52 protein-coding genes (2 of these 52 running past the window's edge) are annotated in these 54926 nt (G+C 67.2%); 31 read left to right on the forward strand and 21 right to left on the reverse strand.

The genetic code is table 11. The features are described 5' to 3' along the window. From OOZ63_RS10820 to OOZ63_RS10845, 6 genes are all read right to left on the reverse strand, one after another. Window positions 1-651, reverse strand: the 5' portion of a protein-coding gene (locus OOZ63_RS10820) for a transglutaminase family protein (protein ID WP_416234722.1). The gene continues 357 nt to the left of window position 1, outside the view; the window shows 651 of its 1008 coding nt (coding positions 1-651); its start codon is at window positions 649-651; its stop codon lies off the left edge, out of view. After that, window positions 561-3209 (reverse strand): circularly permuted type 2 ATP-grasp protein, encoded by a 2649-nt coding sequence (locus OOZ63_RS10825; protein WP_266005480.1) that lies wholly within the window; start codon window positions 3207-3209, stop codon window positions 561-563. Before OOZ63_RS10825 ends, OOZ63_RS10820 begins: the two co-directional genes overlap by 91 nt. Window positions 3210-3275: 66 nt before the next feature. After that, window positions 3276-6710: a DUF2126 domain-containing protein gene (locus OOZ63_RS10830; RefSeq protein WP_266005481.1), complete on the reverse strand. Its 3435-nt coding sequence runs from the start codon at window positions 6708-6710 to the stop codon at window positions 3276-3278. A 41-nt stretch (window positions 6711-6751) separates the two neighbouring features. Beyond that, window positions 6752-7690: an alpha-E domain-containing protein gene (locus OOZ63_RS10835; RefSeq protein ID WP_266005483.1), complete on the reverse strand. Its 939-nt coding sequence runs from the start codon at window positions 7688-7690 to the stop codon at window positions 6752-6754. A 3-nt stretch (window positions 7691-7693) separates the two neighbouring features. After that, entirely contained in the window at window positions 7694-9139 is a 1446-nt protein-coding gene (locus OOZ63_RS10840) for a circularly permuted type 2 ATP-grasp protein (protein WP_266005484.1), read from the reverse strand. Between the two features lie 119 nt (window positions 9140-9258). Continuing rightward, on the reverse strand, window positions 9259-10407 hold the full coding sequence (locus OOZ63_RS10845; RefSeq protein WP_266005485.1) for an aminotransferase class V-fold PLP-dependent enzyme: 1149 nt from the start codon (window positions 10405-10407) through the stop codon (window positions 9259-9261). A 237-nt stretch (window positions 10408-10644) separates the two neighbouring features. On the opposite strand from OOZ63_RS10845, the gene OOZ63_RS10850 reads away from it, so the two are divergent. The 3 genes from OOZ63_RS10850 to recG are packed head-to-tail and all read left to right on the forward strand — an operon-like array spanning window position 10645 to window position 14197. Continuing rightward, on the forward strand, window positions 10645-11382 hold the full coding sequence (locus OOZ63_RS10850) for a right-handed parallel beta-helix repeat-containing protein (protein ID WP_266005486.1): 738 nt from the start codon (window positions 10645-10647) through the stop codon (window positions 11380-11382). A gap of 36 nt (window positions 11383-11418) precedes the next feature. Continuing rightward, window positions 11419-12087: a PEP-CTERM sorting domain-containing protein gene (locus OOZ63_RS10855; protein WP_266005487.1), complete on the forward strand. Its 669-nt coding sequence runs from the start codon at window positions 11419-11421 to the stop codon at window positions 12085-12087. Window positions 12088-12136: 49 nt separating this feature from the next. Continuing rightward, window positions 12137-14197, forward strand: a complete 2061-nt coding sequence (gene recG, locus OOZ63_RS10860) for an ATP-dependent DNA helicase RecG (protein ID WP_266005488.1) — start codon at window positions 12137-12139, stop codon at window positions 14195-14197. 10 nt (window positions 14198-14207) lie between these two features. Here the strand turns inward: recG and OOZ63_RS10865 are convergent, their stop codons facing one another. The 3 genes from OOZ63_RS10865 to panB form a co-directional block, all read right to left on the reverse strand. Then, entirely contained in the window at window positions 14208-14885 is a 678-nt protein-coding gene (locus OOZ63_RS10865) for a peptidylprolyl isomerase (protein WP_266005489.1), read from the reverse strand. A gap of 118 nt (window positions 14886-15003) precedes the next feature. Further along, window positions 15004-15834 carry a pantoate--beta-alanine ligase gene (gene panC, locus OOZ63_RS10870; RefSeq protein ID WP_266005490.1) on the reverse strand — a complete coding sequence of 277 codons (831 nt, stop codon included), beginning with the start codon at window positions 15832-15834 and terminating at the stop codon, window positions 15004-15006. 9 nt (window positions 15835-15843) lie between these two features. Continuing rightward, window positions 15844-16653: a 3-methyl-2-oxobutanoate hydroxymethyltransferase gene (panB, locus tag OOZ63_RS10875; RefSeq protein ID WP_266005491.1), complete on the reverse strand. Its 810-nt coding sequence runs from the start codon at window positions 16651-16653 to the stop codon at window positions 15844-15846. A gap of 116 nt (window positions 16654-16769) precedes the next feature. Between panB and OOZ63_RS10880 the strand changes: the two genes are divergently transcribed. From OOZ63_RS10880 to OOZ63_RS10910, 7 genes are all read left to right on the forward strand, one after another. Continuing rightward, window positions 16770-17690 (forward strand): hydrogen peroxide-inducible genes activator, encoded by a 921-nt coding sequence (locus OOZ63_RS10880; protein WP_266005492.1) that lies wholly within the window; start codon window positions 16770-16772, stop codon window positions 17688-17690. A 264-nt stretch (window positions 17691-17954) separates the two neighbouring features. Further along, window positions 17955-20102, forward strand: coding sequence for a catalase/peroxidase HPI (gene katG, locus OOZ63_RS10885; protein ID WP_266005493.1), 2148 nt, complete (start codon window positions 17955-17957; stop codon window positions 20100-20102). 229 nt (window positions 20103-20331) lie between these two features. After that, on the forward strand, window positions 20332-20838 hold the full coding sequence (locus OOZ63_RS10890) for a Dps family protein (RefSeq protein WP_266005494.1): 507 nt from the start codon (window positions 20332-20334) through the stop codon (window positions 20836-20838). Next, window positions 20839-22215 (forward strand): TolC family protein, encoded by a 1377-nt coding sequence (locus OOZ63_RS10895; RefSeq protein ID WP_266005495.1) that lies wholly within the window; start codon window positions 20839-20841, stop codon window positions 22213-22215. Between the two features lie 13 nt (window positions 22216-22228). Beyond that, window positions 22229-23206 carry an HlyD family secretion protein gene (locus OOZ63_RS10900; protein WP_266005496.1) on the forward strand — a complete coding sequence of 326 codons (978 nt, stop codon included), beginning with the start codon at window positions 22229-22231 and terminating at the stop codon, window positions 23204-23206. Beyond that, window positions 23203-24381 (forward strand): ABC transporter permease, encoded by a 1179-nt coding sequence (locus tag OOZ63_RS10905; protein ID WP_266005497.1) that lies wholly within the window; start codon window positions 23203-23205, stop codon window positions 24379-24381. The genes OOZ63_RS10900 and OOZ63_RS10905 overlap by 4 nt, the downstream gene beginning before the upstream one ends. Beyond that, on the forward strand, window positions 24381-25544 hold the full coding sequence (locus tag OOZ63_RS10910; protein WP_266005498.1) for an ABC transporter permease: 1164 nt from the start codon (window positions 24381-24383) through the stop codon (window positions 25542-25544). The genes OOZ63_RS10905 and OOZ63_RS10910 overlap by 1 nt, the downstream gene beginning before the upstream one ends. Here OOZ63_RS10910 and OOZ63_RS10915 read toward each other — a convergent pair. Then, window positions 25510-26271 (reverse strand): NAD-dependent epimerase/dehydratase family protein, encoded by a 762-nt coding sequence (locus tag OOZ63_RS10915; RefSeq protein WP_266005499.1) that lies wholly within the window; start codon window positions 26269-26271, stop codon window positions 25510-25512. The two genes, OOZ63_RS10910 and OOZ63_RS10915, sit on opposite strands and share 35 nt — an antisense overlap. A gap of 79 nt (window positions 26272-26350) precedes the next feature. Between OOZ63_RS10915 and OOZ63_RS10920 the strand changes: the two genes are divergently transcribed. Continuing rightward, on the forward strand, window positions 26351-26962 hold the full coding sequence (locus OOZ63_RS10920) for a DJ-1/PfpI family protein (protein WP_266005500.1): 612 nt from the start codon (window positions 26351-26353) through the stop codon (window positions 26960-26962). A 39-nt stretch (window positions 26963-27001) separates the two neighbouring features. On the opposite strand, the gene OOZ63_RS10925 is transcribed toward OOZ63_RS10920, so the two are convergent. From OOZ63_RS10925 to OOZ63_RS10935, 3 genes are all read right to left on the reverse strand, one after another. Continuing rightward, window positions 27002-27523 carry an energy transducer TonB gene (locus OOZ63_RS10925; protein WP_266005501.1) on the reverse strand — a complete coding sequence of 174 codons (522 nt, stop codon included), beginning with the start codon at window positions 27521-27523 and terminating at the stop codon, window positions 27002-27004. Window positions 27524-27675: 152 nt separating this feature from the next. Continuing rightward, window positions 27676-28197 carry a hypothetical protein gene (locus OOZ63_RS10930; protein ID WP_266005502.1) on the reverse strand — a complete coding sequence of 174 codons (522 nt, stop codon included), beginning with the start codon at window positions 28195-28197 and terminating at the stop codon, window positions 27676-27678. Window positions 28198-28399: 202 nt separating this feature from the next. Then, window positions 28400-28777, reverse strand: a complete 378-nt coding sequence (locus tag OOZ63_RS10935; protein ID WP_266005503.1) for a hypothetical protein — start codon at window positions 28775-28777, stop codon at window positions 28400-28402. A 364-nt stretch (window positions 28778-29141) separates the two neighbouring features. Here OOZ63_RS10935 and OOZ63_RS10940 point away from each other — a divergent pair, with 364 nt between their 5' ends. The 5 genes from OOZ63_RS10940 to OOZ63_RS10960 all read left to right on the forward strand — a co-directional run bounded on the left by OOZ63_RS10940 (window position 29142) and on the right by OOZ63_RS10960 (window position 33267). Next, a complete protein-coding gene (locus tag OOZ63_RS10940) occupies window positions 29142-30776 on the forward strand; it encodes a peptide chain release factor 3 (RefSeq protein WP_266005504.1) in 1635 nt (544 codons plus the stop codon). Window positions 30777-30845: 69 nt separating this feature from the next. Next, a complete protein-coding gene (locus OOZ63_RS10945; RefSeq protein WP_266005506.1) occupies window positions 30846-31622 on the forward strand; it encodes a substrate-binding periplasmic protein in 777 nt (258 codons plus the stop codon). A gap of 41 nt (window positions 31623-31663) precedes the next feature. Beyond that, entirely contained in the window at window positions 31664-32194 is a 531-nt protein-coding gene (locus tag OOZ63_RS10950; RefSeq protein ID WP_266005507.1) for a GNAT family N-acetyltransferase, read from the forward strand. Between the two features lie 14 nt (window positions 32195-32208). Next, entirely contained in the window at window positions 32209-32397 is a 189-nt protein-coding gene (locus tag OOZ63_RS10955; protein WP_137944301.1) for a hypothetical protein, read from the forward strand. Between the two features lie 96 nt (window positions 32398-32493). Further along, window positions 32494-33267 (forward strand): ParA family protein, encoded by a 774-nt coding sequence (locus tag OOZ63_RS10960; protein ID WP_266005508.1) that lies wholly within the window; start codon window positions 32494-32496, stop codon window positions 33265-33267. Window positions 33268-33291: 24 nt separating this feature from the next. Here OOZ63_RS10960 and OOZ63_RS10965 read toward each other — a convergent pair whose 3' ends face one another. After that, window positions 33292-35469, reverse strand: coding sequence for a 3-hydroxybutyrate oligomer hydrolase family protein (locus OOZ63_RS10965; RefSeq protein WP_266005510.1), 2178 nt, complete (start codon window positions 35467-35469; stop codon window positions 33292-33294). Window positions 35470-35581: 112 nt separating this feature from the next. Between OOZ63_RS10965 and OOZ63_RS10970 the strand changes: the two genes are divergently transcribed. From OOZ63_RS10970 to OOZ63_RS10995, 6 genes are all read left to right on the forward strand, one after another. Then, window positions 35582-36157, forward strand: coding sequence for a LuxR C-terminal-related transcriptional regulator (locus OOZ63_RS10970; RefSeq protein ID WP_266005511.1), 576 nt, complete (start codon window positions 35582-35584; stop codon window positions 36155-36157). A gap of 104 nt (window positions 36158-36261) precedes the next feature. Beyond that, window positions 36262-37032, forward strand: a complete 771-nt coding sequence (locus tag OOZ63_RS10975; RefSeq protein ID WP_266005512.1) for an ABC transporter ATP-binding protein — start codon at window positions 36262-36264, stop codon at window positions 37030-37032. After that, window positions 37032-37742, forward strand: coding sequence for an ABC transporter ATP-binding protein (locus OOZ63_RS10980; RefSeq protein ID WP_266005513.1), 711 nt, complete (start codon window positions 37032-37034; stop codon window positions 37740-37742). Before OOZ63_RS10975 ends, OOZ63_RS10980 begins: the two co-directional genes overlap by 1 nt. A 39-nt stretch (window positions 37743-37781) precedes the next feature. Next, the gene (locus OOZ63_RS10985; RefSeq protein ID WP_266005515.1) at window positions 37782-39002 is read left to right on the forward strand and encodes an ABC transporter substrate-binding protein; all 1221 of its coding nucleotides are present in this window, start codon (window positions 37782-37784) and stop codon (window positions 39000-39002) included. 32 nt (window positions 39003-39034) lie between these two features. Continuing rightward, the gene (locus OOZ63_RS10990) at window positions 39035-39922 is read left to right on the forward strand and encodes a branched-chain amino acid ABC transporter permease (RefSeq protein ID WP_266005517.1); all 888 of its coding nucleotides are present in this window, start codon (window positions 39035-39037) and stop codon (window positions 39920-39922) included. Continuing rightward, window positions 39919-40908 (forward strand): branched-chain amino acid ABC transporter permease, encoded by a 990-nt coding sequence (locus tag OOZ63_RS10995; protein ID WP_266005518.1) that lies wholly within the window; start codon window positions 39919-39921, stop codon window positions 40906-40908. The genes OOZ63_RS10990 and OOZ63_RS10995 overlap by 4 nt, the downstream gene beginning before the upstream one ends. Here OOZ63_RS10995 and OOZ63_RS11000 read toward each other — a convergent pair. Continuing rightward, a complete protein-coding gene (locus OOZ63_RS11000; RefSeq protein ID WP_262972127.1) occupies window positions 40905-41612 on the reverse strand; it encodes a YebC/PmpR family DNA-binding transcriptional regulator in 708 nt (235 codons plus the stop codon). The two genes, OOZ63_RS10995 and OOZ63_RS11000, sit on opposite strands and share 4 nt — an antisense overlap. A 78-nt stretch (window positions 41613-41690) precedes the next feature. Here OOZ63_RS11000 and OOZ63_RS11005 point away from each other — a divergent pair, with 78 nt between their 5' ends. Together OOZ63_RS11005 and ubiA are read left to right on the forward strand one after the other, a co-directional pair. After that, complete coding sequence (locus OOZ63_RS11005; protein ID WP_266005519.1) at window positions 41691-42206, forward strand: GNAT family N-acetyltransferase; 516 nt, start codon at window positions 41691-41693, stop codon at window positions 42204-42206. Beyond that, window positions 42203-43108 carry a 4-hydroxybenzoate octaprenyltransferase gene (ubiA, locus tag OOZ63_RS11010; protein WP_266005520.1) on the forward strand — a complete coding sequence of 302 codons (906 nt, stop codon included), beginning with the start codon at window positions 42203-42205 and terminating at the stop codon, window positions 43106-43108. Before OOZ63_RS11005 ends, ubiA begins: the two co-directional genes overlap by 4 nt. A 9-nt stretch (window positions 43109-43117) precedes the next feature. Here the strand turns inward: ubiA and OOZ63_RS11015 are convergent, their stop codons facing one another. Then, the gene (locus OOZ63_RS11015; protein ID WP_266005521.1) at window positions 43118-44593 is read right to left on the reverse strand and encodes a protein adenylyltransferase SelO; all 1476 of its coding nucleotides are present in this window, start codon (window positions 44591-44593) and stop codon (window positions 43118-43120) included. Between the two features lie 142 nt (window positions 44594-44735). On the opposite strand from OOZ63_RS11015, the gene OOZ63_RS11020 reads away from it, so the two are divergent. The 5 genes from OOZ63_RS11020 to OOZ63_RS11040 are packed head-to-tail and all read left to right on the forward strand — an operon-like array spanning window position 44736 to window position 49330. Further along, window positions 44736-46007 (forward strand): hypothetical protein, encoded by a 1272-nt coding sequence (locus tag OOZ63_RS11020; protein ID WP_266005522.1) that lies wholly within the window; start codon window positions 44736-44738, stop codon window positions 46005-46007. 18 nt (window positions 46008-46025) lie between these two features. Then, window positions 46026-47183, forward strand: coding sequence for a hypothetical protein (locus OOZ63_RS11025; protein ID WP_266005523.1), 1158 nt, complete (start codon window positions 46026-46028; stop codon window positions 47181-47183). Next, window positions 47164-48069 carry a metal ABC transporter substrate-binding protein gene (locus OOZ63_RS11030; protein WP_266005524.1) on the forward strand — a complete coding sequence of 302 codons (906 nt, stop codon included), beginning with the start codon at window positions 47164-47166 and terminating at the stop codon, window positions 48067-48069. The genes OOZ63_RS11025 and OOZ63_RS11030 overlap by 20 nt, the downstream gene beginning before the upstream one ends. After that, a complete protein-coding gene (locus OOZ63_RS11035; RefSeq protein ID WP_266005525.1) occupies window positions 48069-48854 on the forward strand; it encodes a metal ABC transporter permease in 786 nt (261 codons plus the stop codon). Before OOZ63_RS11030 ends, OOZ63_RS11035 begins: the two co-directional genes overlap by 1 nt. Further along, on the forward strand, window positions 48851-49330 hold the full coding sequence (locus tag OOZ63_RS11040; protein ID WP_266005526.1) for a Fur family transcriptional regulator: 480 nt from the start codon (window positions 48851-48853) through the stop codon (window positions 49328-49330). The genes OOZ63_RS11035 and OOZ63_RS11040 overlap by 4 nt, the downstream gene beginning before the upstream one ends. On the opposite strand, the gene OOZ63_RS11045 is transcribed toward OOZ63_RS11040, so the two are convergent. Together OOZ63_RS11045 and OOZ63_RS11050 are read right to left on the reverse strand one after the other, a co-directional pair. Further along, window positions 49327-49800: a hypothetical protein gene (locus tag OOZ63_RS11045; protein WP_266005527.1), complete on the reverse strand. Its 474-nt coding sequence runs from the start codon at window positions 49798-49800 to the stop codon at window positions 49327-49329. The two genes, OOZ63_RS11040 and OOZ63_RS11045, sit on opposite strands and share 4 nt — an antisense overlap. A gap of 363 nt (window positions 49801-50163) precedes the next feature. Further along, a complete protein-coding gene (locus tag OOZ63_RS11050; protein ID WP_266005528.1) occupies window positions 50164-51228 on the reverse strand; it encodes a serine hydrolase domain-containing protein in 1065 nt (354 codons plus the stop codon). A gap of 120 nt (window positions 51229-51348) precedes the next feature. Here OOZ63_RS11050 and OOZ63_RS11055 point away from each other — a divergent pair, with 120 nt between their 5' ends. Together OOZ63_RS11055 and OOZ63_RS11060 are read left to right on the forward strand one after the other, a co-directional pair. Beyond that, window positions 51349-51693: a hypothetical protein gene (locus tag OOZ63_RS11055; RefSeq protein ID WP_266005529.1), complete on the forward strand. Its 345-nt coding sequence runs from the start codon at window positions 51349-51351 to the stop codon at window positions 51691-51693. Between the two features lie 3 nt (window positions 51694-51696). After that, a complete protein-coding gene (locus OOZ63_RS11060; protein WP_266005530.1) occupies window positions 51697-52191 on the forward strand; it encodes a GFA family protein in 495 nt (164 codons plus the stop codon). Here the strand turns inward: OOZ63_RS11060 and OOZ63_RS11065 are convergent. From OOZ63_RS11065 to OOZ63_RS11075, 3 genes are all read right to left on the reverse strand, one after another. Next, window positions 52176-54023, reverse strand: coding sequence for a diguanylate cyclase domain-containing protein (locus OOZ63_RS11065; protein ID WP_266005531.1), 1848 nt, complete (start codon window positions 54021-54023; stop codon window positions 52176-52178). The two genes, OOZ63_RS11060 and OOZ63_RS11065, sit on opposite strands and share 16 nt — an antisense overlap. 190 nt (window positions 54024-54213) lie before the next feature. Continuing rightward, complete coding sequence (locus OOZ63_RS11070) at window positions 54214-54786, reverse strand: histidine phosphatase family protein (protein WP_266005533.1); 573 nt, start codon at window positions 54784-54786, stop codon at window positions 54214-54216. Window positions 54787-54842: 56 nt separating this feature from the next. Next, a protein-coding gene (locus OOZ63_RS11075; RefSeq protein WP_266005534.1) for a chorismate--pyruvate lyase family protein crosses the window boundary here: on the reverse strand, window positions 54843-54926 show its 3' portion. It continues 450 nt past the right edge of the window; only the last 84 of its 534 coding nucleotides appear in the window; the start codon falls outside the window, past its right edge — the gene reads right to left on this strand; the stop codon is at window positions 54843-54845.

Consider the following 54926-nt stretch of genomic DNA (forward strand, 5'->3'; position numbering starts at 1 on the left):
GGTGCCGACATGGGTGGCCAGCGGCTTGTAGGCGAACTGGCGGTAGATCAGCTGCATCAGCGCCAGCGCGCCCTCGGCCAGCGGTCGTCCGGGCCTGAAGGCCTGGCGGCCGAAGGCCGCCAGTGCCGCATCTCGCGGCACGAATTCCGAGGCCAGCGTGAACTCCACCGCCTCGCTGCGCACCGCGCCGGCGTGGTAGCGCAGCGACTCGGCCACTGCTTCCCAGGCCGGGCTCGCCAGCGGATCGATGGGCGGCGGCGCGCTCAGCCCCACCTCGAAGCCGCTGCTGACCGCCAACCGTTCATGGACCTGGGCATGGCTGAACACCAGGCGGGCATTGCCCCAAGGGTCGGTACTGAAAAGCTCGGGCGGCACCTCGGCGGCCGGCCAGCCATCGGGCGCCGGCTCCACCGTCAGCCGCCAGCCGCGCACCTGCTGCTGCGCGGTCGTGCGCGGACTCAGACAAGCCAGGTGATGGGCCAACTCGACCGGCGAGTCATAGTCGTACACGGTATCGTGCTGGACTCGGAGCCAGCGTTCGGGAAGTGCCACGGGCGCGATCATTGCCACACCCGCTGGTCGTGCGTGCCCACGTGCGAGAACAGCTTGCGACCCAGCGCCACCGAGAGCGCTTGCGCCTGCTCGCTGCATCCGTGCAGCTGGGCAACCAGCTCAGGGTAGGCGCCGGCGGCATCGGGCGTGCACAGCCGCTCCAGCAGCCACTCGTCGGGTTGGGGCAGCGGCGCGACGACCTCGGCGGCCCAGCCCAGCTCATGGCGCGCCAGCTTGACGAAGCGGCCGCGCAAGGTGCGCGCGACCCAGGCCAGCGAACGCGGGTTGTCGGTGTCCTGCACCAGCAGATGCAGCAGCGGCGGCACCTCGCGGCGGGCCTGGAACTTGGCGCGGTAAGTCATCGTCGAATCGAACAGGCCCAGCAAGAGCATGAAGCCCTCGTCGCTACGCTGCAGGCCACGCTCGAAGCCGGCGGCCAGCGCATGGGCGAGAAAGTCCAGGCGCTCGACCTGGCGGCCGACGCTGAGCAGGCGCCAGCCGTCGTCGCGCGTCATGCGGTCGGTCTGGGCGCCGGTGATCGCGGCCAGATGGGTGGCCGCGCGCGCCAGCAGGCCCAGCGCATCGGCCCGCGGGTCAGCCGCGCCTTTGTCCAGCACCGCCTTCATATGTTGGCTGAAATGGTCGCCGACCTCATGGATCAGCTTCCAGTGCTCGGTCGACAGGCGCTCGCGCAGCGTCTGGCCGCAGGACTGCAGGGCGCGCAGGTTCCAGGCCACGCTGGTCGAGGCCTTGGTGTCGGCCAGCGCATGCAGCAACGAGCGCTCGAAGACACGTGGCGCCTGCTCGGCCGCCGGCACGCTTTCGCCGACCAGGCCGTGGCGGCGCGCCAGCTCGTCCAGCAAAGGCAGTAGCTCAGCGGCGCGGTCGTCGCGCGCGGCAGTGGCAAGCGCCTCCAGGCTCAGTTTGGCCAGGCGCACGCTGTTCTCGGCCCGCTCGGTGTAGCGGCCCAGCCAGAACAGGTTCTCGGCCGAGCGGCTGGTGACGGTCCAGTGCGCACCGGTCAGGTCGGCGGCGGTTAAGGGCTTGGGCAGCAAGCTGGTGGTGTCGATCTCGTCCTCGGTGCGCACCCAGGTGTCGGCGCTCGCGCTGCCATTGCGCATCGACAGCCAGGGATCGGCGCCGCCATCGCGCCGGCTGGCGACCCGGGTCAGCGCGCCAGGCATCACATGCCAGCTCCCGGCACCGTCGGCTACGGCGAAGACACGCAGCACCGCATCTCGCGGCTGCAGATGGCCGTCACGCCAGACCGGGGTTTCCGAGGGTCGCAGCCGCGCCTGCAAGGTATGGGCGGCCGGGTCGGCCGCGATGCGGGCCAGCAGCGCGGCGCGCTCGCTGGCGCTCAGCGCGGCCACCGCCTTGGGGGCGAAGCCCTGGGTGGTCTCGCTGGCCGGAAACGTCGGCGCGACCACATAGTCATCGAGCTGGTCCTCGTGAGCGCGCCAGGCGGCGTCCTCGCCGCACCACCAGGCCGTGGTGGCCGGCAGCAGCAGTTCCTCGCCCAGCAGCTCGCGGGCCACGGCCGGCCAGAAGCCGGCCAGGCCGGGGCTCTCCAGCCAGCCCGAGCCGGGCGCATTGGCCAACACCACGCCGCCGGCGCGCAGCGCCTGCAGCAGGCCCGGCACGCCCAGCGTCGAGTCGGAGCGCAGCTCCAGCGGGTCCAGATAGTCGTCGTCGACCCGGCGCAAGAGTACATGGACCGGCTCCAGCCCATGCAGGGTCTTCAGGAAGACGCGGTTGTCGCGCACCGTCAGGTCGCCGCCCTCGACCAGGCTGATGCCCAAGTAGCGGGCCAAGAAGGCGTGTTCGAAGTAGGTTTCGTTGTGCGGACCCGGGGTGAGCAGCGCGACGCGCGAGCGCTCGCCCTCAGGCGACAGCCGCATCAGCCCCTGCAGCAAGGCCTGGAAGCTGGCGCCGACGCGCTGTACCGAGAGCTCGCGGAAGGCCTCGGGGAACTGCTGCGCGATGATGAGACGGTTCTCCAGCATATAGCCCAGCCCCGACGGTGCCTGCGTGCGCTGGCCCACCACCCACCACAGACCGTCCTCGCAGCGCGCCAGATCGAAGGCCACGACATGCAGGTGCACGCCGCCGGGCGGCTGGCAGCCATGCATGGGGCGCAGGTACTGCGGATGGGCGAACACCAGCGAGGGCGGCAGCAGGCCGGCGTCGAGCAGGCGGCGCTCGCCATAGACGTCGGCCAGGGTCTTGTTGAGCAGATGCGCGCGCTGGATCACGCCGCGCTCGATGCCCTGCCACTCGTCGGCATCGACCAGCATGGGCAGCAGCTCCAGCGGCCAGACCCGCGCCGAAGTCTCGCCTGACATGCCTTCGCTGTAGACGTTGTAGGTGGCCCCGTCCTCCTGGACACGGCGCTGCACGCGGGCGGCGCGGGCCTCCAGGTCCTGCCAACCGGCCACGCCGGTGGCCTGGAAAAAGCGCTGCCACAGCGGCGACATCTCGCCCACACCGGTGCCGCCAGCAGCGCCCGGGCTCAGGCGGCCACGCAGCTCGTCGTGATGGCCGGGTTTGCCGCGCAAGGCGGCGGCAGCGGCCAAGGCGACCGCATCGGGGAGGAGTTCGTCCTCGGGCAGCAGGCTGGATTGCTGCGCCCGGGCGCTAAAAAGACTGGAGGACATGTGCACATCATGCCCTGTGGCCGGCCCGCCCGGCATGACGGGCCGCCTGTTCGGGGGTCAGCGGGCTCACCGAGCGACCCGGCGCAGGTCCAGAGTGAACGGAAACTCCAGGCTGCGCTGCGGCGGCCGGGCGTCCACGGTGCCGGGCGTGTGGCCCAGCACCGAGAAGCGCGACAGGCGCCGGCTCTCGGCCTCGTAGCTGTTGACCGGCAGGGTGTCATAGCTGAGGCCACCCGGGTGCGCGACATGGTACTGGCCGCCGCCCAGCGAGCGTTTCATCCAGGTATCGACCAGGTCGAAGGTCAGCGGCACATGGACGCCGATGGTCGGATGCAAGGCAGAGGGCGGATGCCAGGCCCGGTAGCGCACGCCGGCCACGTACTCGCCGACCCGGCCGGTCGGCTGCAGCGGCAGGGTGACACCGTTGACGGTGACGCGGTGGCGCGGCTCGACCAGGCCCGTCACCTTGACCTCGATGCGCTCCAGCGAGGAGTCGACATAGCGCACAGTCCCGCCGGCCGAGCCCTCCTCGCCCATCACATGCCAGGGCTCCAGCGCGTTGCGCATCTCCATATGCACGCCGGCCACGCTGATCTCGCCGGCCTTGGGGAAGCGGAACTCGTAGTGCGGCGCAAACCACTGCGCATCAAAGCCGTAGCCGGCCAGGCCCATGTCCTCTATGACGTCGTCGAAATCCATCTTGACGAAGCTGGGCAGCAAGAAGCGGTCATGCAGCTCGGTGCCCCAGCGCACCAGCGGCGCGCGGTAGGGTTCCTTCCAGAAGCGCGCCACCAGCGCGCGCAGCAGCAGCTGCTGGACGATGCTCATGCGCGCATGCGGCGGCATCTCGAAGGCGCGCAGCTCCAGCAGGCCCAGGCGGCCTGTCGAGCTGTCCGGCGAGTAGAGCTTGTCGATGCAAAACTCGCTGCGATGGGTGTTGCCAGTCACGTCCACCAGCACATTGCGCAAGGAGCGGTCCACCAACCAGGGCGGCATAGCGTCGCCATAGACAGCCTTGCTACGCTCGATCTCGCCCAGCGCGATCTCGAGCTCGCGCAGCTGGTCGTTGCGGGCCTCGTCGACGCGCGGGGCCTGGCTGGTCGGGCCGATGAACATGCCCGAGAACAGATAGCTCAGGCTCGGATGGTTGTGCCAGTAGGCCAGCAGCGAGCCCAGCAGATCGGGCCGACGCAGAAATGGCGAGTCGGCCGGCGTGGCGCCGCCCATCACGAAATGATTGCCGCCGCCGGTGCCGGTGTGCCGGCCGTCGAGCATGAACTTCTCGGTCGAGAGGCGGGTCTTCCAGGCCGCGTCGTAGAGGAACTCGGTGTGCGCGACCAGCTCGCCCCAGTTGTGGGCCGGGTGGATATTGACCTCGATGACGCCGGGGTCGGGTGTGACTTGCAGCATCTTCAGGCGCGGGTCGCGCGGCGGCGGATAGCCCTCCAGCACGATCTTGACGCGCTGCGCGGCGGCCGTGGCCTCGACCGCGGCCAGCAGTTCAAGATAGTCCTCCAGCTTCTGCAGCGGCGGCATGAAGACATAGAGCACGCCGCTGGCCTGGCCGACCTTCTCGGCCTTCGGACCACTGGCGCGGCGCGGGTCGCGCACCTCGACGCACAGCGCGCTGCGGGTGATCCAGTGGGCGCTCTGGAAGCGCTCGGGGCGCTGACTCAGAGGCACATCGTTGGCGCTTGCGGGGGCGACAGGCGTGGCTGGCGCGGCCGGAGGCAGCCCATGGCCCGGCGCCGGCCAGGCCGGGAACGACGGTGCCTGCGCGCGCAGCTGGGCAGCCGCCGGCAAGGCGTCGCGCGGCGCAAACGGATCCTGCTCGATATGGAAGGGGAACTCCGCCTCGCTGACCCAGGGCAGCGAATCCAGCGGCAAGCGGTAGCCCATCGGCGAGTCGCCGGGAAACAGGTACATGCGCTCGTCGCGGAAGAACCAGGGGCCGCTGACCCAGGGCGCGCCGGCAAGGCCGGGTGCCTTGTCATCGCCCTTCTTGATCGGCAGCACATAGCCGACCACATGGTCCAAGCCCTGGGCGAAGACGCGGCGCAGCCGGCTGCGCTCCATCTCGTCGTCGAGCTTGGACTCGAAGGGGTCGACATTGACCGGCAAACGGCGCTCGCGCCACAGGTAGTACCAGGTGTCCTCGTAGCCGGGCTGGACGAAGCCGTCATCCAGACCCAGGCGTGCGGTCAGCCCCCGCATGAAGCGCTGGGCATCGGCGCTGGTGTAAGCATGCGGATCGCGCTCGTCGGCGATCAGGCTCGGGTCTTGCCAGCAGGCCTGGCCGTCGGCGCGCCAGAAGATGGACAGCGCCCAGCGCGGCAGCTGCTCGCCGGGGTACCACTTGCCCTGGCCGAAATGCAAAAAGCCGCCCTGCCCGTATTCGGCTCGCAGGCGCTGCAGCAGGGACTGCGCATAGCTGCGCTTAGTCGGGCCCAGCGCGTCGATATTCCATTCGGCGCCGTCGCGGTCGTCGACCGAGACAAAGGTGGGCTCGCCGCCCATGGTCAGGCGCACATCGCCGGCGAGCAGCTCCGCATCGACCCGCTCGCCGAGCTGCAGCACCTCGGCCCACTGCACCTCGGTATAAGGCTTGGTGACGCGCGGCGACTCCCAGATGCGGGTGACGCTCATCTCATGGCCGAACTCGACCTCGCACTTGTCCACCGCGCCGCTGATCGGTGCGGCGCTGGAAGGCTGGGGCGTGCAGGCCAGCGGGATATGGCCCTCGCCGGCGAACAGGCCCGAGGTTGGATCCAGGCCCACCCAGCCGGCGCCGGGCAGGAAGACCTCGCACCAGGCGTGCAGATCGGTGAAGTCGACCTCCGTGCCACTGGGGCCATCAAGCGCTTTCTGGTCGGGGGTCAGCTGGATCAGATAGCCGGAGACGAAGCGCGCGGCCAGACCCAGATGGCGCATCAGCTGCACCATCAGCCAGCCCGAGTCGCGGCAGGAACCGGAGGCCTTGGCCAGCGTCTGTTCGGGCGTCTGAACGCCTGGCTCCATGCGGATCAGGTAGGAGATGTCCTGCTGCAGGCGCTGGTTCAGCATCACCAGGAAATCGATGGTCGGCAGCGGCGTCAGATCGATCTTGGAGAGATAGGCGGCGAGCAGCGGCGTGAGCTCATCGGCAATCAAATAGGGCGCCAACTCGGCGCGCTGCTCCTCTTCGTAAGTGAAGGGAAAGTGCTTGGCATGCGGTTCGAGGAAGAAGTCGAAGGGGTTGAAGACCGACATCTCGGCCACCAAATCGACCGTGACCTTGAACTCGCGGGTCTGCTCCGGGAACACCAGGCGCGCCAGATAGTTGGCGAAGGGGTCCTGCTGCCAGTTGATGAAGTGCCCCTCGGGCTCGACCCGCAGCGAGTACGACAGGATGGGGGTGCGGCTGTGCGGCGCCGGACGCAGGCGCACGACCTGGGGCCCCAGGCTGATGCGCCGGTCATAGCGGTAGTGCGTGACATGCTTGAGCGCGACGTGGATGGACAAGGCAATTCCTTTGAGGCTTTGTTTGGTGGCCCAGGCGCGGGTCAGGCCGCCGGCATCAGGAAGTCGCGGCTGATGCCTGCACCCAGTTCGCCGACGCGGTTTAGAAACTGATCAAGAAATTCGTGCATGCCGCCGGCCAGAATCTCGTCGATGCGGCCATAGGCCAGCTCGGCGTGCAAGCGCCCGGCCTGGCGCTGGGTCTCGCCGGAATGTTCGTTGGCCACTCGGTCGAGGTTGTCGACCAATCGCGACAGGCAGTGGGCCAGCGAACGGGGCATATTGCTGCGCAGTATCAGCAGCTCGGCCACCTTCTCGGGCTGGATCACATTGCTGTAGACCTTGCGGTAGATCTCGAAGGCCGAGACCGAGCGCAGGATGGCCGACCAGTGATAGAAATCGTAGGCGCTGCTGCTGGCGCCGCCCTCGGGAGCCTGGAACTTGACGTCCAGCAGCCTGGCCGTGTTGTCGGCCCGCTCCAAAAAAGAGCCGATGCGCAGAAAGTTGAAGGCCTCGTCTTGCAGCATGGTGCCGACAGTGACCCCGCGCGACAGGTGCGAGCGGAACTTGACCCACTCGAACAGCGCCGAGGGATCACGCAGCAGCAGGCCGTCGGCGATCAGGCGCTTGAACTCCAGCCAGGTCTGGTTGGTGGTCTCCCAGGCCTCGGTGGTCAGCGCGCCGCGCACCGCGCGGGCGTTCTCGCGGGCCGCGCGCAGGCAGCTGATGATGGACGAGGGGTTGCGCTCGTCGCGCACGATGAAATCCTTGACCCGCTTCGCGTCGATCTCGCCGTAGCGGTCCTGGTAGTCCTGGGTCAGCTCCGAGATTGACAAGAGGGCGCGCCAGCCCTGCTCGGCCACCTCGGGCGATTGCGGCAGCAGCGAGGTCTGGTAGTTGACGTCCAGCATGCGCGCGGTGTTCTCAGCCCGCTCCATATAGCGGGCCAGCCAGAACAGATGATCAGCGGTACGAGAGAGCATCGCTCAGCCTTCCAAAACCCAGGTGTCCTTGGTGCCACCGCCCTGGCTGCTGTTGACCACCAGCGAGCCCTCCTTCAGCGCCACCCGGGTCAGGCCGCCAGGCACCATCTGCACCGTGCTGCCCGACAACACAAAGGGTCGCAGATCAATATGACGGGGCGCTATGCCCGAGTCGACAAAGGTCGGGCAAGTGGACAGACTCAGAGTCGGCTGGGCGATGTAGTTGGACGGGTTTGCCAGCAGCTGGGCGCGAAAGTCGGCGATCTCCTGCGTGCTGGCGGCCGGGCCGACCAGCATGCCGTAGCCGCCGGCGCCATGCACCTCCTTGACGACCAGCTCGCTCAGGTGGTCCAGTACATAGGACAGATCGTCCTCGTCGCGACACAGATGGGTCGGCACATTGTTCAGGATGGGCTTCTCGCCCAGGTAGAACTCGACCATCTTGGGGACGTAGGGGTAGATGGACTTGTCGTCGGCGATGCCGGTGCCGACCGCGTTGGACAGAGTCACATTGCCGGCCTTGTAGGCGGCGATCAAGCCCGGGCAGCCCAGCGTAGAGTCGGCGCGGAAGACCTGGGGGTCAAGGAAGTCATCATCGAGCCGGCGGTAGATCACATCGACCCGCTTCGGCCCGCGCGTCGTGCGCATGAAGACGCAGTCCTTGTCGACGAACAGGTCCTGGCCCTGCACCAGCTCAACGCCCATCTGCTGGGCCAAGAACGCATGTTCGAAATAGGCCGAGTTGTACATGCCCGGCGTCAGCACGACCACGGTGGGATCGACCACGCCCTGCGGCGCCACGCTGCGCAAGGTCTCCAGCAGCAGATCCGGGTAGTGCGCGACCGGCGCGATGCGGTGCTGCGAGAACAGCTCTGGGAACAGCCGCATCATCATCTTGCGGTTTTCCAGCATGTAAGACACGCCGGAGGGCACGCGCAGATTGTCTTCGAGCACGTAGTAGCTGCCAGAGCCATCCGGATTGGCCGCGCGCACGATGTCGACGCCGGCGATGTGCGAATAGATATTCTTCGGCACCGCCACGCCCATCATCTCGGGCCGGAACTGCGCATTGCGCAGAATCTGCTCGGCCGGCACGATGCCAGCCTTCAGGATGGCCTGCTCGTGATAGACGTCGTGAATGAAGCGGTTCAGTGCGGTGACGCGCTGGCGCAGGCCGGCCTCGAGCTCGCGCCACTCATGGGCCGGAATCACGCGCGGGATCAGATCGAAAGGAATCAGGCGCTCCGTGCCTTCGCCGCCGTCCTTGTCGCCGTCTTTGGCACCGTACACCGCAAAAGTGATGCCGACGCGGCGGAAGATCAACTCCGCTTCCTCGCGCCGCGCATACATGGTCTCGACCGGCTGCTGGGCCAGCCAGCGTTCATAGGCCTGGTACTGCGGGCGCGCCCGGGCGTCTCCGCCATGCATCTCATCGAAACCGGATCTCATCGAGGCTCTCCTCTCCCGGGATACAGAGCAATAAGCGCACCAGCTTTGAGCCGGGGGCCGTGCACCAAGAGCCGCTGCGGCGCGCTGCCGATGCACCAGGGCGGGGCGCGCCCGGTCAATCAGGCAGCGGCCGCATCGGCGCCGAGGATGCGTTCCAGCGCCGTGCCGAGGCTGGCCACGGTGCGATCGGGCTGATGCAACTTGTCCAGGCCGAACAGTCCAATGCGGAAGGTCTTGAAGTCCGGGCCTTCGTCGCACTGCAGCGGCACACCAGCGGCACTCTGCACGCCCTCGGCCAGAAAGGCCTTGCCGCTATGCAGGCCGTCGTGGTCGGTGAAGCTGACAACTACGCCCGGGGCCTGGAAGCCCTCCGCCGCGACGCTGCGCAAGCCCTTGGACTGCAAGAGCGCTCGCACCCGTTGGCCCAGCGCCAGCTGCTCGCTGCGCAAGCGCTCAAAGCCGTACTCGCGGGTCTCCAGCATCACATCTCGGGTGCGGGTCAGCGCATCGGTCGGCAAAGTGGCGTGATAGGCATGACCGCCGCCCTCGTAGGTCTCCATGATTTGAAGCCACTTCTTCAGATCGGCAGCGAAGCTGCTGCTGGTCGTGCCGTCGATCTGCGCCCGAGCCCGCTCGCTGAGCATCACGAAAGCACAGCAGGGTGAGCCACTCCAGCCCTTTTGCGGCGCGCTGATCAACACATCGACGCCGGTGGCGGCCATGTCCACCCACAGCGCGCCCGAGGCAATGCAGTCCAGCACAAACAGCGCGCCGACCTCATGGGCCGCCTCGGCTACCGCGCGCATATAGGTATCAGGCAGCAGCAAGCCGGCGGCGGTCTCGACATGGGGTGCGAACACGATCTCGGGCCGCTCGGCACGTATCGTCGCCACCACCTCCTCGATCGGCGCAGGTGCAAACGCTGCCTGCCGGGCGCTAGTGACAGGTCTTGCCTTCAGTACCAACTGCTCGGCCGGGATCTTGCCCATCTCGAAGATCTGGGTCCAGCGGTAGCTGAACCAGCCATTGCGTATCACCAGGGTCTTGCGGCCGCTGGCGAACTGACGCGCCACCGCCTCCATGCCGAACGTACCGCTACCCGGCACGACGATGGCCGAGCGGGCGCCGTAGACCTCCTTGAGCACGCCAGAGATGTCCCGCATCACGCGCTGGAACTTCTGCGACATATGGTTCACCGCACGGTCGGTGAACACCACCGAGTATTCGAGCAGGCCGTCGGGGTCGACGTCGGGGAGCAGGCCGGGCATGAGGGTCTCCTAAGTGCTGGGGGTACGGGGCGTCCCAGTCGCGAACCAGCTTATCACCAGCAGGGCAAGTGGACGCCCCCATGGGCGGGATGCGACGCAACAAACGAAACCTGCCGCCCGCCTTGACGAAACGCTGGTGAAGCGGTCCGACACGAGACTGCCTGCGCTCCGGTCACGGCCGGCAAGACCTGGCACCCATGGCGCAAAGGCCTCATTCGACTTCACAAAGAACCCGCAATGCAACCTTCTACGAACCCCCGCCTCATCTCAACCCTGTGCGTAACGCTGATGGCGCTATGCAGCGCCGCCGCCAAGGCCCAAACCCTTCTCGATCACAACCGTGCCATGTCCGGCAATGCCACACCGGGCGACACGCCGGGATACCCAATCACATTGAGCCAGCCGGGTCACTATGTGCTCAAAAGCAATCTAAATGTGCCCGACGGACTCAGCGGCATCCTGATCCAGACCGAAGACGTGACCCTGGACCTGAACGGCTTCACGATCAAGGCCGGGCGCAGCTGCAGCTTCAACAACAGCAACTACGTCGTCAGCTGCAGCGCTGCCGGTGGCCTGTACGGCATCGACAGCAGCGCAAGTCCCAACACCACCGTGAGGAACGGCAGCATCCGCGGCTTCAGCGCCGGGATATTCCTGGGCGGCGGTCTGATCGAAGGGCTGGCGGTCCGTCACAACCTTACCGGCATCATGGCCACGAACGACTTCGCAACACGCATCACCGGCGTGCTGGCCGAGATGAACAGCAAGGCCGGCATCTATGTCGACGACTTGGGCCTGGTGGACAACGTCGTCGCCGTGCGCAACACCATCGGCATCGACAGCTACAGCGGCTCCCTGAGCACCGTCAGAGACAGCCTAGCTACCAAAAACAGTATCGGTATCCGGGCTGGCACCCTCCGCTCGAACCGAGCAGCGCTCAATAAGTCCGACCTGGTCGACACCTCCAGCTACTGAGCCACCACCTTACCCCCAAGCCTGCAGTCCCACATCATGAACAACATTCAACATCTCTTCTGGCCGCTCCGTCCCCTCGCCGCCCTGGCCGCCGGCCTACTGACGGCACTAAGCCTGTCCGTGGTGGCCACGCCGAAAGCCCATGCCGCTCCCATCACCTACGCCTTCTCGGGCACGGTGGACTGGGACGATGCCGATCGCGGCTGGTCTTCCTTCACCGGCAGCTTCAGCTTCAACAGCCTGGCCGTCGACGGCATTGCCGACGGGAGTACCGCCGCCTACGCCCACGCCGGCGCCCCCTGGGGCATGAGCGTTAGCTTTGACAACGGAGCGCACGTCGCGGCCCACCAGCAGGTGTTCAACGTCCTGATCAGCGACAACCTGGGCGGCAGCGACCAGTTCGGCGCGCTAGCCCAGAATGCCGCCGGAACGCAGAGCCTGCAACTGACACTGTGGGACTTCGCCGCCCAGGTCTTCGCAAGCGACGCCCTGCCACTGCCCGACGGCGGCCTGGCACTGGCCGACTTCCAATGGAGCAGCTTTAGCTACGAGTCAAGCGCAGGCCTCTTGCAGGGCCGCCTGACCGACTTCGGCTGCACATCCGGCTGCGCGCCAGCCTCGCCCGTGCCGGAGCCAGGCAGCCTGGCCTTGGCACTGGCGGGACTGGGCTTGCTGCTGATGCGCCGAGCCGCTCGCACGGCTTGAAGCGGCGCACTCGCCTGGCAAGGCCACCGCCCAGGGCAGAATCGCGCCCATGCCTGAGGATTCATCCAGCCCCGCAACGACGCCCCGTCCCAAATCCGCCCCACAAAAGGCCATGGAGAAGCTGGGCCTCGTGCGCGATATCGATCTGGCCCTGCACCTGCCGCATCGCTACGAGGATGAGACCCGCATCACTCCCATCGGCGTGGCGCGCGAGGGCGAGACGGTGCAGTGCGAGGGGGTGGTGATCGAGTGCCGGGTCGAGCTGCGCGGGCGGCGTTCGCTGCTGGTGAAGATGGCCGATGACAGCGGCGAGCTGCTGCTGCGCTTCATCCACTTCTACCCCTCTCACCAGAAAACCATGGCCGAGGGCAACCGGCTGCGGGTGCGCGGCGAGCTGCGTGGCGGCTTCTTCGGACGCGAGATGGTGCACCCGACCTTCAAGGCGGTCAGCGAGGCCACGCCGCTGGCGCAGAGTCTGACCCCCGTCTACCCCAGCAGCGCCAGCCTGCCCCAGGTCTATCTGCGCAAGGCCGTGGCCTCGGGTCTTAAGCGTGCCGCGCTGGAGGAGCTGCTCCCGCCCGGCACGGTGCCGGCCCGACTGCCCAGCCTGCGTGAGGCGCTGGACTTTCTGCATCACCCGCCACCGGCCGCGGGCCTGAGCACGCTGGAAGACCACAGCCACCCGGCCTGGCAGCGACTGAAATTCGAGGAGCTGCTGGCCCAGCAGCTCAGCCAGCTGCGCGCTCAGCGCGAGCGAGCGCGGCTGAGGGCGCCTGCGCTGCGGGCCGCGCGGGGCGGCCTGCATGAGCAGCTGCTGGCCACCCTGCCATTCGGCCTGACCGGCGCGCAGCAGCGGGTCGGCGAGGAGATCGCGCAAGACCTGGCCCGCCCCGCTCCGATGCACCGGCTGTTGCAGGGCGATGTCGGCTCGGGCAAGACCGTGGTGGCCGCGCTGGCGGCGGCGGTGGCGGTCGATGCGGGCTGGCAGTGCGCGCTGATGGCGCCCACCGAGATCCTGGCCGAGCAGCATTTCAAGAAGCTGCTCGGCTGGCTGGAGCCGCTGGGACTCAAGGTCGCCTGGCTGACAGGCAGCGTCAAGGGCAAGGCGCGCCAAAAGATGCTCGATGCTGCGGCTTCCGGAGAAGCCCAGCTGGTGATCGGCACCCATGCGGTGATCGAGGACAAGGTGCAGTTCAAGAAATTGGGCCTGGCCATCATCGACGAGCAACACCGTTTCGGCGTCGCGCAGCGGCTGGCCTTGCGCAAAAAGCTGGCCAGCCAGGCGCTGGAGCCGCATCTCTTGATGATGAGTGCGACGCCGATACCGCGCACCTTGGCGATGACTTACTTCGCCGATCTGGACGTCAGCACCATCGACGAGCTGCCACCCGGCCGCACACCCATCGTCACCAAGGTGTTTGCAGACAGCAAGCGCGACAACGTGATCGCCAAAATCCGCGACGAGGTCGCCAAGGGGGCCCAGGTCTACTGGGTCTGCCCGTTGATCGAAGAATCGGAGACGCTAGATCTGAAGAACGCGACCGAGACCCACGCGGAGCTGAGCGCCGCGCTGGAAGGCCAGCTGGTCGGACTGCTGCACGGCCGCATGCCGCCGGCCGAAAAGGCAGCGGTGATGGCGCAGTTCAGCGCCGGGCAGATGAGCGTGCTGGTGGCGACCACGGTGATCGAGGTCGGTGTCGATGTGCCCAACGCCAGCCTGATGGTGATCGAGCATGCCGAGCGTTTCGGCCTGAGCCAGCTGCACCAGCTGCGCGGCCGCGTCGGCCGTGGCGCGGTGGCCAGCGTTTGCGTGCTGCTCTACACCGGCCCGCTGTCACCGACCGGCAAGGACCGGTTGCGCGCCATGGCCGAGACCAATGACGGCTTCGAGATCGCGCGCCGCGACCTCGACATCCGCGGCCCCGGCGAGTTCATGGGCGCGCGCCAGAGCGGCGCCGAGCTCTTGCGCTTTGCCGATCTCCAGGAAGACGCGCCGCTCTTGAAGGCGGCGCGCGAACTGGCGCCGCAACTGCTGGACCGCCACCCGGAGGCGGCGAGCCGTCAGGTGGAGCGTTGGCTGGGCTCGAAGGCGGAGTTCTTGAAGGCCTGAGGCCTGTTGCTTACTTCAGCTTGATCGCCCAGTACAGCAGCACCTCGGTAGCAGGAGTTTCGGCATTGGCAACCGGCAATTGGGGTTCGGCATTGATGGCATCCACCGTGCCCAGGCCAGAGATCACGCGACCGAACACCGCATAGCCTGGTTCGGCTGCGCTCTTGTAGTCCAGACCGGTGTTGTTCACAGTGTTGAAGTAGAACTGGCTGGTGGCAGAGTCCGCCGCCGTCGTACGCGCCATCGCGATGGTGCCGCGCACATTGGACAGGCCAACATTGCTCTCCAACTTGATCGCGGAGCCGACGCCCGGTTTGGCTACGAACCCGGTCGTAAAGCCGCCGCCTTGCACGACGAAGTTGGGCACGACGCGATGGAAGATGGTGTTGCTGTAGTAACCGTCCTGCACATACTTCAGGAAGTTGGCCACCGTGATCGGTGCCTTCGCGGTCTCCAGCTCGATGACGATCTCGCCCTTGCTGGTCAGCATGCAGACGGTGTTAGCCGCCGGGCTGGCGGTCGATGCGGCAATGCCGGCGGCACTGCAGCTCGTGGTCGGCGCGGTCGGATTGGGGTTCGGCTTGGGTCGGACGCCTACATTGTTGTCGTCGCCACTGCTACCACCACCACCGCAGGCAGCCAGAAGAGTCAGGGCGCTTGTGGCGCACAGTGTCTTGATCAGATTCATGGTCTTTGGGTCAGCTCGAAGCGATACCTGAGAAGCGCCGCAGTATCGATGTTCGCGAGCAGCGGGCCTGTGGACCTCCCCCATCAATACCGCTATTCGCACAAACTTTACGAGCGCTTCACATGAACTCCAGGTTGTCAATCAACCTCGTCTGCCCCAGCCTGGCAGCCGCCAGCGCCACCAGCAACTGCCCCTCGGCCGGCGCGCCCAGATCGAGGCGGCGGCGCAGCACCAGATAGTCGGGCGCCCAGCCGGCGGCTTGCAGCGCCGCCATCGCTTGGGCCTCAATGGCGGCGACATCACGCTCCCCGCCCTGCCAGCGCGCGATCATGGCTCTTAGTGTGCGGCTCAGGCGCAAGGCCTCCTCGCGCTCGGCCTCGCTGAGGTAGCCGTTGCGCGAGGACAGGGCCAGGCCCTGCTCGCTGCGCGTGGTCTCGCCGGCCAAGATCTCGATCGGCAGGGCCAGCTGCGCCACCATGCGGCGCAGCACCATCAGCTGCTGATAGTCCTTCTTGCCAAACACCGCCCAGCGCGGCTGCACGATATTGAACAACTTGGCCACCACGGTGCAGACGCCGGTAAAGAAGCCCGGGCGGAAATGGCCTTCGAGGATATCGGCCAGCTCAGCCGGCGGCTGCACCTTGTAGCCCTGCGGCTCGGGGTAGAGCTCGGCCTCGTCGGGCGCGAACACATAGTCGCAGCCGGCGCTCTTGAGCAGCTCGGCATCGCGCGCCAGCGTGCGGGGGTAGCGGTCGAAGTCCTCGTGCGGCGCGAACTGCAGGCGGTTGACGAAGATGCTGGCCACCACCGGGCCACCCTGTGCGGCCGACTTGGCCTGGCGCACCAGGGACAGATGGCCCTCATGCAGGTTGCCCATCGTCGGGACGAAGGCGTTGGGGCGGCCGGCCAGGGCCTGGCGCAGTTCGGCGATGGTGTGAATGACTTGCATCGCGCTCAATCAGTAGCTGTGGAGTTGGTTGTCGGGAAAGGTCTGCGCCTTGACCTCGGCCACATAGCGGCCCACCGCGTCCTGGATCGAGGCCGCGCCGGCCATGAAGTTCTTGACGAAGCGGGGCCGGCGGCCCGGTGTGATGTCCAGCATGTCGTGCAGCACCAGCACCTGGCCCGAGCAGCCGACGCCGGCGCCTATGCCGATCACCGGCACCTTGGAGGCGGCGGTGATCTCGGCGGCCAGCGTGGCCGGCACCATCTCATAGAGCAGCATGGCCGCACCGGCCTCGACCAGCTCCTGAGACTCGCGCTTGATGCGCGCGGCGCCGGCCTCGTCGCGGCCCTGCACCTTGAAGCCGCCCAGCGCGTTGACGGTCTGCGGCGTGAAGCCCAGATGGGCGCAGACCGGAATGCCACGCTCGCTGAGAAAGCGCACCGTCTCCACCGTCCAGCCGCCGCCCTCCAGCTTGACCATCTGGGCACCGGCCTTGACCAGGGCGGCCGCGCTCTTCCAGGCCTCTTCCTTGCTGACGTGGTAGCTGTCGAAAGGCAGATCAGCCAGCACCCAGGCCGTCTTGACGCCGCGCCGCACACAGGTGGTGTGATAGACCATATCGTCCAGGCTGACCGGCGCGGTCGAGCCGCGACCCTGCAGCACATTGCCCAGCGAGTCACCGATCAAGAGGATGTCCACACCAGCACCGTCCAGCAGGCTCGCAAAAGCCGCGTCGTAGCAGGTCAGCATCGCGATCTTCTCGCCGTCGGCATGCATTTGCTGCAGGCGGGGAAGGCTCAGGGGTTTGCGCTCGGTACTCATGATTTGTGCGATTGGCGAATGCCCGCAGGCCGCAGGCGGGCGCAGTGTAGCGGGGTCAGTCATCTCCACAGAACCGATCAAGGCAATGTAGGCTTCGCCCCTGATAGGAGAAAACAATGACCCTGACTGAACTGCGCTACATCGTCGCCGTCGCCCGCGAGCGGCATTTCGGCCGCGCGGCCGAGGCTTGCCACGTCTCCCAGCCGACGCTGAGCGTCGCGATCAAGAAGCTGGAGGAGGAGCTGGACGTCAAGATCTTCGAGCGCGGCGCCGCAGAGGTCACGGTGACGCCGCTGGGCGAGGACATCGTGCGCCAGGCCCAGTCGGTGATCGAGCAGGCCAGCGCGATCAAGGAGATCGCCAAGCGCGGCAAGGACCCGCTGGCCGGCGCGCTGCGCCTAGGGTTGATCTACACGATAGGCCCCTATCTGCTGCCCCAGCTGGTCAAGAGCGTGATCGCGCACTACCCGCAGATGCCACTGATGCTGCAGGAGAACTTCACCGTCAAGCTCTTGGAGATGCTGCGCACCGGCGAGCTCGACTGCGCCATCATGGCCGAGCCCTTTCCGGACACAGGCCTGGCGATCGCGCCGCTCTACGACGAGCCCTTCGTGATCGCCGCGCCGGCCAGCCACCCTTTCGCGGAGCGCAGCGAGATCAGCTCGCAAGAACTCAAGAGCGAGACCATGCTGCTCTTGGGCACCGGCCACTGCTTTCGGGATCATGTGTTGGAGGTCTGCCCCGAGTTCGCGCGCTTCTCCAGCGACGCCGAGGGCATACGCAAGAGCTTCGAGGGCAGCTCGCTGGAGACCATCAAGCACATGGTGGCCTCGGGCATGGGCGTCACCGTGGTGCCGGGCCTGAGCGTGCCAGCGGAGCCGCAGACCCATCTGCGCTTCATCCCCTTCGCCGCGCCCGTGCCTACCCGCCGCGTGGTACTGGCTTGGCGCCGCACATTCACCCGCTACGAGGCTATCGCGGCGTTGCGCAATGCGATCTATGAGTGCGCGCTGAACGGGGTGACAAGACTGAGCTAAAGACTGGCCAGAAGAGGGATTGCGGCCGCGGCCGCTCGGACCGAATATGGAGCTCCGGCAGTTTTAATTTGACTATCGCCTGAGTAGATTCATTCAAATGGATCTATTGCAGACGGCAACCTAAGCTTGCGTCCACGCCAGCCCGGACTGGACGCCCATCGGACGGCCCATGCCAACGCAGGACCCAGGCAGAGGTTGTTCGACGACAGGTGCTCGGACACCGGACCGAGCCGCAAAGAGCCCACAAACCCAAGGAGAGAAGCCATGACGAGCGAAGCTAAGTGCCCCTTCCACCATGCCGCCGGCGGCGGCACGACGAACAAGGACTGGTGGCCGAACCAGCTGCGCGTCGATCTGCTGAACCAGCATTCCAGCAAGTCCGATCCGCTGGGCGAGACCTTCAATTACGCCGAAGAATTCAAGAAGCTCGACTACAAGGCGCTCAAGGCCGACCTGGTCAAGCTGATGACCGACAGCCAGGACTGGTGGCCGGCCGATTTCGGCCACTACGGCCCGCAGATGGTTCGCATGGCCTGGCACTCGGCCGGCACTTACCGCACGCTCGATGGTCGCGGCGGCGGTGGCCGCGGCCAGCAGCGTTTCGCCCCGCTGAACTCCTGGCCCGACAACGTCAATATCGACAAGTCGCGCCGCCTGCTGTGGCCGATCAAGCAGAAGTACGGCCAGAAGATCTCCTGGGCCGACCTCTTCATCCTGGCAGGCAACGTGGCGCTGGAGTCGATGGGCTTTCGCACCTTCGGCTTCGCCGGCGGCCGCGCCGATGTCTGGGAACCGGACATGGATGTCAACTGGGGCGCCGAGACCACCTGGCTGGCCACCGACAAGCGCTTCCACGGTGAGCGCGAGCTGGACCACAACCTCGCCGCCACCCATATGGGCCTGATCTATGTGAACCCCGAAGGCCCGAATGCCAGCGGCGACTACATGGCTGCCGCCCATGACATCCGCGCCACGTTCTACCGCATGGCGATGGACGACGAGGAAATCGTCGCGTTGATCGCAGGCGGCCACACCTTCGGCAAGACTCACGGTGCCGCCCCCGAATCGCACAAAGGGCCCGAGCCGGAGGGTGCCGGCATCGAGGCCCAGGGCCTGGGCTGGAACAGCAACTTTGGCCAAGGCCACGGCAAGGACACCGTCTCCAGCGGCCTGGAAGTGACCTGGACCACGACCCCGGCGCAGTGGGGCAACAACTTCTTCGAGAACCTCTTCAAGTTCGAGTGGGAGATGGAGAAGAGCCCCGCCGGCGCCAAGCAATGGGTGGCCAAGGACGCGCCGGAGATCATTCCGGACGCCCATGTGCCGGGCAAGTTCCACAAGCCCAAGATGCTGACCACCGACCTGACGATGCGTTTCGACCCAGAGTTCGGCAAGATCTCCAAGCGCTTCCTCGAAGACCCGCAGGCCTTTGCCGAGGCCTTCGCCCGCGCCTGGTTCAAGCTGACCCACCGCGACATGGGCCCGAAGGTCCGCTACCTCGGCCCCGAAGTGCCGAAGGAAGACCTGATCTGGCAAGACCCGCTGCCGGCCGCCACACACAAGCCGTCCGCAGCTGACATCGCCGAGCTGAAGACCAAGATCGCGGCCTGCGGCCTCTCGGTCAGCGAGTTGGTGTCGGTGGCCTGGGCCTCGGCATCGACCTTCCGTGGCGGCGACAAGCGAGGCGGCGCCAACGGCGCGCGCCTGGCACTGGCACCGCAAAAGGACTGGGCCGTCAATGCCGTCGCCATCAAGGCCCTGCCCGCATTGGTCGAAATCCAGAAAGCCTCGGGCAAGGCCTCGCTGGCCGATGTGATCGTGCTGGCCGGCAGCGTCGGTATCGAGCAAGCGGCAAAGGCGGCAGGCGTCGCGGTCGAGGTGCCATTCGCGCCGGGCCGGGTCGACGCCACGCAGGAACAGACCGACGTCGAGTCCTTCGCGCTGATGGAGCCACTGGCCGACGGCTTTCGCAACTACAAGAAGGGCAAGATCGGCGCGGCCACCGAGGCGCTGCTGATCGACCGGGCCCAGCTGCTGACGCTGACGGCGCCGGAGCTGACCGCCCTGATCGGCGGCCTGCGCGTGCTCGGGACCAATGCCGACGGCAGCAAGCACGGCGTGTTCACCGAGCAAGTCGGCGTGCTGAGCAATGTCTTCTTCGTCAACCTGCTCGACATGAGCACCGAGTGGAAGGCGGTCGACGGCGAGGGTGAGCTGTTCGAGGGTCGGGATCGCAAGACCGGCGCGGTCAAGTACAGCGCCACCCGCAGCGATCTGGTCTTCGGCTCCAACTCGGTGCTGCGCGCCTATGCCGAGGTCTACGCCAGTGCGGACGGGCAGCAGAAGTTCGTTGCCGACTTCGTCGCGGCCTGGACCAAGGTCATGAACCTGGACCGCTTCGATCTGGCCTGATCGCGCGGCGCCGCTGAAATAACCTGGGGTGGGCCTGGTGGCCCACCCCTTTTGAGAGAGGACATGATGATGTTGAAGAAGGGACGAACCCTGCTGGGCCTGGCCGTCACGCTGAGCGGCACCGCCTTGAACGCGCAATACCTGGTCGAATGGATGCGGCATAGCAATATCTGACCCCCGCTCGTCCTATAGTTGCTGACATCAACTCAGCCACCCTCAAAGGACATTCATGAGCAAGAAGAAAACGGCCCCGGCCTCCGGCGCCAGCATCAATATCGGCATCGATGACAAGGACCGCGCAGCCATCGCTGCCGGCCTGTCCAAACTGCTGGCCGACACCTACACGCTCTACCTGACCACCCACAACTTCCACTGGAACGTCACCGGGCCAATGTTCAACTCGCTGCACGCGATGTTCATGACCCAGTACACCGAGCTGTGGAACGCGGTCGACCCGATTGCCGAGCGCATCCGCTCGCTGGGCCACCCCGCCCCGGGCTCCTATGCACAGTTCGCCAAGCTCAGCTCGCTAAAGGACGCACCGGCGACGCCCCCCAAGGCTCTCGAGATGGTGCGCATCCTCGTCGAGGGCCATGAGGGCGCGGCGCGCACCGCGCGCAGCCTATTCCCGCTGGTCGACAAGGCCAGCGACGAGCCCAGCGCCGACATCCTGACCCAGCGCCTGACCGTGCACGAGCAAACCGCCTGGATGCTGCGCAGCCTGCTGGAAGAGTAAATGCGATTGGCAGCAGCACCGCTGACCCTGCTGCTGGTCGCGGGCTCGGTGCAGGCCCAGGCCTTGAGCTGGGACGAGGCGCTGCAGCGCCTGCGCTCCGGCTCCGACCAGCTGGCTGCCGCGCGCGCCGGCCTCGCCCACAAGCAGGCCCGCGCCGAAGGCATCGCCAACCTGGGGGGCCCCAGCCTGAGCCTGACCGGTGCTGCATACCGTTACAAGGCCAGCCTGGACATCGATCTGGACCCCTTATCCCAGCGCCTGGACCAGATCGTGCCGCAGTTGCCGCCGCTGCTGGGTCAGGTCTTGCCTGCCCTGCCGCAGCTGCCGCACAGCTACACGCTGGAGCGCAGCAACAGCGGCAGCACCGCCTCGCTCTCGGCCGTCTGGCCGCTCTATCTGGGTGGCGCGACCGAGGCCGCGCGCGGCCTGGCCGCCGCCCAGACCGCCGAGGCCAGCGCCGATCTGCAAAGCAGCGAGCATGAGGCGGCAGCGATGCTGTCACAGCGCTACTTTTTGACCCAGCTGGCGCGGCGCGCCGCCGCGCTGCGCGAGGCCGCCGCCGAGGGCATCGCCGCCCACGACGCGGCGGCCGAGAAGATGCTCGTCACCGGCGTATTGTCCAAGCTCGAACGGCTGCAGGCCCGCGCCGCCTTGGAAGACGCCCGCTACCAGGCGCGCAAGGCGCGCAGCGATGCGGACCTGGCGGCGCTGGCGCTGGCGCGCAGCCTCAAGCTCGACGCCCCGCCCCAGCCCAGCACGCCGCTGGCGCTGAACCCGCGGCCGCTGCCGCCGCTGCAGGACTTCATCATCGTCGCTCTGGCCAACCATCCGGGCCTGGCCAAGGTGGCGGCCAAGAAGGAACAGGCCAGCGAGCTGCAACGCGCCGGCAAGGCGCTCAACAAGCCGCAACTGTTCGCTTTCGGCCAGCGCTCGCTGACGCACAGCGGCGATTGGGTGGCCGGCGTCGGCCTGCGCATGAATCTGTTGGACTCGCTGGACCACGGCGCGTTGGACCGCTCGCACGCCAGCCAGATCGCCCAGGCCGACGCGACCGACGCCCAGGCGCGCAGCGATATCGCGTTGCTGGTCGAGCGCCAGTGGCGGGCCACCGAAAACGCCCGCGAGCAGTACCTGAGCCTGCTGGCCCAGGATGAGCTGGCCCATGAGCTGCTGCGCCTGCGCCAGGCTGGCTTGCGCCAAGGCACCAGCACCACGCTGGACCTGATCGACGCCGAACTCAACCTCGCCAAGCAGCGCACCGGCCGCGCCCAAGTCGCTTATGACTATGTGATGGCGCTGACTGGCCTGCTGCAGGCCTGCGGTCAGCTCGACAGCCTGGGCGACTACTTGAATCAGGCCGCACTGCGCGTCGAATGAAGAGCACGCCGTCATGAACGCCAAGCAAGTCCTGACTCCGCTACTCATCGCCCTGGCCGCCGGCCTGGGCATCTACGCACTCTGGCAGGCCGGCCGCGGCCCCGAGCAGGCGCCCATCCAGGGGATGATGGAAGCACAGGAAACCGACATCGCACCGAAGCTGACCGGTCGCATCGCTGAGCTGAGGGTGAAGGAAGGCCAGGTCATTGCCAAGGACGAGCTGCTGTTGCGCATCGACAGCCCCGAGGTGCAGGCCAGGCTGGCACAGGCCAGCAATGCCGAGGCGGCGGCCTCTGCGGTGGCGCTGAAGGCGCACAACGGCGCCCGCCCGCAGGAGATCCGGATAGCGCGCGCCAACTACGAACGCGCCCAGGCCGGTGCCGAGCTGGCCAAGAAAAGCCACGAGCGGGTCGAGAGCCTGCACCGTGACGGCCTGGTGGCCACGCAAAAACGCGACGAGGCCGAGGCCAACTGGCGCGCCAGCGAACGCCTGGCGGAGGCCGCCAAGGCGCAATGGGATCTGGCCCAGGCGGGCGCCCGCGCCGAGGACCAGGCGGCCGCCAGCGCCCAGGCCCGTCAGGTCGCCGGACTGGTTCAGGAGGTCGAAGCGGCCCGTGCCGAGACCGAGCTGAAGAGCCCGGTGGCCGGCACCGTGGCCAAGCTGCTTGCCAAGGTCGGCGAGCTGTCGCCGGCGGGCGTGCCGGTGCTGACCGTTGTCGATCTGGCCGATCAATGGGCCGTCTTCAACGTGCGCGAGGACCAACTGGCGCGCTTCGCGATCGGGGCCGAGTTCGAGGCCCGCCTGCCGGCCCTGCCCGAGCAGCCACGCATGCGCTTCAAGGTCACGGCCTCCAAGGTGCTGCCCGACTTCGCCACCTGGCGCGCGACCCGCAGCAACCAGGGCTACGACCTGCGGACCTTCGAGGTCAAGGCGCGGCCGCTGCAGCCCATCCAGGGCGCCCGCCCGGGCATGAGCGTGCTGCTGCCGTGACTTCGGGCTGGCGCTCGGCTTGGGCCAAGGTCTGGGCGCGCGAATGGGCACGAATGGGCGCCAGCCCGCTGGACCTGGCCATGCTCTCCTGGGTGCCGCTGCTGCTGGGCCTGCTGATGCTGTGGACCTTCTCGGCCGGCCAGGCGAGCCGGCTGCCCATCGCCGTGCTGGACCAGGACCACAGCGCCGCGTCGCGCCAGCTGCAACGCCTGCTCGATGCCGCGCCGGGCCTGCGCCTGGCACGACCGCTGGCCGACGCGGCCGAGGCCCGCAGCGCACTGCAGGGCGGCGCGGTCTATGCGGTGCTGGTGATTCCAGCAGGCCTGGCCCGCGAGCTCAAGAGCGGACGTGCCGCCAGCGTCACGCTGCTGCACAACGCCCAGTTCGCGACCCACTCGGGCCTGATCCAGAAGGATGTGCGCGGTGCGGTCGGCACGATGTCGGCCGGCATCGAGATCCTGGCGCGCGAAAAGCGCGGCCAGGCGCCACAGGCCGCGACACAGGGCTTCGAGCCGCTGCGCGCAGGCCTCGGCTCGCAGTACAACCCGGCGCTGAACTACCAGCAGTTTCTCGCCACCGCACTGATGCCGGCCCTGCTGCACCTGCTGGCCATGGTAGCCGGCGCCTGGACCGTGGGCCGCGAGCTGCGCGACGGCACGAGCCCGGCCTGGCTGGACGCGGCCGCGGGTCAGGCCTGGCCGGCCCTGTTGGCCAAGCTGGCCCCCGCCTTGATGCTGCTGGGCGCGGTCGACGCGGCCCTGCTGTTCGCGCTGCTGGGCCTCGGTTTGCTGCCCTCGGGCGCTCCGATGCTGCTGGCCCTGCACGCGGCGCTGCTGGCGCTGTATCTGGCGCTGGGCGCGGCGGTAGCCCTGCTGGCGCGCTCGCTGCGCCTGGCCTTGTCGGCGGCCGGCTTCATCACCGCGCCGGCTTTTGCCTTCTCCGGCATCGGTTTTCCGCTGATGGCCATGCCCGAGGGCGCGCGACTCTGGGCCGAAGCCCTGCCGCTGACCTGGCTGATGCAGGCCCAGGTCGGCCTGCTGCAGCAGGGCTGGGCGGCGCAGCGCGCGTTGCCGCTGCTGGCCGCGCTGACGGCTGCCGCGCTGGCCCTGCTGGCGCTGGCCGCCTGGCGGCTGCGGCGCGTGGCCCATGACCCGACCGCCTGGGGCAAGCGCTGATGAGCGGCTGGCTGCGCGAAGTCGTCGGCACCTGGCGCGCGGTGCTGCGCGATCCAGGCGTGTTGCTGATGCTCTTGATCGCGCCGCTGATCTACTCCTTCTTCTACCCCTGGCCCTATACGACCGAGCAGCTGCAGCGCGTGCCGGTGGCCATCGTCGACCAAGATCACAGTGCGCTGAGCCGCCAGATCCAACGCTTCGCCCAGGCCAGCCCACGCCTGGAGCTGGCGCTGCTGACGGCCGACGAGGGCCAGGCCCGGGCGGCGCTGGCGGCCGGCGAGATCCAGGGCTACGTGCTGCTGCCGGCCGGGCTCAAGCGCGAGGCCGGCCGTGGCCGGGGTCAGGTCGTGCCGGTGCTGGCCGACGGCGCCTACTTCCTCGCCAACAAGATCGTGCTGCTGGGTTTTGTCGAGGTGCTGGGCACCGTGTCGGCCGGCATTGAGTTGCGCCAGTTGCAGGCCCAGGGCCAGTCGCCGCTGCAGGCCGCCGCCAGCCGCAGCCCGCTGAATGTGGAGCTGGCCGCGCTCTACAACCCGCATGAGGGCTATGGCAGCGCGGTAGTGCCGGCGGTGGCGGTGCTGATCGTGCAGCAACTGCTGCTGATCGGTGTGGCGATGTGGGTGGGCCAGCGCCTTGAGGACCGCGCGCGGCCCGCCGATGGCCTCGCTCTCTGGAGCGCCCGCACTGCAGCCTTCGCGAGTTTCGGCGGCCTCAGTGCGGCCTGGTTCTTTGTGCTGATCTTCCCCTTCTTCGGCTATGCCCATGGCGGCAACCCGGCAGGCGCGGCCTTGCTGCTGCTGCCGTTTTGCTGGGCCATCGCGGCGGCCGGTGTGGCACTGGGCGCGCTGCTGGCCGAGCGCGAGCGGGCCATGCAGCTCTTGCTGTGCAGCTCGCTGCCGATGGCCTTTCTGGCCGGCTTCTCGTGGCCGCGCGAGGCTCTGCCGGCGCCGCTGTGGTGGTTGGGCGAGCTCTTGATACCGGCGGTACCTGGAATCCAGGGCTTTGTGCGGCTCAACCAGATGGGTGCGCCGCTGCCAGCCGTAGGTCCGCAACTGCTGGCGCTGTGCTGCCAAGCGCTGGGCTACAGCCTGCTGGCGGCCTGGGCGCTGCGGCGCCGGCCAGCCGCGATCAGCTCTGCTGCGCTGCCTGGCCTTCCAGGATGACAAAGGCGTCGTCGGCCGGCCGGTAGTCCAGCAGCCGGCGCGTCTGGTCTATGGCCAGGCGCTTGTAGCGGTTGTCGGACACGCCGTGCACCACATTGAAACCGCTCAACTCGGCCTCGGCGCAGCGCTGCAGCAGCTGCACCACGTCGCGCTCGCTGATAAAGGCGGCCACATCGCGCGGGCTGTGGCGCTGGCCCGCCGCGAACTCGGCGACATTGGCGATGCGCACCGCCACCGTCGTCATCGTGCCATCCTGCGCGAACAGCGCGGCCAGCGCCTCGCCAAAGGCCTTGCTGGCGCCGTAGAGGTTCTTGGGGCGCGGCGCCATCTGCTCGTGCACCTGCACATCCAGCGCATAGCCCTCGACAGCCTGCGCGCTACTGGCAAACACAAAGCGCTTGCAGCCCTGGGCCCGGGCGGCCGTGAACAGGTTGTAGCTACCGACGATATTGACGGGCAGCAGCGAGCCCATGAAGTCGGCATCCGGCGAGGGGTCGGCCGCCAGATGAATCACCGTGTCAATGCCGGTGCAGGCGCGCATGCAGGCCTGCAAATCACTGACGTCCAGCGCCAGCACCTCGGCGCCGGAATCGGCCAGGCCGGCGGTGGCGATATCGGCCAAGCGCAAAGTCGAGCGATCCGGCTGCGCACGCCAGAAGGCACGGCCTATGCGGCCGGCGGCGCCGGTGATCAGGATCTTGTTCTGGCTCGGTCTTGCTGTGCTCATGGTGGGACGGCCCGGGATTGCTCGCAGCGCAGTGTGCCAGTTGCATTGGCGCGCGCGCGGTCACAGGTCACAATGGCTCATGCTCAGTCCCACCCGCATCGCCATCCTCAGCTTCGACGGTTTCAACGAGCTCGACAGCTTCGTCGCGCTGGGTCTGCTGAACCGGCTGCGGCCGCAGGGCTTCAGCGCAGAGCTGTGCGGGCCGGGCAGCCATGTGAGCTCGATGAACGGCGTCACGGTGCAGCTGCAGCGGCCGCTGGAGTGGGCCAACGAGGCCGATGTCGTGCTGTTCGGCTCGGGCCTCTACACCCGCGCGATCGCCGAGAACAGCGCGCTGCTGGACCGGCTGCAGCTCGACCCAGTGCGCCAATTGATCGGCGCGCAATGCTCGGGCACCCTGCTGATGGCCCGCCTAGGCCTGCTGGGCGACTGCCCGGCCTGCACCGATCTGACGACCAAGCCCTGGGTCGTCGAGGCCGGCGCCGTGGTGCTGGACGAACCCTTCCACGCCCGCGGCCCCATCGCCACCGCCGGCGGCTGCCTGGCCTCGCAGTACCTGGCCACCTGGGTGATGCTGAAGAAGGCCGGTGAGGCTGCGACCCGCGAGGCGCTGCACTATGTGGCGCCGGTGGGGGAGAAGCAAAGCTATGTGCAGCGGCTGCTCGACCGCGTTCGGCCCTTTGTGCACTAGCCGGGTCGAGAGCCGCTTACGCGGCCGCCGCAAGGCGTCTCAGCGCGGGACCAGTTCGAGGTTCCAGGAGAACAGATACTCCTGAGCACAAGGCACGCCCTTGCAGCGCGCAGGCTTGAATTTGGCGCGCATCAGGACGCCCGCGACATAGACGTCAAAGCGTTTGTCCACGGAATCCATGACAGCGACTGATTCAACCTTGCCCGAGGCATCAATCAGGGCGTGCAATCTGAACTTGCCTTGCACTTCGAGAATCTTCTGAGCCTCGGACATTTCCGTGAGGATAGCGGCCAAGCCATTGAGCGGAAACGGGGGCTCGTCGTCAGGCCCCATCGATTCATAGGGCGATTTCAGAATTTCCTTCTGCGCCTCGCTCATCTTTTCATAGGGAAGATTCAAGGGAATATCGGGTGAGATAACCACATCGCGCTTGAACTTGGAGCCGGTTTTTGCTTCAGCATCCTTCAATGAATACTTTGGCGCACTGTCCTGCGCAAACCCCTGTACCGAAGTGAGCAGCAAGGCGCCAGCAATGGAGATCGTTGAGAGAAATGACTGCATGACTGAGTGGAGTGATTGATGCCTAAGTTTCGACGCCAGGGGCAACCCGCCTGCACGACGCGCCGCATTGAAATGTCTCAGTTTCGGCCATGCGCCGATGCTGACGAAGCGGGAAGTTACTGCAAGGGCGCATGCATCAGCGCGGCGGGTGGCTAAAGCGGCAAGCGTGGCAGTTCATCTGGCTTGCCCGGTGAGCGCTTGAACTTTTCGGCAACGAGCTCATATGCGCCGGCCGCATGATCGACGACGGCACGAGTGACGTCGGCAATGGACCGACCGAACATGCTGGCCGCGTCGCCGATGAACCGCTTGAACTCAGCAGTGCTTTCAGAACTGAGAAGTTCCTTCGACTTCACGATGACGAAAGCGACCAGAGCCTTTATCAGCTCACCCCCTATCTCCAGCGCCGACTGCAGCTTTTGCATGATGGCGCTGCGCTCAAGGTCCGTCAGCGCGTTCCAACCGAAGTAGATGGCACCAATTGCGGCGCAGGTCATCGCAGCGGGATTGACAGGTGCAGTCAGGATCGTCGCGGTAGCAGCCATCGGGTGGCCAAGAATGAACTGTCCTATGGCAATCAATCCGATGGGAACAACATAGCCAATGCCGAAGCCAAACTTGGCCGCCTTGATGGCGCCGACGATGACGCTGTCTGCAGCGATTGCAAATGCCATGGTCCTCCCAATGCTTGTTAGATCACGTCCATACAGACTCCCGACGAATGAAGGAGCCGCCCCCCCAACGAACTGACCGCACAGCGGCACGGGGAACCTCAATGCGACGCAAGGCCGTCTAACCTCCCACCAACGCATTCGGCCCGAAAATTTACCGGGAATTCTGTATCTGCGTTTCGATCCCGCCAAGAACGTGTTTGCCCTATATGGGGTGAATGAGATCGGCACAGCACAGCAGGTTCGAGCAGCCGGGCCGATCATGAAGTCGTACGCACAGATCACGCGCCTTGTTCGAAGACTTGCGCAACAGCGATCTTCCGATGGCGACGCTGGCCGTAAATGCTGCCAGACCGAAACCCAGGTTCAGGTGAGCGCGTTGTGACTGCAGACCCATGCTCGGCACCAACATCCAGCAGATCGCGAATGCCAGCGCTGCCACTGTAGGCGGGCTCAGCATGATGGCCCGCTCCTTGCTGTTGCATGGAATTGCCAGGGTTGTTCTTGCAATTCCGTGCAGCGTCTCAGCGCCTGCGAGTACGACGCACAGGGCAACTTTACGAATCAGCCTGCCTGAATCCATGACAATCTTGTGTTCTTTGGCCCCACCGTGTCGCCGGGCCACGGTGTCTGGCTGGCTCGCGAAGCGGTACCGACTTCACATCTGCTTCTCGCAGGTCTTCAGGAGTCCCGCGTGTGCGGACATTGCCACGGATGCCGGCACAGTCGCGAGTGGGTGGATGCCCGTCCCAGGGCCGGGACGGGGGCGCCGGCCGGCCCCGCAAGCAGCCTGCCCACCCCCTGCGATAATCTCCTGCTTCCCAAGCCCTGCCCCGCCCGGCTGACCGTTCGTCCGCTCTCCCAAAAGAGGTGGCCCGGGTGCTTCACAGGCTCGGCTACACCCCAACACCGATCTTTGGCCGCTCGATCGAACCGCCCTCATCACCATGTCCGCCGATAGTCCCATCGCCTCGCGCATCGAAACCGAAGTGCGCCGCCGCCGCACCTTCGCCATCATCTCCCACCCCGACGCAGGCAAGACCACGCTGACGGAGAAGCTGCTGCTGTTCTCGGGCGCGATCCAGATCGCCGGTTCGGTGAAGGCGCGCAAGGCCTCGCGCCATGCGACCTCGGACTGGATGGAGATCGAGAAGCAGCGCGGCATCTCGGTGGCTTCGTCGGTGATGCAGATGGAGTACCGCGACTGCGTGATCAATCTGTTGGACACCCCAGGCCACCAGGACTTCTCGGAAGATACCTACCGCGTGCTCACGGCGGTGGACGCGGCGCTGATGGTGATCGACGCGGCCAACGGTGTTGAGCCGCAAACCCGCCGTCTGCTGCAGGTCTGCCGCGCCCGCAACACGCCCATTCTGACCTTCGTCAACAAGATGGACCGAGAGGTCCAGGACCCGCTGGCGCTGATGGACGAGATCGAGCGCGAGCTGGGCATGACGGTCGTGCCTTTCACCTGGCCCGTCGGCATGGGCAAGGCCTTCCACGGCGTGATGGATCTGCGCAAGCAGCAGATGCGGGTGTTTGCGCCGGGGGAGGATAGGGCCGCCGGCGAAGAGGAGGTGCTGGCGGGGCTGGACAATCCCGAGTACGCCAGCCGCTTCGGCATGCAGTACGAGCAGGCCCAGGGCGAGATCGAGCTGGTGCGCGAGGCCGCGCCGGCCTTTGACCTGGAAGACTTCCTCGCTGGCCGCCAAACGCCGATGTTCTTCGGCTCGGCCGTGAACAACTTCGGGGTGCAGGAAATCCTGGACTCACTGGTCGAGCTGGCGCCGGCGCCGGGCGAGCGGGCCGCGCTGCAGCGCGTGGTCAAGCCCGAGGAAACCAAATTCAGTGGCGTGGTGTTCAAAATTCAAGCGAATATGGATCCGGCCCACCGCGACCGCATTGCCTTCCTGCGCGTGGCCTCGGGCCACTTCGAGCGTGGCATGCGGCTCAAGGTGGTGCGCTCCGGCAAGGAGTTGCGGCCCAACACGGTGGTGAGCTTCCTGAGCCAGCGCCGCGAGCTGCTGGACGAAGCCTTCGGTGGCGACATCATCGGCATCCCCAACCACGGCGTGCTGCAACTGGGCGACACCATCACCGAGGGCGAGGCCCTGCAGTTCACCGGCCTGCCCTTCTTCGCGCCAGAAATGTTCCGCAGCGTCGAAGTGGCCGACCCGCTGAAGACCAAGCAGCTCAAGGCCGGCCTGACCCAGCTGGGCGAAGAAGGTGCGATTCAGGTCTTCCGCCCCATCGTTGGCAGCGTACTACTCCTGGGCGCGGTCGGCCAGCTGCAGTTCGAGGTGGTGGCGCACCGCCTGGAGCATGAGTACGGGGTCAAGGCTCGCATCACTGGCAGTCGCTTCCAGGTGGCGCGCTGGGTGACCTGCGACGATGAAAAAGAACTCAAGCGCTTCATCGACGCCAACGACCACCGCATGGCCTATGACGCGGTGGACGCACCGACGGTACTGGTCGAGTACGCACCTGAGCTGCGTGCGATCGAGAGCAACTGGCCCAAGATCAAGTTCCACGCGCTGCGAGAGCATGCGGGGCTGGTGTTCCAGCGCCGAATCGACGGCTGACACGAAAAGCTTGTCATTGCCGCCCTTCACCGGAGTTTGGCCGCCACGGGGACTGCCTACACTAGTGCGATGCAGGACGGGGCAGCAGGAGGGCTGGGCCGGCGCGCCTTCACGGTGCTGGCGCTGACGGGAATGGTCATCGGGGGCGCCGAGTCGCGAGAGCCCGGCGTACGGCTGCGCGGATTCACCGAGAACCTGCCGCCGCTGAACCACGAGATCGACGGTGAGCCCGCTGGCTTCAGCGTCGAGCTGCTGCGGCTGATCGCCGCTGAGACCGGGCTGCCGCTGGACATCGAAGTCATGCCCTGGCCGCGTGCTCAGCAGGGCGCCTCGCAAACCCCGGCCAGCTTGCTGTTTTCGCTGACCCGCACGCCCGAGCGCGAAACCCAGTTCCAATGGGTGGGGCCGATCAGCCCGCGCCGCATCATGATTTACCGGCTCAACCAGCGCACCGACATCCAGCTCAGCAGCCTGCACCAGTTGCAGGGCCACCGGATCGGCGTGGTGCGCGACTCGGCGGCGGCACGCCAGCTGCTGGCCGACGGGCTGCGACCCGAGGAGCATCTGGAGTGGGCGCTGGATGACGAGAGCAATCTGCGCAAGCTCCTGGCTGGCCGCATGTCACTGCTGCTGATGCTGGACTGGGCGGCCGCCTGGCATCTGCGCCGGCTGCAGCTGCCTTCGGACACGCTGAGTGCCGTGCTGCCCCACGACACCGACAAGTCCTATTGGTACGGTCTGCCGCCCGACAGCGACCCGGCCCTGGTGAAGCGCCTGCAGACGGCGCTGGACCGTATCAGACGCGACGGCCGCTATGCACAGCTGCGGCAGCGCTACTTCGCCTGAATCGCTAGACTGGCAGAGCCCACCATCGCCCGAGGCCGCCGATGACCATTTTGCAGACCGAAAGACTCCGCCTGGAGCCCTTTGCGGACCACCATTTCGAGGGCCTGCACGCGATCGACAGTGACCCCGAGGTGATGCGCTACATCAGCGGCAAGCCCGACACCCGCGAAGACACGGCGGCGGGGATAGCCCGGGTCAAGGCCCGCTGGGCCGAGTGGGGCTATTCCTGGTGGGCCTTCATCGAAACGGACAGCGACCAGGTCGTCGGCTCCGGTTGCATCCAGCACCTGGCTCGGGACAGAAGCAATCCTCTGGAAATCGGCTGGCGGCTGCGGCGCGACCGCTGGCACCAGGGCTTAGCCTCGGAGGCGGCCCAGGTCATGGCCGCCTTCGCCTTCGACACCTTGCGCACGCCGCTGCTGTGCGCCGTCTGCCACCCCGACAACAAGGGCTCGGCGCGCGTGATGCAGCGGCTGGGCATGAGTTATCGTGGGGTCGAGCGCTGGTACACGATGGACACCTCGGTCTACGAGATCAGCCGCGCGGACTGGCAAATACGAACCGGATCTTAGTTAGGAGCCCCACGATGCAGACCCTTGACGAGATGCTGACGCTGAAGCTGCTGACCCCCGATCAACACGACGAGATACGCGCCTGGGCGCGCCGGGCCAAGACGCCCGAGAAGATCATGCAGATGCCGCCCCATCTGTGGCGGGCGCTCGAGGAGGCCAGTGTGCTGATGGACTTCGACGCGGACCTGGCCACCAGCCAGTAGCCGCCGTGGTGCTGCGCCGGCCGGGGCGCAGCCATCACCATCGACCGGCCATTGCTGCAGTGCACAATAGGCGCTCCACCAGCCTCGGGAGCTTGCATGCGCCGCGTTGTCTTCAATCAGAAGGGTGGGGTCGGCAAGTCGACCATCGCCAGCAATCTGGCCGCTATCGCGGCCTCTCGCGGTCGGCGCACCCTGCTGATCGATCTCGACCCGCAAGGCAATAGCAGCCGCTATCTGCTGGGCGACACGGCCGACGATGCAGCCGCCGGGGCGGCCGAGTTCTTCGAGAGCACGCTGAAATTCAGCGTGCGCGCACCCAAGACCGATGACTTCATCGTCGAGACGCCCTGGCCCGATCTGCAACTGATGCCCGCCAGTCCGGCGCTTGACGAGTTGCACGGCAAGCTGGAGAGCCGCTACAAGATCTACAAGCTGCGCGACGCTCTGCTCGAGCTGGCCGAGGACTACGACGAGATCTGGATCGACACGCCGCCGGCCCTGAACTTCTACACCCGCTCGGCGCTGATCGCGGCCGAGGGCTGCCTGATCCCCTTCGACTGCGACGACTTCTCACGCCGCGCCCTCTACGGCCTGCTCGACAGCGTGCAGGAGATCCGTGCCGACCACAATGCGGAGCTGCGGGTCGAGGGTATCGTGGTCAACCAGTTCCAGCCACGCGCCAGCCTGCCGCAGCGCACCGTGCAAGAGCTCATAGCCGAGGGCCTGCCGGTGCTGCAGCCCTATCTGAGCGCCAGCGTCAAGATCAAGGAGTCGCACGAGCTGGCGCGGCCGATGATCCATCTGGATCCGCGCCACAAGCTGAGCCTGGAGTTTGTGGCTTTGTACGAAGGCCTGAACCCGGACGCCTGACAGCGCGGCGCCCGGGCACAAGACCTACTGCGGCACGCTCAGTACGCCGGCATCGAAGGCGATGGCATCGGCGGGCGCCGGCGTCGCGGCCCAGGGCGGCACATCGCCGGCCGCCAGCGCGGCCGCAGCGGCGCGCGGCGTCGTGCGAACCACCTGGCTGGCCGGCAGCGCCGTACCGTTCTTCAGGTGGGCCCACATCTGATCCATCGCGCGCACGAAGTAGACGTGCAGCGGGATGTAGCGGGTCTCATAGCCCAGCAGCGCGCCAAAGGCGATGAAGCTGTCGAAATGTTGCGCATTGGTGACTTCGTAGTAGCGGGTCTTGGCCGTGGCCGCCTCCTGCACCAGGTTCTTGCCGTAATAGGCGCGCCCCGCATGGTTGACCGGGATCAGCGTGTCGTTGCGGCCGGCAACGATGATGGTGGGCAGGCCGCGCAGCTTGGCGCTGAGCTGCACCTCGTTCATGCCGGCGATCACGCGGTCCGACCAGGCTTTCATAGTGCCGAACAGGCCGGCGCCACTGACCGTGTCCTTGCCGGTCACCAGGGTCCGCATACACAGCGCTCCGTCGAGCGCGAAGTCGGCGCTGGCGCTGCCCGGCGAGACGGCCAGAAAGTCCAGCTTGGCGCCTCCGACTGAGTCGTTGTAGACGATGTTGACACCCGAGGTGGGCGGCACGCCGTTGCCGCCCGAGAACAGCGAGGCCTGCACCGCCGGCACCTGGGCGACCACATCGCCGCTGGCATTGGTGTTGGCATAGCTGAAGCCGCAGACGTTGTCCGTGACCTTGAAGCGGCCGTAGCTGTTCACATAGGTCATCACGATGGAGTTGGTCGCGAAGCGGTAGTGCGACTGCTGCAGATAGTTGGTCTCGGCCATCCAGCCATAGGCGTTCATCTTGGCAAGCGCCTCGTCGGCCTGCTCGGCCAGGCTCGCGCCGGCGAGAAGTCCGCGGGTCTTCAGCGCCGCGCAGCGGTTCTGCGCGGATGCTGTGTAGGCGGCCGGCCAGAAGGCCGCATTCAGCGACAGCCCGGCCTGGGTCGAGAGCGCCGCGCAGGGCTGGTAGATGTTGGCGAAAGTGAAGTAGTCGATCAGCGGCTTGCTGTGCGTGGCCACCGTGGTCGCGCCCTGCTTGATCGTCAGTCCCGTGTTGGCGCCGGGTTGGGCATTCGGCTCGGTGACGGCCACGCCGTCGATCAGACTCTCGGTGTCCTGCTCGGCCGCCGCCAGCGCGGCGCCGCCGCCGTTGGAGACAGACGAAGCGATCACCGTGGTGTTGGCCGGCGTGATCACGACCTCCTTCTTGCCGGGCTGTGCGGCGATGTCCTTGCCGTACTTCTCGTTGAGCACATAGAAAGCGAACTTGATTGCGCGCAAGGTGTCGCGGCCCCAGTCCTTCTCGGGGTTCTGCTGCGAGTGCGCATGCTTGTAGGCAACCCGGTTCGGGAAGGCTGCGTTGTAGCCCAGGCGCTCGGCCTCGCTGAGATCGGCCTTGAAATGTGCCTTCTTGGCGGCCGCCGTCGCGCTGGCGATGGTGCCGTCGATCTGGATCAGGTTGTCGCTCATCAGGTCGTGCAGACCGTTGCCCGAGCCCTTGTCCACATAGGCCACCGCGCAGCCGCGCTTGAGGCCCCATTCGCCGGCCGTGCCGATGGCGCCGTACACGCCACGCGAACCCGAGGAGGTTGCGCTGACGATGCAGGGCTTGGTGGCGTCGAAGCCGACCGGGACCTGGACCATCATTACCACGTTGTGCTTTCCCGAGCCGTCGTCGGCCACCGCGATGTGTTCGCTGCCGGCCACCTTGCCTTCCCCCAGCGTGTCAGCACCGGCGTTGTCGATATTGGGGCCGTAGAGCCTGCCAAAGCCGCCTGCGGCGGTGTAGTCGACCAGGGCGCGGTAGTTGGTGAAGATGGCATTGCGGCGCGCCTCGGCGACGGTAGGCGCCAACGGGTTGGCGAAGGCCGGCGCGGCCGCCGCGAGCAGGCCGGTCTTACCAAGGCCGCCGGTCAGCAGGTCATCGCTGGCGCCGTCATAGTTGGCCGCCACCACGGCGCCGCTGATGAAGCTGGGCAAATTGTTGACCACGGGCGCCGGAGCCGGCGGAGGGGCCGGCGGCGTCGGCGCTGGATCGTCTGAACCGCCGCAGCCGCTCAGCAAAGCGACGGCCAGGCAGGAGGATGTTGCAGTGAAGCGTTTCATCGATGATGTCTCCGGTGATTCGGTGGGGCCTCTCGATGGGGGCCTTGATCCGCTCAGCCCATGGTGACAATCCCGAGTCGGGACGGCTGGCAGTCCGCTAGGCTAGGCAGCCATGCACATCAGCGACAGCCCCGTGATTACGCCCGGGTTTTCCCCAGCCGAGACCTTTGCGGCGCTGAGCCCGCTGGGCCTGGTGCTGGCCCGCGAGCGCGTGCTGCTGTGGGTCAATGAGGCCTTTGCCACGATGTTCGGCTATGCCCGCGAGGACCTGATCGGCCAGAGCTTCTGCCTGCTGTTCGCGACCAAGGCCGAGTTCGAACGCATAGGCCTGCGCATGCAGACCGCGCTGGGCAGCAGCGGCCACTACCAGGACGAGCGCCTGATGCGCTGCCGCGACGGACGGCTGCAGTGGTTTCGTGTCCATGGCCACACCAGCGACCGCTCGGCGCCTCTGCGCGAAGCGGCCTGGGTTTTCGAGCCGCTGACCGGCGGTGTCGCGCCTGGCGCGTTGAGTCCGCGCGAGCGCGAGGTGCTGGCCGGCATGGTCGGCGGCCAGACAGCCAAGGAGTGCGCGCGCGAGCTCGGGCTGTCGCCGCGCACCGTCGAAAAACTGCGCGGCCGGCTTCGCCAGCGCTACGGCGTGCACACCGCCGCCGGGCTGATGGGGCGTGTGCTGGGATTGCCGTGAACGTCATCCGGGTAAGCCCTTGCGCAATCGTACGTAAAGGTCTTCACCCTGCCCCGGCCACCCGGGATCGCCCTACATTGGGCCTCCAACTCTAAGAAAAGCCGATGAGCGAACTCATCCTGGAGACACGCGGACTCACCAAAGAGTTCAAGGGCTTTACCGCCGTCGATGGCGTGGACCTGCGGGTCCAGCGCGGGCATATCCATGCCCTGATCGGCCCCAACGGCGCTGGCAAGACCACCTGCTTCAACTTGCTGACCAAATTCCTGGAGCCGACCCGCGGCGCCATCGTGTTCAACGGCGTTGACATCACCGGCGAGAAGCCGGCCCAGATTGCACGGCGCGGCGTGATCCGCTCGTTTCAGATATCGGCAGTGTTCCCGCATCTGACGGTACTGGAGAACGTACGCATCGGTCTGCAGCGCTTCACCGGCACCAGCTTTCATTTCTGGAAGGGATTGACCGCGCTGCAGCAGCTCGACGCCCGGGTGCTGGCCCTGCTGGAGCTGGTGGACCTGCGCGAGATGGCGGCGCTCAAGGCGGCCGACCTGCCCTATGGCCGCAAGCGCGCGCTCGAGATCGCGACGACGATGGCGATGGAGCCAGCGCTGATGCTGCTGGACGAGCCAACCCAGGGCATGGGCCATGAGGACGTCGAACGCGTCACCGATCTGATCAAGCGGGTGGCCGAGGGCCGCACCGTGCTGATGGTTGAACACAATATGCGCGTGGTCTCGAAGATTGCCGACCGCATCACCGTGCTGGCGCGCGGTGCCGTGCTGGCCGAGGGCGACTACAACGAGGTGTCCAAGCACCCGGCGGTGCTGGAGGCCTATATGGGCAGCGAAGCGACCGAACTGCAGGGGGCGCACTGATGTCGATCGCTCTCGAAATCACAGATCTGCACGCCTGGTACGGCGAAAGCCACATCCTGCACGGCATCAATCTGAGCGTGCCAAAGGGTCAGGTCATGACCTTGCTGGGCCGCAACGGCGCAGGCCGCACCACCACCTTGCGCGCCATCATGGGCCTGACCGGTGACCGCAAAGGTTCGATCAAGGTGCATGGCCAGGAGACCATCGGGCTGCCGACCCACCGCATCGCCCACCTGGGGCTGGGCTACTGCCCGGAGGAGCGCGGCATCTTCGCCTCGCTCACCACCGAGGAGAACCTGCGCCTGCCGCCGCGCCTGCCCGGCGGCCAGGGCAAGCTGATGAGCGAAGCCGAGATCTACGCGATGTTCCCCAACCTGGCAGAGCGCCGCCAGAGCCAGGGCACACGCCTGTCCGGCGGCGAGCAGCAGATGCTGGCCGTGGCCCGCATCCTGCGCACCGGCGCCGACATCCTGCTGCTCGACGAGATCTCCGAGGGACTGGCCCCGGTGATCGTCCAGGCCCTGGCCCGCATGATCAAGACGCTCAAGTCCCAGGGCTTCACCATTGTGATGGTGGAGCAGAACTTCCGTTTCGCCGCGCCGCTGGCCGATCACTTCGTCGTGATCGAGCATGGCAACGTCGTCGAATCCTTTCCCGCCGCCGAGCTAGAGGCCAAAAGAGCCGTGCTCGACGAGCTGCTCAGTGTCTGAGTCCTCCATCAACCTCACATGCCCATCAAGGAGACAAGCATGACCTACTCTCTCAAACGCGTTGCCCTGGCCGCTTGCGCAGCCTGCGCGCTGTCCGGCGGTTCCTTCCAGGCCCAGGCCCAGATCTCCGGCGATGTGGTCAAGATCGGCATCATCACCGACATGTCCAGCCTCTACGCTGACATCGACGGTGCCGGTGGCGTCGAGGCCATCAAGCTGGCCATCGCCGACATGAAGGGCATGGTCGCCGGCAAGAAGATCGAGCTGATCTATGCCGACCACCAGAACAAGGCCGACGTGGCAGCGTCCAAGGCGCGCGAGTGGATCGACACCCAGGGCCTTGACATGCTGATCGGCGGCACCAACTCGGGCGCCAATCTGGCGATGGCCAAGATCGCGGCCGAGAAGAAGAAGCCCTTCATCTCGATCGGCGCCGCCTCCTCGCGCCTGACCAACGAGGACTGCACGCCCTACACCATCCACTACGCGTATGACACCGTGGCCCTGGCCAACGGCACCGGCAATGCGGTGGTCAAGAGCGGCGGCAAGAGCTGGTACTTCCTGACCGCCGACTATGCCTTCGGCGCCTCGCTGCAAAGCGATGCTACGGCCGTCGTGCAAAAGGCCGGCGGCACCGTCGTGGGCAGCGTCAAGCACCCACTGTCGGCCAGCGACTTCAGCTCCTTCCTGTTGCAGGCCCAGGGCAGCAAGGCCCAAATCCTGGGCCTGGCCAATGCCGGCGGTGACACGATCAACTCGATCAAAGCTGCCAACGAGTTCGGCATCACGAAGACGATGAAGCTGGCCGGTCTGCTGATGTTCATCAACGACATCCATTCGCTGGGTCTGCAGGCGACACAGGGCATGTATCTGACCGACGGCTGGTACTGGAACCAGAGCCCCGAGTCGCGCGTCTGGGCGCGTCGCTTCTTCGACAAAATGAAGCGCATGCCGTCGATGCTGCAGGCTGGTGACTACTCGGCGACGATGCACTATCTGAAGGCCGTCGAGACCACCAAGACCGACGATGCCGACAAGGTGATCGCCAGCATGAAAGCCACCAAGGTCAACGACTTCTTTGCCAAGAACGGCGAGATCGGCCCCGACGGCCGGCACCGCTACGACATGTACCTGATGCAGGTGAAGACCCCGGCCGAATCGAAGGAGCCCTGGGACTACTACAAGGTCGCCCAGGTGATCCCGGCCAACGAGGCTTACACGAAGATCTCCGAGAGCAAGTGCGCTCTCGTCAAGAAGTGATCTGAACGTCGATGGATTGAGCTGCTGAAGACATGACAGACTTTTTTGGCATTCCTTTGCCGGCGCTGCTCGGGCAGCTGCTGCTGGGCCTGGTGAACGGCTCGTTCTACGCGATGCTGTCGCTGGGCCTGGCCGTGATCTTCGGCATGCTCAACATCATCAACTTCGCCCACGGCGCCCTCTACATGATGGGCGCGTTCCTGGCCTGGATGGGGCTGGAGTATTTGGGGCTCAATTACTGGGTGATGCTGCTGCTGGCGCCGCTGATCGTTGGCCTGCTGGGCATCCTGATAGAGCGGCTGCTCTTGCAGTGGCTCTACAAGCTCGACCATATCTACGGCCTCTTGCTGACCTTCGGCATCACGCTGGTGATGGAAGGCATCTTTCGCAGCTTCTACGGCGTCTCGGGCCAACAGTACAACGTGCCCGAGGCCCTGCAGGGTGCGAGCAATCTGGGCTTCATGATCCTGCCGAACTACCGCGCTTGGGTCGTCGTGGCCTCGCTGCTGGTGTGCTTCGCGGTCTGGGCCCTGATCGAGAAAACCTCGCTGGGCGCCACGCTGCGCGCCGGCACCGAGAACCCCAAGCTGGTGCAGGCCTTCGGCATCAATGTGCCGCGGATGATCACGCTGACCTACGCAGGCGGCGTTGCGCTGGCGGCTTTTGCCGGCGTGCTGGCCGCGCCCATCCTGCAGGTCACAGCGCTGATGGGCAGCAATCTGATCATTGTCGTGTTCGCTGTGGTCGTGATCGGTGGCATGGGGTCCATCCTCGGCTCGATTCTGACCGGCCTCGGTCTTGGGATCGTCGAAGGACTGACCAAGGTGTTCTACCCCGAGGCCTCCAACACCGTCGTGTTCGTCGTGATGGCCATCGTCCTGCTGGTGCGCCCTGCCGGTCTGTTCGGTAAAGAGAAATGAACCACAAGAACCCCTTGATCGGCTACGGCGCGCTGTTCCTGGCTGTCGCCATCCTGCCCTGGCTGGGCGTCTATCCGATCTTCGTGATGAAGGTCATGTGCTATGCCCTCTTCGCCTGCGCCTTCAATCTGCTGATTGGCTTCACCGGCCTGCTAAGCTTCGGCCATGCCGCCTTTTTAGGCGCGGCCGCTTACGGCGCCGGTCATGCGCTGAAGGTGTGGGGCCTGCCGGCGCCGCTGGGCCTGCTGTTCGGCGCAGGCGCGGCCGCTGCGGTGGGTCTGGTGTTCGGCCTGCTGGCGATCCGCCGCTCCGGCATTTACTTCTCGATGATCACGCTGGCGCTCGCCCAGATGTTGTTCTTCTTCTTTCTTCAGGCGCCCTTCACCGGTGGCGAGGATGGACTGCAGTCGGTGCCGCGCGGCAGTTTTTTCGGCATTGACCTGAGCAGCGACCTGAGCCTGTACTACGTCGTGCTGGCGATTTTCGGCGCGGGCTTCTGGTTGATCTACCGAACCGTGCATTCGCCCTTTGGCCAGGTGCTGACCTCGATCCGTGAGAACGAGGCACGCGCCACCTCACTGGGCTACGACGTCGATCGCTTCAAGCTGGTGGCCTTCGTGCTATCGGCCGCGCTGGCCGGCTTGGCCGGCGCCACCAAGACCCTGGTGCTGGGCTTTGCGACCCTGACCGATGCGATCTGGACCACCTCGGGCCTGGTGATCCTGATGACCCTGGTCGGCGGCATGGGCACCATGATCGGCCCCATCGTCGGCGCGCTGATCATCATCGCGCTGGAGAACAAGATCGGCGACGCCGGCAAAGCCCTGGCCGAGATCACCGGCATCAACTGGTTCAACGGCCTGGGCGAGTCTGTCAGCCTGGTCACCGGCCTGATCTTCATCATCTGCGTGCTCGCCTTCAGGCGCGGCGTGGTGGGCGAGGCGCTGGCGCTGTGGGACAAGCTCAGGGCGCGCGCCAGCACCTAGCCGGCCAAGCCGACGTAGACCTCTTGCACATCATCGTGCGCGTCGATGGCGGCCAGAAAGGCCTCCACCTCTTCGAGCTCGGCCGCGCCAAGACCCGCCACCGGATTCTTGGGCCGGTAGCCCAGCTTGGCCGAGAGGACGTTGAAGCCATGGGCCGGTAGCGCCTTGACGACCACATCGAGATCGGCCGGCTCGCTGATGAACAGGGTCTGGCCCTCTTCCTCGCCCGGCTCGAAGTCCTGAGCGCCAGCCTCGATCGCGGCCAGTTCCGCATCGGCGCCGGCGGCGGCCGGCGCGCCCTCGATCAGGCCCACATGGTCGAAATCCCATGACACCGAGCCGGCGGCGCCCAGCTGGCCCTTGCGGAACAGCACGCGGATCTCAGACACGGTGCGGTTGACGTTGTCGGTCAGGCACTCGACGATCAGCGGCACTCGGTGCGGCGTGAAGCCCTCATAGGTGACGCGCTCGAACTGCACCGCCTCGCCCAGCAGGCCGGCGCCCTTCTTGATCGCGCGCTCTAGGGTCTCGCGCGGCATCGAGGCCTTCTTGGCCTGCTCGACCACCATGCGCAGCCGCGCGTTCATGTCTGGATCGGCCCCGCCTCGCGCGGCCTGCATGATTTCCTTGGACAGCTTGGTGAAGATGCGGCCCTTGGCATTGGCGGCCAGGTCCTTGTGTTTGGCTTTCCACTGTGCGCCCATGACGGCTGCTCCTTGCTGATCTGCGGGTTGGTGGGGCGGGGTTATACACCCTCGCCGCTGACACACAATGCGCGCACCATGCCCCAGAACGCCCCCAGGCCCTCATCCTTACGGATCGAAGCCCTCGCCCACCATCCCGAGGCTGTGCCGACACTGGTGGCCTGGTTCGAGGCCGAGTGGCCGGGCTGGTATTGCACCGGGCGTGGCGATGCGGCGGCCGACTTGCAGGGCTTCGCACGGCTTGAGGGTCTGCCGTTGGGCCTGATCGCGCTCGATAAACACGGCCGGCTGCTGGGCATCGCGGCGCTGAAAGCGCAGTCCATTGTCAGCCACGGCCATCTGTCCCCCTGGGCGGCGGTCGGCTGCGTGGACCCGGCGCGACGCGGCCAGGCCATCGGCCTGCAACTGCTGCGCGGCTTGGAGGCAAGGGCGGCCGCGCAGGGCCTCGAGCATCTTTACTGCGCCACCGGCAGCGCAGACAGCCTGCTGCGGCGCGCTAGCTGGCAGGCCATCGAACGCATAGCCCATGAGGGCCAGGCGCTCACGATCTACCGCAAACCGCTTCGCCCAGCTGACACAATGCCGGGGTCATGAGTACCAATGCCCCGTCTCGCCTGTCGCTGTACCTGGACCTGATCCGCTGGAGCCGCCCCGCCGGCTGGCTGCTGCTGCTGTGGCCCACCTTGTCGGCGTTGTGGATCGCGGCCGATGGCTGGCCGGGCTGGCATCTGCTGCTGGTGTTCACGCTGGGCACGGTGCTGATGCGTTCGGCCGGCTGCTGCGTCAACGATGTGGCTGACCGCGAATTCGACAAGCATGTCAAACGCACCGCCCAGCGCCCGGTCACCAGCGGCGCGGTCTCGGTAAAGGAAGCCCTGCTGCTGGGGGCGGGTCTTGCGCTCGTGGCCTTCGCGCTGGTGCTGACGAGCAACGCGCCGACCATTGTGCTGTCCTTCGCTGCGCTGGCCGTTGCGCTGGTCTATCCGTATGCCAAGCGACTGGTCGCGATGCCGCAGGCCGTGCTGGGTGTGGCCTTCAGCTTCGGCATCCCGATGGCCTTCTCGGCCGCGCTGGGCGGCAACAACTGGAGCTGGCCAGCGCTCAGCGGCGCGGTGCCGCTGTCAGCCTGGGCCTTGCTGGTGGCCAATCTGTTTTGGGTGCTGGCCTATGACACCGAGTACGCGATGGTGGACCGCGACGATGACATCCGCATCGGCATCAAGACCTCGGCGCTGACGCTGGGCCGCTTCGATGTGGCCGGCGTGATGGCTTTCTACGCCATCTTTCTGGCCAGCTGGACCTGGCTGGGGCTGCGCTTCGGCCTGGGCGGGATCTTTCTGCTGGGCGTGGCGGCGGCGGCGGCCCAGGTGCTGTGGCACTACACGCTGATCAAGGACCGCAGCCGCGAGGGATGCTTCAAGGCCTTCCGGCAGAACCACTGGCTGGGCTTCGCACTGTTCGCCGGCACGGTGGCCGACCTGGCGCTGCGCGGCTAAGCGGCGCCCTCAAGTCCCGCAAAACGTCCGATACCCTGCAGTCAAGGCCGCCGGCGCCGGTTCGGCATAGCGCTGCAACACTGGGTCGGCGCTGAAGGGCTGGCGCAGCGCGACCAGCAGCGCTTCGGTCGGCGCCATGTCGCCGCCTTCCGAGGCGGCGGCCAGCGCCTCCTCGACGCGGTGGTTGCGCGCAATCAGGCGCGGGCTGGCCGCGCGCAGCTGGGCTGGCGTGGCCGTGCAGGCGGCCTGCCAGTGCTGCAGCCAGGCGGACAGCCCCGTGCTGTCGTCGAAAAGCGCATGCACCGCGGCTTCGTTGCCCTCGCGAGCCTCGGCCAGCGCGCGCCAGGCCAGAGTGAAATCGGCGCCGCCGCGCTGCAGCAGGGCCAGCCAGGCGTCGGCCAGCGCCGCATCGGGCGCATCCAGGCCTAGCTTGAGCCGCTGGCCCTCGCGCAGCGCCGCCTCGTACCAGGCCGGGAAAGCATCGATGACTTCGCTGACCTGGGCGACGGCCTGCTCGATCTCAGCCTCCGGGCCGTCCGGATCGACCATGGTCGGCAGCAGCGCCTCAGCCAGCCGGGCCAGGTTCCAGCGGGCAATTGCCGGCTGATTGCCGTACGCATAGCGTCCTTGCTGGTCGATCGAGCTGAAGCGGGTGGCCGGGTCGTAGCGCTCCATGAAGGCGCAGGGCCCGTAGTCGATGGTCTCGCCCGAGATCGACATATTGTCGGTATTCATCACCCCGTGAATGAAGCCCAGATTCATCCACTGCGCGATCAACCGCGCTTGGCGCCGCGCCACCGCACCCAGCAGGGCCAGGGCCGGCACCGGCGCATCGGCCAGCTCCGCATCGTGGCGGGCCAGTGCGTAGGCCAGCAGGCGGCGCAGCGAATCGATATCGCCGCGCGCCGAGAAGTACTCAAACGTGCCGACGCGAAGATGGCTGGCAGCCACCCGGGTCAGCACTGCGCCGGGCAGCGGCTGCTCACGCCGCACCATCGTGCCGGTGGCCACCACGGCCAACGCCCGGGTGCTGGGCACGCCCAGGGCATGCATGACCTCGCCGATCAGCAACTCGCGCAGCATCGGCCCGACGGCGGCCCGGCCATCGCCGTTGCGCGAGAAGGGCGTGCGGCCCGAGCCCTTGAAGGCCAGGTCGCGGCGCCGACCGTCGCGGTCGATCAGCTCGCCGATCAGCAGCGCCCGGCCGTCGCCCAGGCTCGGCGAGAAGCCGCCGAACTGGTGACCGGCATAGGCCTGAGCGATCGGCTGAGCGCCGACAGGCAGGGTGTTGCCGGAAAACAGCGCGGCAGCCTGCTCGGCAGCCAGCTGCGGCAGGCCCAGCTCATCGCCCAGCGCCTGGTTCATGTAGAGCAGACGCGGTGCCGGCGCGGGCTCCGGCCGGGCGGCCGCATAAAAGGCGGGGCCCTCGAGCTCGCGTGCATAGCTGTTGTCGAAAGCAAAAGTGGGGAGCGGCGTCATCGTCATGGTGCGCAGCTTGCCAGTTCCGGCCTGCGCTGTCGCCGACCGCCGCCGATGGCCCCCGTCCCGGACGGGTCGCAGAATCCATAATCACATAGAACGTTATACTGTTACAGTAACGTTATTACATCTTTGTAAATCAACATCCATGAACCCTGCAGCTCCCTCCTTCAAGCGCCGGCTAAGCCTGCTGGCCGCGTTGTCCTCCTTGCTGCTGGCCGCCTGCGGCGGCGGCTCAGGGGACGTCGACGACGATCATGACGAGGGGCTGCGCATCGACAGCGCCGGCCGCCTGGCCCTGATTGAGGCCAACTCGCCCAGCCTGCGCCTGTACGAGCTGGACAGCGCCAGTGTGCTGAGCAGCTTCGCGCTGGCCAACACGCCCTCGGCCGTGCTGGCCAGCCCCAGTTACCGTCATGCACTGGCGGTGCAGCGGACCCAGGACCTGGTGCAAATCGCCGATGGTGGCCTGTGGCAGGAGGACCATGTGGACCATCTGCACGACTACAAGCAGGCACCCAAGCTGCTCGCCGCCCGCATCAGCGGCGCGCGTCCAACCCATTACGAGGTGCATGAGGGCCGCGCCGCCTTCTTTATGGACGGGGTCGCGGCCGAGAACCGCAGCGCCCAGGTCCAGGTCTTCAACGAGGCCGCCATCGCCAGCGGCACGCCCGAGTCCAGCCTGAGCCTGCCGCTGGCCATGCACGGCACGGCCGAGCCGCGCGGCATGTTCCTGCTGAGCACCTGGCGCGCCGCCGACGCCACCTCCACCCTGCCCAGCCATGTCGAGCTCTACCGCCGCAGCGGCAGCAGTTGGCAGTTCGTGCAGCGCTTCGACACCCCCTGCCCCGATCTACACGGCAGCTTCTCGAACAAGGACCACACTGCCTTCGGTTGCAGCGACGGCGTGCTGCTGGTGACGCAAAGCGGCGAGAGTTTTACGGCCCGCAAGCTGCCCAACCCGGCCGATATGCCGGCCAACGCCCGCATCGGCACCGTGATCGGCCACAGCCACCTGACCTCCCTGGTGGGCCTGGCCTCACCGGGCCTGGTCTACGAGATCGACCCGGTGGCCGGCAGCCTCAAGAAAATCGCGTGGGCCGAGGGCCGCACGCGTCGCGCCCACGCATTCGACCGCCAGGGCGGCAAGCTGATGCTGCTGGACGATCTGGGCACCCTGCACCTGCTCGACGCGCGCCAGCAGTGGGCCCCGATCAAGCGCCTGGCCGCCGTGCCGGCCATGCCCACGGCCGCGCCCTTCCCGGCCATCGCCACCAGCCAGGCTCGCGACGAGGCCTGGATCTCCGACCCGCTGGGCCGCCAGTTGCTGCCCGTAGACACCGCCGGCGCCACGCTGCGCCCGGCCCTGAAGCTGGACTTCGCGCCCGCCGGCCTGGCCTGGCTGGGTATCCAACGCTAAACCAACCAAGTCGATCCCATGAAACTCAAACTCCTGACCCTGGCACTTGCCACCCCGCTATTGGCCAACGCCCAGGCCCAGCAGAGCAAGTCCGATGCGCTGCAGTGGGGGCTGGTACTCGATGTCGGTGCGGCTTCGCGCGAGCTGGCCCTGGGTGCGCGGCCCCAGGGCGCCCACCTGGGCGGGCTGGAGCTGGGTGTGGCCGGCAATCTGGGCGAGCACTTCGCCGGCCGCGCTACGCTGGCCGCACACAGCCACAGCCATGAGGGCAAGAAGAAAATTGAGTCCGAGCTGGAGGAGGCCTGGGTCGAGACCCGCAGCCTGCCGGCCGGGCTGCAGCTGCGCGGTGGTCGCATGCTGGCCCAGCTGGGCTATCTGAACGAGCAGCATCCCCATGCGGATGATTTCAGCGAGCGGCCGCTGCTCTACCGCAGCTTTCTTGGCGGCCACTATTTCGACAACGGCCTGCGCCTGTCATGGACGGCACCGACCGCGCTGTACTGGCGCAGCGGCATCGAGCTGCTGAGCGGCCGCGAGCTCAACCCGGATGCCGAGGGCGCCCGCCCCAGCATCGCCGCCTGGGCCGCCAACACCAAGCTGGGCGGCGATATCGGCCACAGCCAGAGCTGGCAGCTGGGCCTCTCCTATCTGCGCAACAAGGCACCGGGCAGCGGTGCGCATGAGCACGAGCACGAGGACGAGGACGCCCATGAGGAGGAGGAAGGCCACGACCACGCGCATGGCGCACGCTACCAGGGGCGCCATCTGTGGATCGTCGACGGGGTCTGGAAGTGGTCGCCCGGCGGCAACAACGGCGTGCAGCAGCTGCGCCTGTCGGGCGAGTTGGCCCAAGTCAGCCGCCTGAACGAGTTCGCCGGTTCCGGCGATAAGCACCGTTCGGCCTATCTGGCCGCGGTCTGGCGCTTGGCCCCGCAGTGGGAGACCGGGCTGCGGATCGACAGCCTGTCGCTGCGCGAGCCGCATGGCGACCACTTTCACCCGGCCAAGCTGCGCGAGCAGACCCTGATGCTGGCTTGGAAGCCCTCGCATGCGCAGTCGCTGCGCTTGCAATACAGCCGGCAAGACGATCGTGGCGGCTTCGATGCGGCCATCAAGCGCTCAGTGCAGCTGCAATACATCGTCAGCTTCGGAGCCCATGGTGCGCACAGTTTCTAAGCTGGCCGGCCTGCTGATCAGTGCCTGCGTAGTCCTGCCGGCCCAGGCGCTGGAGGTCTTCAGCTGCGAGCCCGAATGGGCGGCGCTGACCCGCGAACTGGCGCCCGAGGCCCGCGTCACCAGCGCCACCCATGCGTTGCAGGACCCCCACAATATCGAGGCCCGCCCGGCCTTGATCGCGGCACTGCGCCGTGCTGATCTGGCCATCTGCACCGGGGCCTCGTTGGAGGCCGGCTGGCTGCCGATGCTGCTAGCCCGCGCCAGCAATGCCCGGGTGCAGGACGGCAAGCCCGGCATGTTCTATGTCGAGGACGTGGTCGAGCTGATCGACAAGCGCAGCGCAGTGGGCTTCAACGAAGGCCATGTGCATGCCGAGGGCAACCCGCATCTGCAACTGGATCCCCGGCGCCTGCTGAGCGTAGCGGCGGCGCTTGCCGAGCGCTTGGCGATGCTGGATGCGCCACGCGCCGCCCAGATCCGCCAGCGCCACGCTGCCTGGGCGGCCGACTGGCAGCGCCGCATCCCGGCATGGGAGCAGCGCGCCGCGCCGCTACAGGGCCGGGCCGTGGTCGGTCAGCACAGCACCTACGCCTACCTCTGGCTGTGGCTGAAGCTCAGGCAGATCGCCGACCTGGAGCCCAAGCCGGGGGTGCCGCCCACGATGAGCCATCTGCAGCAACTGCAACAGCAAGTGGCGCGTGAAAGGCCGCTGGCCATCGTCACCAGCCTCTACCAGGACGAAAAGCCCGGCCGCTGGCTGGCCGAGCAGACCAGACTACCGCTGCTGCGTCTGCCGGCTACCGTCACCGACGACGGCCCCGCCGCGACCCTGGCCGGACTGTTCGACGAGCTGCTCGCACAGTTGCTTGCGATCAGCAAGCCCTGATGCTGCAAGAACTGCCCATCTTGCTGGCGCCGCTGCTGGGCGGCTGGCTGGTGCTGGCCACCCATCTGCCGCTGGGCCGCCAGGTGCTGGCGCGCGGCATCGTCTTCATCGATCTGGCGATCGCGCAGATGGCCGGTCTGGGTGTACTGGTGGCCGGCCAGCTCTTGGGCCACGCTGAGCATCCGAACGAGCTGCCCGGCTGGCTCGAGCCGCTGTCCCCCCTGCTGCCCCAGCTCTGCGGCGCCGCAGCGGCCCTGGCCGGTGCGCTGCTGGTGGCCGGGCTCTCGCGGCTGTGGCCCGAGCGGCGCGAGGCCTTGATCGGCCTGCTCTATATCGCGGCCGCCTCCACCGCCGTGATCTGGGTCAGCGCTGACCCGCATGGCGCACAAAAGCTCGGCGCCCTGCTGTCCGGCGATGTGCTGTGGGTGGACTGGCCGGCGCTCGTGCCACTGGCAGGAGCCAGCGCGGTCTATCTGTGCCTGCGCCGGCTGCGGCCCGGCCTGTTGGACAGCGGGCCTGGTTTCTATCCGGCCTTCGCACTGCTGGTCAGCCTCAGCGTGCCGCTGCTGGGGCTCTACCTGGTGTTCGCCACGCTGATCGTGCCGGCCCTGGTCGCGGCGCGGCGGCTGCCGGCCTGGCTGGCCGCGCTGCTGGGCGCGGCCGCCTATGCATTGGGCCTGGGCCTGAGCTGGCATCTGGACCTGCCGGCCGGGCCCATGGTGGTGCTCAGCCTCGTGGGCCTGGCCGGCCTGTCCCTGCTGCGCCCGGCTAAACTGCCCGCATGAGCAGCAGCGCCACCAAAACCAAGTCCGCCGAAGCGGCACTGGCCCGTCGGCTGGACGAGGCGCGCAGCCACTGCGAGGCGCGCGGCGCCCAGCTGACCGAGCAGCGGCGCGAGGTGCTGGAACTGCTGCTGCGCCGGGCCGGCCATGCCAAGGCCTATGACATCCAGGAAGACATGCAGAGCCGCCATGGCCGGGTCGCACCGACCACGGTCTACCGCGCGCTGGACTTCCTGATCGACCAGCATTTGGTCCACAAGGTCGATACGACCAACAGCTATGTGGTCTGCGAGCACGGCCACCATGCGCACCCGACGATGATGCTGATCTGCAGCAGCTGCGGCAGCATCCAGGAATGGCAGGCGCCGGGCTGGTTCGAGGGGCTGAAGGCCGCGCTGCGCGCCGACGCCAGCGGCTTCACGCCGGCAGCAATTGAGATCAAGGGCCGCTGCGCGGCGTGTGCTGCGCCCGCAGGCTAGCGACAAGCCTGCAGGTACTGACTGAAGCGCTCGCCCTTGAAGGCCTTGGCCGCAAGCGCACCAAACTCGGCAATCAGGGCGGGGGCGGTCGTCATCGAACATGCCATCGTGAACGGCCGCTGCGGCATCGGCAGCAGGACAAGGCATGTCGCCACGCCCTGCTGGCGCGCCAGATGGGCTGGCGAATAGGGGTTGGCGTCATCGTAGTAGGCCGCCTGGATGCGCTTGGCGGCCAGCTTGCGCGGACTGATCGTCTGCCAGTTCTGCCCCGAGGCCGGCTGCCAGTGGATGGGCAGGGCCGCCAGCTCGTGCGGCGGCTTGCTGCCCGAGACCCAGCCAATCGGCAGGCCGGCCAGCTCGTCGAGCGAGCCGACTTCGCGCAGGCTGGACGATTCCAGCACCGCCAGTTGCACCCTCGGTCTGCAAATAGACCCCGTCGTAGCGGCCGTACTCAGGGGACTGAGCGCCATCGGCGCTGTGCATCAGCAGCACATCGACGCTGCCGTCGCGCAAGCTTCAAAGGCCGCGGGCAAAGCTCATCACCGGCTGCCAGACGAAACGCATCCGTGTCTGAGGAGCGATCTCGCTGCGGATGAGATCGGGCAAGGCCCCGTGCACTGGCGGTCCTGGCCTCCCAGCATCAGCGGCGCCACCGCAAAGCCGCCCATGCGCAGGGTCGGCGGCGCGGACATCGCCGGGCGCACCAGCATCAAGGACAGGAGCAGGAAAACAAGGCAGCGGGACCACGTGCGCAGAAATTAGCGGGCTTGGCTGCCCACCCGCTGACGGGTCTTTCTCATCAAGTCTGGCAAGCGGACGGATTCTGCCGACGCTCAGGCCAGCGCTGCGGCAATGGCCCGCATGACCGCCGCATGGTGAGCACCGTCGAGCCAGCGCAGCACCACCACCGCGTCCAGGGCCGGCTCTATCCACACCACATGGCCACCGGCCCCCATCATGAAGAAGGCTTGAGGCGAGGCGCCGGGAAAGGCCCTGCCTTCGCGATTGAGCCAGACCAGTCGGCCGTAGAACGGGGCGATCGCGCAGGGCTCGACCATGCCCGCCACCCAGCCGGCGGGCAGCAGGGCCTGACCATCGTGGCGGCCGTCCTGCAGCAGCAGCTGGCCGACGCGGGCCTGGTCGCGGCTGCTGATCGAGACGCCCGCGCCCCAATGCGTGCCGCCGGGCACGGACTGCACGCGCCGGCCATCGGCCAGCGTCACCCAGGCATCGTCGTAGCCACGCCATGCAAAGCCCGCACCGCCGCCAAGGGGCTTCAGGATCTCGTCCAGAAAGACCTCGGGCAGCGGCTTCTGGAACAGCTGCAGCAGGGCTAGCGCCAGCTGGTTGATGCGCACATCGTTGTATTCCCAGTAGCTGCCCGGCGCCTGCAGCGGCCGCGCGCTGCCCTTGGGTCCCCCGGCTGAGCGCGGGTCATTGGCCACCTTGCGCCAGCGGTCCACCGTGTCGGGCAGGCCGAAGCACTCGCCCTCCCATTCGCTGCTTTGGTCCAGCAGTTGGGCCCAGCTGATGCGGCGGTTGTGCGGACTGTCGAAGCCGATGCCGGGCAGGCGCTGCGCGACCGGCGCCTGCAAGTCGGGCAGCAGGCCGTCGCGCTGCGCGATGCCGGCCAGCAGGCACAGATACGTCTTGGCTACGCTGAAGGTCAGATCGGCGCGGTCCGGCTCGCCCCAAGCGGCGATCTCGCGGCCGCGCTGCAGGACCACGCCGGACTGCGGGCCGCGCGGATGGACCGGGCCACGCAGCCGGTTGTAGGGCGGCGGGTCCTCATGGTGCACGCCCCAGGCGGCCGGATCGGCCAGCGGATCGCGCGGCCATGGGGTTTCATGGGCCTGGGCCAGGGCGATGGCGGCGCTGAGGTCGGGTGTGGCGTTCATGCCCACATTAGAGCCCGCGCCGCGCGTCACGACCATCCGGGCAAAGCCCCGCTGTGCGGGGCTCGCCCGGGCTAGTACCGATGGTCAGAGGGGCTCGGTACTGCGCAAAATCGCTCCATTATGTCGCTGCCATCCAAGTCCGCCTTCCTCGTGCTGGCCCTGCTTTGCAGCGGCTGCCAAAGCCTTGCCGAGCTCGATGGCGACGGCAGCTTCGGCATGGTGGCCGCCCTCTATGCCAGCGCGCCTGAAGCCAGTGCGGTGGCCCAGGGCCAGTTTGGCGCTGTGCCCATTGCCCTTGCGGCCGAGCATGAGCTGCAGGTCGCCGTCGGCTGCGCAGGCCCGAGCTCGAGCAGGCTGCTGGCCCAGTGCATGCGCCACATCAAGACCGGCCAGCTCGGCTGGCTGCCCGCCCGCTCCGCCGCGCCGCTGGCCACTCCGGCGGCCTCGGTGCTGCACCAGTCCTGAGCGATGAGCACTGCGGCCTATCCGATGGCCGGCGGCTGCGATTGCCGCAGCGTTCGCTACCAGCTCGAGAGCGCCCCGCTATTCGTTCACTGCTGCCATTGCCGCTGGTGCCAGCGCGAAAGCGGCTCGGCCTTCGCGCTCAACGCGATGATAGAGACCGAGCGCCTGAGTCTGCTGGCCGGCACGCCCGAGTTGGTCGACACCCCGTCGGCCAGCGGCAAGGGCCAGTTGATCGCGCGCTGCCCGATATGCCGGATCGCACTGTGGAGCCACTACGCAGGCGCCGGCCGCTCGGTCAGCTTTGTGCGGGTCGGCAGCCTGGATGAGCCTGACCGCCTGCCACCTGACATCCACATTTTCACCGCCTCCAAGCAACCCTGGCTGCTGCTGCCACCGGGCACGCCAGCCGTGCCCGAGTACTACGACCGCAAGGCTCATTGGCCGCCGGAGAGCCTGGCGCGGCGCACGGCGCTGCTGGCGGCTCAGTCGAAGGCGTAGCGTCGACGGCCTTCGCGCTTGGCGCGATAGAGCGCCGCATCGGCGCGCGCGGTCAGTTGCTGGGGCGTGGCCGCGCCGCCGCGCAGGGTGGCTACACCGATGCTGGTGCCAACGCTGAGATCGAGCCCTTCGCCAAGGCCGATCGGATCGCGCATCGCGTCGAGGATTTTCTGCGCGACGGCGGCCGCATCCTCGGCCTCGGCCAGGCCTTCGAGCACCAGCACGAACTCGTCGCCGGCCAGCCGGGCCACCAGATCGGTGCTGCGCACGCAGTCGCGCAGCCGCGCGGCGAACTGCTGCAACACCGCATCGCCGACACCATGGCCATGGCCGTCATTGACATCCTTGAAGTGATCGATATCGAGAAACAGCAGGGCCAACAGGCTGTTGACATCGCGGCGGCCGCGGGCGAGCGCCAGCGCCAGGCGCTCGTCGAACTGGCGCCGGTTCGGCAGGCCGGTCAAGGTGTCAGAGCGAGCCAGCTCTGCCAGGCGCTGCTCGGCCAACTTCATCGGCGTGATGTCGGTGCTCAGCGCGTAGATGCCGACGACACGACCATCGGGGCGCTGATCAGGAATGTAGGTGTTCTGGATGTGACGGGTGATGCCCAGCGCGGTCGAGCAAAGCTCGAACTGCTGGCGCTCGCCGGCCAGCGCGCGCGTCAGATGCGCTTCGCGCTGCGCAAACAGCTCGGGGCCGATGACCTCCCGCAACGGTCGGCCCAGCGCAGCGGCCGGGTCTATGCCCAGCCATTCGAGAAAGGTCGCATTGAGGAAGCGCAGGCGCAGCTGCGCGTCCAGATAGGTGATTAGCACCGGCAGGCTGTCGGCGATGGCGCGCATGCCGTGCTCGCTGGCGACCACGCGGGCCTCGATGGCCTTGCGCTCGGTGATGTCGACCGAAACCGAGTAGAAGCCGCGCACCGCGCCGTCGGCATCGATATCGGGCACATAGCTTTGCTGGAAATGGCGAAGGCGTCCGGCAATCGTCGAGCTGCTCTCGAACTCGACCCGCTGGCCCTGCATGACACGCTCGATCTGAGGCTGCAGCGCAACCGCAACGGCCTCGCCGCGAACCTCGCCTACGGTCTTGCCCAGCAGCGCCTCAGCCGCGAGGCCGTAGACCTTGCTCACTTGGGCATTGGCGAATACCAGACGATGGCTGGCATCGAATTGGGTGATCAGCGCCGGCACATTGTCGGCAATGCTGCGCATGCGTTGCTCGGCAGCCCGCAGCCGCCGGCCGGCGCTGAGCACCTGCCACAGCGCCAGCGCGGCGAAGAGCGCCAGCAGCGACAGGCCCAACAGAAGCAACAGCTTGGTCTGACCGGCATCACGGCCGAGCTGCTCGGTCAGCGCCGTGCGCTCGGCACGCAGCCTGGACATTGTGGGCCCCAGCAGGCTGCGCAGCTCATCCATCTGCCGCTGGCCCTCTTCGCCGAGCACCAGGGCCCGAGCCTGTTCCGGCTGACCAGCGTCATGCAGCGCGATCGTGCGCGTCAGCTCGTCAAGCTTGAGACTGACCAGCTCGCGCACCCGATACAGGTCCTGGCGCTGCTGGCCTTGCGGATACAGCTGAAGCACCGCCGCCAGCCTGGCATCCAGAGTCTCCATGGCCGCCAGGTAGGGCTGCAGGTAGTGCGCGCGGCCCGTCAGCAGATAGCCGCGCTGCCCGGTCTCCGCATTCAACAGATCGATCAGCAGATTGTTGTGCGAACGCAGCTCGATATTGATGGCGTCCTGGCGCTCGATCTGCGCCGCGGCCAGCTTAGCCCGAAAGGCCAGCACCGTCGTCACTACCGCCATCGCCAGCAGGGCCAGCAACAGCAGCATCACTCCACGCCCGAGGGAGTTGGGTTCCCGCCTCGACATGCTGCGCCTGAAGGGCATCTCGGCCATCCCCGTCTACAAGAATCACCCTGATCGCACGCCGGCAGCAGCACGGCGTTGTCCCTAGTGTTTCAGCAGGATTATGGCGGGGCCGCACGGTTGGCCTGCCGCCCTGTTCAGGGGACTTGCGGGCTCAGCTCACCACCAGCCGGGCCAGCAGGCGCGGCTGGCCGTTGGCCTGCACACCCAGCACCAGGCCTTCGCCCGATGCGGTATTGACGCCCAGCAGATCGCCGAGCACAAACATATGCGTGACCCAGACCTCGAAACGGCCCGGCTGCCGCGCCGCCGCCGCCAGAGCCCGGCGCAGCTCGGTCAGCGATTGCGCATTGGTCTCTTCGGTGCCGGCGCGCGGCGAACCCAGCGCGGGCCAAGCCGAAGCCGAGCCAAAGGCCAACTCGGCCGTCTCGACGCAGCGGCACCAGGGGCTCGCGCGCACCACGGCTGGCCGCAGGCCCTGGGTCTGGAACCAGGCGCCGATGCGCCGTGCCTGGGCCCGACCCTCGTCGTTGAGGTTGCGCTGCGTGCCGCAATCGCCGAGCTTGAAGCCGGGCGGATCGAAAGTGCCCGGCGCCAGCGCATGGCGAAAGGCAATCACAACGCCGCCGGCTCTGAGCAGGGCCCCCGCATCTCCCGGCTGTGCCCATGCGGGCAGGGCCAGGCCGGCGGTCGCGACAAGAAGATGGCGGCGGTCAACGGTCGGCATGGCGGCAGCGCTCCTGGGTTGAGCGCCCATCATGCGGGCAAGCCGCTATTCCTTGCTCAGCGCCGGGGCTTGTGCCCGGCCAGCGCCGGAGCGAACAACTCCATCACCCGCAGTTGGGCGCCGCAGCGGCGGAACACCGA

This window comes from Paucibacter sp. PLA-PC-4, from assembly GCF_026241155.1.
Classification (GTDB): Bacteria; Pseudomonadota; Gammaproteobacteria; order Burkholderiales; family Burkholderiaceae_C; genus Roseateles_E.

What these genes read in the sequence shown, in the direction of transcription:
- OOZ63_RS10825 (WP_266005480.1), bottom strand. Translation starts at nt 3,209, where the DNA reads ATGTCCTCCAGTCTTTTTAGCGCCCGGGCGCAGCAATCCAGCCTGCTG.
- OOZ63_RS10835 (WP_266005483.1), bottom strand. Translation starts at nt 7,690, where the DNA reads ATGCTCTCTCGTACCGCTGATCATCTGTTCTGGCTGGCCCGCTATATG.
- OOZ63_RS10840 (WP_266005484.1), bottom strand. Translation starts at nt 9,139, where the DNA reads ATGAGATCCGGTTTCGATGAGATGCATGGCGGAGACGCCCGGGCGCGC.
- OOZ63_RS10845 (WP_266005485.1), bottom strand. Translation starts at nt 10,407, where the DNA reads ATGCCCGGCCTGCTCCCCGACGTCGACCCCGACGGCCTGCTCGAATAC.
- OOZ63_RS10850 (WP_266005486.1), top strand. Translation starts at nt 10,645, where the DNA reads ATGCAACCTTCTACGAACCCCCGCCTCATCTCAACCCTGTGCGTAACG.
- OOZ63_RS10855 (WP_266005487.1), top strand. Translation starts at nt 11,419, where the DNA reads ATGAACAACATTCAACATCTCTTCTGGCCGCTCCGTCCCCTCGCCGCC.
- recG (WP_266005488.1), top strand. Translation starts at nt 12,137, where the DNA reads ATGCCTGAGGATTCATCCAGCCCCGCAACGACGCCCCGTCCCAAATCC.
- OOZ63_RS10865 (WP_266005489.1), bottom strand. Translation starts at nt 14,885, where the DNA reads ATGAATCTGATCAAGACACTGTGCGCCACAAGCGCCCTGACTCTTCTG.
- panC (WP_266005490.1), bottom strand. Translation starts at nt 15,834, where the DNA reads ATGCAAGTCATTCACACCATCGCCGAACTGCGCCAGGCCCTGGCCGGC.
- panB (WP_266005491.1), bottom strand. Translation starts at nt 16,653, where the DNA reads ATGAGTACCGAGCGCAAACCCCTGAGCCTTCCCCGCCTGCAGCAAATG.
- OOZ63_RS10880 (WP_266005492.1), top strand. Translation starts at nt 16,770, where the DNA reads ATGACCCTGACTGAACTGCGCTACATCGTCGCCGTCGCCCGCGAGCGG.
- katG (WP_266005493.1), top strand. Translation starts at nt 17,955, where the DNA reads ATGACGAGCGAAGCTAAGTGCCCCTTCCACCATGCCGCCGGCGGCGGC.
- OOZ63_RS10890 (WP_266005494.1), top strand. Translation starts at nt 20,332, where the DNA reads ATGAGCAAGAAGAAAACGGCCCCGGCCTCCGGCGCCAGCATCAATATC.
- OOZ63_RS10895 (WP_266005495.1), top strand. Translation starts at nt 20,839, where the DNA reads ATGCGATTGGCAGCAGCACCGCTGACCCTGCTGCTGGTCGCGGGCTCG.
- OOZ63_RS10900 (WP_266005496.1), top strand. Translation starts at nt 22,229, where the DNA reads ATGAACGCCAAGCAAGTCCTGACTCCGCTACTCATCGCCCTGGCCGCC.
- OOZ63_RS10910 (WP_266005498.1), top strand. Translation starts at nt 24,381, where the DNA reads ATGAGCGGCTGGCTGCGCGAAGTCGTCGGCACCTGGCGCGCGGTGCTG.
- OOZ63_RS10915 (WP_266005499.1), bottom strand. Translation starts at nt 26,271, where the DNA reads ATGAGCACAGCAAGACCGAGCCAGAACAAGATCCTGATCACCGGCGCC.
- OOZ63_RS10920 (WP_266005500.1), top strand. Translation starts at nt 26,351, where the DNA reads ATGCTCAGTCCCACCCGCATCGCCATCCTCAGCTTCGACGGTTTCAAC.
- OOZ63_RS10925 (WP_266005501.1), bottom strand. Translation starts at nt 27,523, where the DNA reads ATGCAGTCATTTCTCTCAACGATCTCCATTGCTGGCGCCTTGCTGCTC.
- OOZ63_RS10930 (WP_266005502.1), bottom strand. Translation starts at nt 28,197, where the DNA reads ATGGCATTTGCAATCGCTGCAGACAGCGTCATCGTCGGCGCCATCAAG.
- OOZ63_RS10935 (WP_266005503.1), bottom strand. Translation starts at nt 28,777, where the DNA reads ATGGATTCAGGCAGGCTGATTCGTAAAGTTGCCCTGTGCGTCGTACTC.
- OOZ63_RS10940 (WP_266005504.1), top strand. Translation starts at nt 29,142, where the DNA reads ATGTCCGCCGATAGTCCCATCGCCTCGCGCATCGAAACCGAAGTGCGC.
- OOZ63_RS10945 (WP_266005506.1), top strand. Translation starts at nt 30,846, where the DNA reads ATGCAGGACGGGGCAGCAGGAGGGCTGGGCCGGCGCGCCTTCACGGTG.
- OOZ63_RS10950 (WP_266005507.1), top strand. Translation starts at nt 31,664, where the DNA reads ATGACCATTTTGCAGACCGAAAGACTCCGCCTGGAGCCCTTTGCGGAC.
- OOZ63_RS10955 (WP_137944301.1), top strand. Translation starts at nt 32,209, where the DNA reads ATGCAGACCCTTGACGAGATGCTGACGCTGAAGCTGCTGACCCCCGAT.
- OOZ63_RS10960 (WP_266005508.1), top strand. Translation starts at nt 32,494, where the DNA reads ATGCGCCGCGTTGTCTTCAATCAGAAGGGTGGGGTCGGCAAGTCGACC.
- OOZ63_RS10965 (WP_266005510.1), bottom strand. Translation starts at nt 35,469, where the DNA reads ATGAAACGCTTCACTGCAACATCCTCCTGCCTGGCCGTCGCTTTGCTG.
- OOZ63_RS10970 (WP_266005511.1), top strand. Translation starts at nt 35,582, where the DNA reads ATGCACATCAGCGACAGCCCCGTGATTACGCCCGGGTTTTCCCCAGCC.
- OOZ63_RS10975 (WP_266005512.1), top strand. Translation starts at nt 36,262, where the DNA reads ATGAGCGAACTCATCCTGGAGACACGCGGACTCACCAAAGAGTTCAAG.
- OOZ63_RS10980 (WP_266005513.1), top strand. Translation starts at nt 37,032, where the DNA reads ATGTCGATCGCTCTCGAAATCACAGATCTGCACGCCTGGTACGGCGAA.
- OOZ63_RS10985 (WP_266005515.1), top strand. Translation starts at nt 37,782, where the DNA reads ATGACCTACTCTCTCAAACGCGTTGCCCTGGCCGCTTGCGCAGCCTGC.
- OOZ63_RS10990 (WP_266005517.1), top strand. Translation starts at nt 39,035, where the DNA reads ATGACAGACTTTTTTGGCATTCCTTTGCCGGCGCTGCTCGGGCAGCTG.
- OOZ63_RS10995 (WP_266005518.1), top strand. Translation starts at nt 39,919, where the DNA reads ATGAACCACAAGAACCCCTTGATCGGCTACGGCGCGCTGTTCCTGGCT.
- OOZ63_RS11000 (WP_262972127.1), bottom strand. Translation starts at nt 41,612, where the DNA reads ATGGGCGCACAGTGGAAAGCCAAACACAAGGACCTGGCCGCCAATGCC.
- OOZ63_RS11005 (WP_266005519.1), top strand. Translation starts at nt 41,691, where the DNA reads ATGCCCCAGAACGCCCCCAGGCCCTCATCCTTACGGATCGAAGCCCTC.
- ubiA (WP_266005520.1), top strand. Translation starts at nt 42,203, where the DNA reads ATGAGTACCAATGCCCCGTCTCGCCTGTCGCTGTACCTGGACCTGATC.
- OOZ63_RS11015 (WP_266005521.1), bottom strand. Translation starts at nt 44,593, where the DNA reads ATGACGATGACGCCGCTCCCCACTTTTGCTTTCGACAACAGCTATGCA.
- OOZ63_RS11020 (WP_266005522.1), top strand. Translation starts at nt 44,736, where the DNA reads ATGAACCCTGCAGCTCCCTCCTTCAAGCGCCGGCTAAGCCTGCTGGCC.
- OOZ63_RS11025 (WP_266005523.1), top strand. Translation starts at nt 46,026, where the DNA reads ATGAAACTCAAACTCCTGACCCTGGCACTTGCCACCCCGCTATTGGCC.
- OOZ63_RS11030 (WP_266005524.1), top strand. Translation starts at nt 47,164, where the DNA reads ATGGTGCGCACAGTTTCTAAGCTGGCCGGCCTGCTGATCAGTGCCTGC.
- OOZ63_RS11035 (WP_266005525.1), top strand. Translation starts at nt 48,069, where the DNA reads ATGCTGCAAGAACTGCCCATCTTGCTGGCGCCGCTGCTGGGCGGCTGG.
- OOZ63_RS11040 (WP_266005526.1), top strand. Translation starts at nt 48,851, where the DNA reads ATGAGCAGCAGCGCCACCAAAACCAAGTCCGCCGAAGCGGCACTGGCC.
- OOZ63_RS11045 (WP_266005527.1), bottom strand. Translation starts at nt 49,800, where the DNA reads ATGGCGCTCAGTCCCCTGAGTACGGCCGCTACGACGGGGTCTATTTGC.
- OOZ63_RS11050 (WP_266005528.1), bottom strand. Translation starts at nt 51,228, where the DNA reads ATGAACGCCACACCCGACCTCAGCGCCGCCATCGCCCTGGCCCAGGCC.
- OOZ63_RS11055 (WP_266005529.1), top strand. Translation starts at nt 51,349, where the DNA reads ATGTCGCTGCCATCCAAGTCCGCCTTCCTCGTGCTGGCCCTGCTTTGC.
- OOZ63_RS11060 (WP_266005530.1), top strand. Translation starts at nt 51,697, where the DNA reads ATGAGCACTGCGGCCTATCCGATGGCCGGCGGCTGCGATTGCCGCAGC.
- OOZ63_RS11065 (WP_266005531.1), bottom strand. Translation starts at nt 54,023, where the DNA reads ATGCTGCTGTTGCTGGCCCTGCTGGCGATGGCGGTAGTGACGACGGTG.
- OOZ63_RS11070 (WP_266005533.1), bottom strand. Translation starts at nt 54,786, where the DNA reads ATGCCGACCGTTGACCGCCGCCATCTTCTTGTCGCGACCGCCGGCCTG.